Origin of the sequence: Chitinophaga sp. (genome assembly GCF_036569185.1) — a bacterium.
Taxonomy (GTDB): domain Bacteria; phylum Bacteroidota; class Bacteroidia; order Chitinophagales; family Chitinophagaceae; genus Chitinophaga.
In genome coordinates, this window is sequence record NZ_DATCRD010000219.1 from 1 (window position 1) to 42,283 (window position 42,283).

Below are 42,283 nucleotides of genomic sequence, written 5' to 3' on the forward strand. Positions count from 1 at the left end.
CCGCCATGAAGCTGCTAAACAGGAGCGATACCGTTGTGTCGAAACAGCTGGATTTTACCAACGGCACTATCGAATACGATGTGCAGGCCACTTCGCCTTTCGCCTCGTTCTACTTCAGGCGCGCCAGCCGTAAAGAGAACGAGTGCTTTTACTTCCGGATTCCGTCGTCCGGGAAAGGCGATGCCATACAATACGCCCCCACCCTCGATGGTATTAATATGTGGGATATGCTGCCACAATACCAAACTGCCGCATGGTTCAATAAAGACGACTGGAACCATGTAAAACTGGTTATTTCCGGCAGGCAGATGCGCGTATATGTGAACGATACCTCAAAACCAGCGCTGGAAGTACCTTACCTGGAAGGTAATACCTGGCATGGCGGCATCGCATTCGACGGACAGGCTATTATTGCGAACGTGGTGGTGAAACCGGATCAAACGGAAGGGCTCCCACCCGGCGCCGGAACCGACATCACCAACAATGATCCCTCTTACCTGCGTGCCTGGCAAATTACCCAGCCAATGACCACCCCCGAAAAAGTGGATTTCAGTAAAGCCTGGATTCCGGGTAAGGATGCCCCCTGGGAAACCATCCGGGCCGAAAGAAATGGGCTGATCAATGTAACCCGGAAGTTTGGCAGCGCTGAAAACCGCGCCCGGCGCATCGTGTGGCTGAAAACAAATATCCATTCCACCGTAGCGCAAACACGGCAGGTGCACCTTGGCTTCAGTGATGAAGTATGGGTGTTTGTAAACGATAAACCAGTGTATATAGATAAAAACCTGTACGGTTACCCCATTCTCAAACAACCGGATGGCCGCTGTTCCATTGAAAACGCCTCCTTTGCGCTGCCCCTGGTTGCGGGCAACAATGAAGTGTTGATTGGCCTGGCCAACGATTTTTACGGCTGGGGTATCATGGCCAAACTGGATAAATTCGAAAATATGACTTTTGACAAATAACCCTTCTTCCGCCAGGCAGCCCCCGTGCAGGCTGCCTGGCCATTCAGGGATTGCTGCATTTCCATCTTCTCCCGGAAAAAATACCCGCTCAAAAAAATATCACACAGAAATAAGTACCTGGATAGCGGAAGTTTATTTTGTTTCCAATAACTTTAGGTACCATGAAACAAACATTGGCAGATACTGAGCTCACCGGGCCGGTAAGGCAAATGAAATATGCTACTACAGACCCCGATGGCAAATACTACGGGTATGAGCTTTCCTTTTTTGATGAAAAAGGGCTACTGCTCAAATGGGAGGATTATACCGCAAGCCATCAGCTGGACAAAACCCTCCTGTATACTTTTGACGACAAAGGCAACCTGCTGGAAAAAACACTGACCTCCGCCACCAAAGGCCCTATCTACAAAAACAGTTATTTCGAAAACGGGGAGCTGAAGGATTGTACAGAGTATTATGGGGAAGACACCTACTATACCCTGTATGATGAATCCGGCAACGTACTGCAACAAATGGAAAACAATGACCCCGTGCCTCCGGAAGAAGATCCATACAACGAACAATGGGAAACCAATACCCATACCGACGCTGATGGATGCCGGGTAGAAATCACCCGCTACTACTCTTTCGGCGCCCTGCAGGAAATCACCCGGTGTAAATACAATCCCCGCCAGCAATTGCTGGAGGAATATAAATTCCAGGATGCTACCGGTTTCGATGATAATAAAGCCGTGGAAACCACCACCTGTCAATATAATGAACAGGGGCATCTGACCACAAAAATATCCGACAGGACCACCACCACCGGTACAGTGGAAAGAACGGTATACCGGTATGAATTTACCTACGACCTCCACCATAACTGGATAGAAAAAGTGGAGATCATGAATAATAAAGTAACGGGTTACAAAGATAAAGTCCGTTTTATCCGCCGGAGAGAGATCTTATATGCTCCGTAAAAATTTGCGCACATGCTATCGAACCGTCACCAGATCTTTATGGAAGTAGCTCACCAGAAAAGCTTTTCAAAAGCCAGCCAGGCCTTATTCATTTCCCAGCCGGCCGTAAGCACCCATATCAAAGGACTGGAAGAACAGTATAAAACCAAATTATTTGAAAGAAAAGGATTACAGATAGAACTGACCGAAGCCGGTCAGTTGCTGTATAACCGTTTGCTTACAGTACGCCATATCCAGCAGGAAACGGAATTCGATATTTCTGTGATCCACGACAAACAGCAGGCTACCGGCATGCTCAACCTCGGCGCCAGCACCACTGCAGCATTATACATCTTACCCAAAGTAATGTCTGCTTTTCACCGGGAATACCCGCTGGTGGATATTTCCCTGCTCAACAGGAACAGTGAGATCGTATTGCAGGCGCTGCTCGACAAGGAAATCAATATCGGTGTTACCGAAGAAAAAGGACAACTAAGCAATATCACCTACCAACCTTTCCTGAAAGACAGGATTGTAGCGGTATGCAGCCACGATAATCCCCTGGCCCGCAAAAAGAACTACCCGCTGAAAGAGATCCTGCAAATGCCCGTTGCCATCAGGGAACGTGGCAGCGGCACCCTGGAGGCCCTCAAAAAAGGGCTCCAGAAAAGTAAGATCCGGCTGAACGATCTTAAAATAAAAGTAAGACTGGGCGGCACCGAAGCCCTGAAAAATTTCCTGCTGGAATCCGGCTGTGTAGGGTTCCTCTCTACCCGCTCTATTGCAAAAGAACTGCAGCACGGAGAACTGACCATCCTCACCTTCGACACCCTTCGTATAGAACGCAGCTTTTATTTTATACAACGCAAGGGCGAAACCAGCGATCTCAATAAACGCTTCATAAAAATGGCCCGCTCCATTTATAATTATTAATTATAGGTCATAATATTTTCATATAGCCAGGATTATAAGCTAAGGGCTACATTTGAGCCATACAAAATAACCTGTTGACATGAACATGCTTTTTTATTACGACGAATTATACAAAGCTGCTGTAGAAAGAATTAACAAGCTGGTAGATATTTCTGTTGCCCAGAAAAATGCGCTGATCCAGCGGTTAAAAAGCCAGGCGCCATTTTTAGCTACCACTACAGAAGATATAGACCTTGTAGCCCAAAGAATGATGAATTCCCTGGGAATGGTACTGTGCCCCGATGCCGCTGCAGACTTTGCAGGGGGTAGCAAGCTTCTTGAAATGGAAATGCTGAACAACGGCGAATAACGCTTCTTTTGTTTTACGGTTTGACATTTTTTCCTGCGGGAAACGGCCTCCCCCAAACAACTTATTCCACCGGGGGAAACGGCTCCGCCATTGCGCGCTCAAAAGCAGTGAACGGTTTTCCTGCCGCTACACGCGTGGGCCAGTCGGGGTTGGCCAGTGCCGCCTTTCCAAGTGAAATAAGGTCCGCATGGCCTTCCTTTAAGGCCCTTTCCGCCACGGCCAGTTCTTCCATGCCGCCGTTGGCAATGACCGGTACCTGTACTATACGTTTAGCCATTCCCGTAAGCGTTTCCCCATGCGCATAGGCGCCCAGTTTTTCCCAGGTACTGCCTTCTCCTGAAATGTGCACATAATCCGGCGCTGTTTTTTTAACTTCTTCCAGCAAAGCTGTTGCCGTAACGGCGCCATCCGGCCAGCGATAAGAAAAGTTATTCACCTTGCCTTCCGATAAGCGCAGCCCTATAATAAACTGCGGAGGCACTGCCTGCCTGATAGCGGTGATAATTTCGGCGATGATCCGGAAACGGTTGGCCACTGATCCGCCGTATTCATCCTGCCGCAGGTTGGTGTATGCCGTTAAAAACTGGTCAGGCAGGTAACCATTGGCAGCATGTACCTCTATCCCGTGAAAACCGGCAGCTACCGCATTCACAGCCGCCGCGGCGTATCCTTTCACAGCAGTGGCTATATCGGCATGCGTCATGGCAGCAGGCACCGGGAAAGGACCATCCCCACCGCCATAAGAGCGCAGCTTACGGCCCAGCGGGGTTACTACGGACGGCGCCAGCGTATGCTGCAAATGCTGCGACAACGCGCCGGCATGCATCAGTTGCGCAATGAATAAACTGCCATGCGCTTTTATCTTCCCTGCCAGTTCCCTCCAGCCTGCCACCTGCTGCGGGGTCACTAACCCCGGCTGATGCGGGTATGCCTGGCTGGCTACTGTATCTGTATATAGTCCTTCCGTGATAATAATTCCAAAACCACCGGCAGCAAAACGTTCATAGTAGTCGTGCATAGCCGCTGTAGGAATACCCTGCAATGTAGCGCTGGCGCGACTCATAGGCGCCACTACCATCCTGTTCTTAATGGTTTGCTGCGCCAGCGTAAGCGGCGCCAATACCGGGTGTGTGCTCATATATAAAACTTTAGGGCAAAGTTGTGCGCTTCTCTCCCTCTAAAAAATGATAAATGATAAGAAATCAGGGTTATAACGATTCCTTCGCGATCTTATGCCGCAAACGGCTCAATGACTCTGGAGTAATACCCAGGTAAGCCGCCACCTGGTGCTGGGGCAAACGGGTTTCCAGGAAAGGATAGCGGCTTACAAAACTGCGGTACCGCTCTATGGCCGGCTTTTGCAGCGACAGGATACGGCGTTGCAGGGAAACATAGCCCCGCTGGGAAATAATGCGGTAATAACGCTCCACTGCCGGTATATCGTTAAACAATTGTTCCAGCTGCTGCCAGGTGATGCGCAATACTTCCCCCCCTTCCAGCACATCAATATTAAACAGGGAGGGCGCGCCGCTGAGCAGGCTGTCGAGATCAGTGATCCACCAGCCTTCCACACTGAACTGTAATACGTTTTCCTTGCCGGCAGCGTCTTTTTCGTAGTGACGGCAACACCCTTTCAATACAAAAAACTCATGACGGCAAATATCTCCTTCCCGCAACAGGAACTGCCGCCGCCGGGTACGCAGGGCCTCAAAATAGCCGGGAATACGTTTCTTATCCGCATCGTTTAGCGGTACATGTTGAAGGATACTGTTGATCAGCAGGTTCATTTTTCAAAGATAGCCTTGTGCAGGAATGCTTCAAAGAATAATCCTGCCGCACTTACATCTCCCGTAAAATAATTACTGCTGAACCGGGCAAATATCTTTTTTCAATATCTCTCCTTCCTTCATGCTACGTAGTGAATGGAATAGTTTCCATGCGCCTGCCACCGGGATAGTACAACTACGCAGGCATCCTGCCTATACAGCGCTTGTTTATTACAACAAATACAGCAACATAGCTGTAATAGCCCCAAACAAGGTATTGCCAAGGTTCACCGTATCATTGCCAATGATGTGTTTCCGTTCCAGTGTGGCGCCTAGCAGGGAATCCGCCAGGTTGCCTGCAATACCGGCAATGACTACGAACCATACGCTTTCGTCCATGCCAAAGCAGATACCGTAAAGCAAGGCCAGGATACCCGCCCCGGCTGCGCCCATCAGGGTGCCTTCCAGGCTGATCACCCCGTCCAGTCCTTTGGCTTCTTTTTTAAAAGTGAGGATATTATAGAAGTTGCGGCCGTACACCATTCCCAGTTCGGACGACAGCGTATCGGCGGTTGCTGCCGCCAGGCTGGCTGCGAGCATCATCTGGTACATATCGTCGATATCGGGGTTTATCAATGCCAGCAAAGCCATGATGGCGGCTACTCCGCCATTGGCAAATACCTGGCCGGCACTGCGTTGCTCCGGGTGGATTTGCCCGGGCAGTATTTTCAGTTGCTTTTTGTGAGAAGTGGCGGCTACGCCCATGATAAAAAAGGTGCCGAGCAATAACAATCCGCCAAAGCCGGCACCGGCTGTTACCAGCAAGCCCACAATGGCCGCCATTACGCCACCGCCGGGAGTGAGCTTACGTTTTTTCACACACAGCACGGCGATGGCGATAATAACGGCCAGTGTAATAATTGTTTCGAGGAATAAAGATAAATGCATAATGAGCCGCAAAACTATGCAAATATCCCGTAGTTCCGGATCTATTCTTCCAGTAAGCCGATCATGGTATTTAATTCTGTTATCAGGGCATCATCATTACCGGCAAATCCACCGGAACGGAAACGGATGTCCCCCTTTTTGTCCAGCACTACTTTATAAGGTACGCTGGGCACCCTGAAATGGGTAAATGCCTTAAAATTACTTTCTCCTTTCAGCGGTTCATCTATTAAATAACGGAAAGGAAATTGTTTCTCATGACTGAACTGTTTTACTTTCTGCAATGCATCACCGGTTTCAAAAGTGGCAATGAAAAGAAAGACCACCTCCGGGTGTTGCTGCATTACCTGCTGCATAGCCGGGAACGACTGTATACAGGGCTTACACCAGGTAGCCCAGAAATCAAGCACAACAATCTTTCCTTTGAGATCCGCCAATTGTACGGCTTTACCGGCGGTATCCAGCAAACTGATATCTGCCACCGGTTCCTTTAGCATACTTTCCTTTAGCGATTGCTTTTCCTTATTGTCTGCCGGAGGCATTAAACCCGCCAGGTATTGCTGGTAAGGCAGTATGTTACCCGTTTTTTCGTATAGTGTTTTGAGTTGCGCTTTCATTTCAACAGAGGCCTGTCCATGCTGAACCGCGCTTTCCAGCAACGCCTGGGCTGTGGCAGACTGACCCGCAGCCACCAGCAGTTTCACGTATAGCAGGGCGGCTTCCTTATTTTTCGTATGTGCGTAGGCGGTAGCTGCCAGTGGCAGTCCCTTCTCATATTGTTGCTGCTCCAGCCTGACGGAGGCCATTGCCAGGTAAGCATCCCAGCCATAAGCAGTGGTGGTATCCGTGATCTGTACACCACGCTTGGCCCATTTCGCGGCTGCCGGTAACTGCTGTTGTGACAGATAATACCTGGCTGCCTGCGCAAAGAAAACTACTTTGTCATTCCGCTGTTGCAGTCGCGCTACATACTTTTCAGCAGCTGCTTCGTCCTTACTTTCAATGGCTGCTTTACCCATTTCCTGGTACAAGCGGGTATACTGGTAATCAGGATTCCCTTTAGTGACAGGCTCGGGGAACTGTTTGATAAACTGGTTAAACAGCGCTGTTTTTCTTCCGAAATCCTTTTCCTGGTTCACGGCCTGCATATGTTCTTCCCGCACAAACAATCCTGCAGGAAACCGGCGGCGTAACAATGCCGCCAGCGAATCGGCCGCATGTTTTTCCCCGAGAAAAAGAAAGTAACGCTGATTCAGTGTCAGCTCCGCCTCATTATCTGTTTTCCAGGCCAGTAGCTTACGAAGCAGCAGGGCTTTGTCGTCCGGTTCAGGAGAATTGGCCAGCATGTTGAAATAAACGCCTCTCAACTGCGCCTCCGCAGCGGGATTATTGGCTATCTCCTCTTTAAGATATACCAGTTGCCTGGCGGGATCTTTCTTCAGTGACGAGGCGCCAGATACCAGCACCGACATACGGTAATACGCAAAAGGCAAAGGTTTACCAGCGGCGTGCACCGGGAACATATATCCGTTTCCGTTATTACTGTCGGTTTCTTTACCCGCTGCAGGTGTAATCAGCATCAACACGGCTTTTTCCGGCGCGGTTATGTTGGCGCTCCATAGTTGTCCTTCCTGTTTTAATGTTACACTTTCTTCTCCAAGCTGCCGGTCCTTATCAAAACATGTTACCACTGCTGTAAGCTGCTGTTTTCCTGCCAGTGCAGTACCTGCAGGGTCATATACCATTTTCACGGGATGGGCTGTTGTGGGAAGCGTCTGCAATTGTACCCTTGTTTGCGCTATTGTATGCAGCACAATAATATTGCTGCATATGACCAGGAATAATTTCTTCATACAACGTTTACCTGAAAAGTGATTTTATTTTTTCTTCCAGTTCATTGCCTGTCAGGTTGGAGGAAATAATTTTCCCCTGCTGATCGATGATCACATTGGCAGGGATACCCAGCACCGGGTAGCTTTTAATGACCGGGCTTTTATCTGCCAGCAGATCAGATACATTAGGCCAGCTCATATTTTCCTTCGCGGAAGCCTTTTGCCATGCGATGCGGCTATTGTCCATAGAGAAAGAAACGATTTCAAGGCCTTTGGCATGATAGCCGTCGTAAAGTTGCTTTAACAATGGTATTTCCGCCCGGCAGGGCACACACCACGAGGCCCAGAACTGCAACAGGGTATATTTACTGGCCTTCACCCTGTCGCCTAAACGAAGCATGTCACCATTTACCGCCGGTACGGTAAAATCAATAAATGGTTCATTGATCATTTTCCCCTGGCGGCGCGCAACGGCAGCCGCCTGCTCTTTGTCCATCCTGCGCGCAGTACGGACAATAACACTGCTGTCGCCCAAACGTTTGGCGGCATCATTTATAATGACCATTGATTTTGCGCGATCGGGTTCAAGCTCCAGTAAAACGGCAGCTATCACTGCGGCGGCCTGGTCTTTCCCGTTGTTGAGCACCTGTTGCAGGTAACGGCTCCTGATATCAAAGCGTTCCATGAACACCTGTATAGATGCCCATTCTGCTTCGCCACCTTTGGGCACGCCGGGTTGCCGGGATTCCCAGAGGGCTTTGTCAGCACGGATGTAGGCGGTATCCCGCTGATACCCCAGGATCCAGTTATTGTAACGCGCACCTGTTACTTGTGAAAGACCGGTGGAGGTAACGCGGAAAGTTACCTTTCCCTTCTCCAGGATCACAGGGTAATGAAACGATTCCCGGTTGCGGCGCCAGGCCACCGAAATATTCATTACTTCCTTTACCGGGCATTGCAGGTGAAAATGCCCGTTGCGCACCGTATCTGTGGCCAGGGTTTCATTGTCGCCATAAGGGTCGCGTACCAGTTTTATTTCCAAACCTTCTGCTTCTTTCAATTCCCCTTTCAGGTCAAATACCGGTGATTGCGCACCGTACTTAAAGGCAAAGAGGAAGGTTGCCAGCGCCATGATGAAGACCATGGGCTGGTACTTTTTGTTGCGTATGTGGATCATGTTATCTTGGGTTTTGTATGATTTCCGGGTTTAATGCAATATATTTTCTGCCAATGGGCAATGTGCTCCTGTTGCTATTGGGCGCTACGGTAAACGTGCCATCGCTGAGTGTATGCGTTACTGTTATACCGGCATTATCCATGGCGTTATACCTGCGGATATCGAACCAACGGCTGCCACGGAAGGCCATTTCCCTTCTGCGTTCCGCTTTTATGATAGTAAGCGCTTCCGCCGGGCTGCCGGCGCTGAGCGTATAATTACTGCCTGTTTTATAGCGCATGCTCCGCAACAGGTTGATGTCGGCCATAGCGCTTGCGGCATTTCCCAGCCTGGCGCTGCTTTCAGCACGGATCAGGTATGTTTCGGGAACAGAGGGACCTTTGGTGGGTTGGCGTCCGGCCCATTCGTTACTGAAACGGCCAAAATTGAGCCCGAAAGCAGCATCATTGAAAAAGTAAGTACCATATCGTAAATCATTAGCTGCATCATACATATTCAGCAAAGCGGTGGAAGCGTAGCAAACGGGACTGAGCATCGGGCCGGTTTTTTCCATCAGTGTTTCCCTGTTCTGGAAATTAGTGGGATACTGCAGCACATCCGGATAAGCGGCATTTGGCGGCAGTGTGTTATAATCCACCAGTGTATGATAATACTTCAGCGATGAATCCGCATTGGCATATGCAGCGGCGGCATCATTTTTAAACAGCGCCACTTTAGCCAGTAATGAAAATGCGGTGGGTTTTACCGGCCTGTTGGCGGCGGCGGCGTCAGGGGTAGCGGGCAAATCAGCAATAGCGCTGGTCAGATCTTCCGAAATAAAATTATATACTCCGGCTACACTGGCCCGCGGTAACAACTCTTCAAAATCAAGCCCTTTTCGTATAGGTACTCCCGGATCAGCATCTGCAGTACCCGCGGTATATTGTTTGGCATACAGGTTTACCAGGATAAAATAAGCATATGCACGATGCACTTTCGCTTCTGCCATCAGCTGTCGCTTCTGGGCATCTGTACCTCCTTTGGAGCTCATCACCTGTGCAATAACCAGGTTGGTGGTATAAACCTGGTTATACATCGCTTCCCAGTCCTTATCCGATTCATAATCCAGGTAGATATGTTCTGCAAAGCGGAAGGCGCTCAATGCATTAGCGTTATAATAAGTCAGGGAAAAGGGATTGATAGACATATCATCATCCAGCATTACATCCATGCCATAGGTAATAAAAAAGCCATTCGACTTTTCATTGGCGGTCGTTTCATCCAGCAGCAACCGGTAATCCGATGTTTTCTCCGGTATAAAGGCTCCTTTGGGTTTTATATCAAGATATTTCTTACAGGAAACCGCAATCATCATGAACCATCCGCACACCAGGAAACAGCATATCTTTCTCATCAGTTTATTTTTTTAGAAGTTAGCCTTAATGCTGAATGTAAATTCAGCGGGAGGCGCCAATAGAAAATTGCCTGTGCTCAAATCTGTTGCATACTCCGGGTCAATTTTCTGTTTATTGAACAGGTATACGCCCAGGTTCCGCCCCTGTAACGCCAGATTGATCCGGTTGGCATGCAGGCCGGCAGTCAGTTGTTTCGGCAGTGTGTAGTTAAGCAGTAATTCGTTAAAACGTATAGCCGACGCCGTAGCCACATTAATATCTGCATTCCTGGTATAGCTGTCATATACATTCAAGCCGGTCTGACTGGCCGGCATGGCCGGTATATTGGTATGTAGCTCATCACCTGCTTTCTGCCAACGCTGGTCCCAGTCCTTATGCACCTGGGCAACATTCTCAAAAAGCGGCGTGTACTGCAGCTGCGGAATACGAAAATGGTTACCCATTTTATAAATAAACCCCGCGGTGAGCGTCAGTCCCTTATAGCCAACATCGAAAAACAACCCGCCGTAATGCGGCGGCACCGTAGTGCCCTGGTACACCAGGGCTGCCGTGTTATTCATTTCTTTCGTATAGTCCGTTACGTTATTCTTCTCATCAAACACCTGTGGGGCGCCGGTGTTACTTAGTCCTGCCCAGCGGTAGCTATACAGGTAGTTCAGCGGCAGGCCGGCCTGTGCTACTCCTGCAGTATAGGCGCCTACCGTTTGGTTGGGGAAATCCACCTTCATTACTTTATTGGCGTTGTAACTATAGTTCAGCGTAGCAGTAAAGGTTACAGCCCGGTTTACGATCAACGCAGCAATAGTAGCATCCAGCCCTTTATTACGCATGCTGGCGTAGTTTACATACGCGCTGTTAAAACCATAAGTACCGTTGATAGTGGCATCGCCTAACAGATCAGTACTGTAGCGGCGGTAGTATTCAATACTGCCTTTAATACGATTGTTCTTTAATGCATAGTCGACTCCAATATTCGTCACGGTAGTTTTCTCCCATCGCAGCAAGGGGTTGGCGGGATTGGAGATAAAGCCGTAGTTAAGGTTGGTTTGCGGGTCTTTTGCCACCTTGGCAATGAGGAAAGGGCTGGTGCTGCGATCCACGTTACCGTTAATACCATAAGTAGCGCGAAGGATCAGTGAACTGAACGGGCTGTTGTCCATAAAGTCTTCCTTATGCGCCTGCCAGCTCACACCTGACGACCATAACCAAACATTGCGGTACTTGTTGCTGGAGCCGAACAGGTTGGTTTTATCGAGCCTTGCAGATGCGTTTACGGAATATTTATCGTTAAAAGTATACCCGGCGTTGGAGTATATGGACACGAAGCGGTTCCTGGTATCCGTAAAAACAGAAGCATCGCGGATATACACTTTGCTACCAAGGATGTTCGTATAGCCGTTGATGTAATCCAGGTTGGCAAACTGTAGGGTTTCCGGATCATAACCGTACTTCGTCTGACTGGAAGCGTTTCCGCTCACTTCACGTACTTCCAGGCCGCCAATGGCAGTGAGCTGATGAAGCGGGTTTCCCAGCTCCCCGTCAAACTTCAGCTGGCTGCGCAACGTATGTGTTTGCAGTTTTGATTCTGCCAGGCTGTAGATACTTCCTTTAGGCAAGCCGCTTATAAGCTGGCCGTTTTTAACTATCGTGGAAAAGTTCACCTGGTTACGCACATCATACAGTTCCTCATTCTGCAGCAAGGTATTGGTGCTTCCATAATTTTCATACTGGTAAGAAGCATTAAAAGCAAAGCTTTTTGAAATGAGGTACGTAATACCGGCAACGGCAGTGATATTACGGCTGCGTGTTTGATTATCGTGATTACGGAATTCCTGTACCAGGTTATAATCCCAGTTGTAGGGATAGCCCGCTGCTACCAGGGCATCTTTATCAGCCTGGTAAAATGTGCGTGGTTGCGGCAGGTAATTGCCGTTGGCATCCAGCAATTGCTGGTAGGGCAGCAACTTGGACATATCGTTGAGCACAAGGCCGTTGTTGGCACTGTTGATCATCACAAAGTTGAGGCCCATATCCAGGTGCAAATGCCTTGTGATGGCGGCGGTTTGAAAGAGGTCGGCCGAGAAGCGTTCATCACCCGTCCTTTTCATATAATCAGGGGTGTTATCATAATTAAATGAGGCGCGGGTACTGCTTTTCTCCCCTTTGGCGCCTATGGAGATACCGTATTGCTGCCGCAGGGCATTGCGTATAAACAGGCGGTTGAAATCATCGTAAGCATTATACCGGCCCAGTGAATCGGCTATGTGATCCGCATTCGCCGGGTTATTCAGGTAAGCATCTGCAACAGGTGTGAGCGCATTACGGGGCTTGCCGAAAAAAGTAGTGAGTTTATTATCTACCTTATATTTTTCAAAACCTATAAAGGAAGATGAAGAAGCAAGTGGCAGCTTCGACAAATCAGGTTTTGCAGCAACAGACACAGAAGCATTAAAGCTCACATCGAGCGGTTTGCGGGAGGCCGCGCCTCTTTTTGTTTGTATCACAATTACACCGTTGGCAGCCCTTACGCCCCAGATAGAAGCCGCGGAGGCATCTTTCAATACGGTAATGCTTTCCACGTCGTTGGGGTTGATGGTATTCAGGTTCCGCTCTACGGGGAAGCCGTCTATCACAATGAGCGGCGAGGCGTCTGCATGCAGGGTACTGGTGCCGCGGATCGTCATGCTGCCGTTTGTATTGGTAAGCAGCCCCGGTACCTGCCCCTGCAGGTAGGTCTGGATATTAAAGTTGCTTCTTTTATCAAGGCTTGCCTGGTTAATAACACTGAAAGAACCGGCAGCCCGTTCGCGGGGAAGGCGTTGATAGCCCGTATTCACCACGGTTATTTCAGTGAGTTTTGCTACAGACAATTTTAACTGCAGGCTGCCCAATTCCAATGCTTCGCTATTGTTTACTTCCACGGAAAGCGTATAGCGCTCATATCCCACGGAAGTAATCTCCAGTATATAAGATCCGGGGGGAATATCTTTAAAACTAAAGCTTCCTGTTTCATCTGTAATAGCGCCCTTCCCCAGCGGCAGCAGTTTTACCGTGGCCTGCGGCAAAGGCTGACCGGCATTATCCAATACTTTACCGGTTACCTGCTGTAAGGCAACCACGGTGGGTAAATGAAGCGGGCCAGCAGCCGCTTTACGCCGCAGGTAGATATTCTTATTCACCATTTCCCAGGTAAAGGGTTGATCTTTAAAACAACTGTCCAGCGCTGCTTTCAGCGGTACGTTATGTAACGATATGGTAATGGTGGCATCCCGTTGCAGCAGGGCATCATCATAAAAGAAAACATACCCGGTTTGTTTTTTTACCTCCCTGAATAATTGCTGTAACGGCGCTTTACGGAGGGAAAGGCTCACCTGTTGTGCATAGCTGCCGGCAGCCACCTGCAACGCAATCAGCATAAAAAACGCAATCTTATTCATAAGCCGTAAAATTTTGAAGAGGCGCGAACGACTAAGCGGGATAAAGCCGGATACGACCCTGATACCGGGGCTCACCGGTATAAGCAATAATTTCATAATTTTGGTTTGGGTAGAGAAATAAAAAATCACACACTTTTTTGTTGGCAAACCCACTCATATACCGGGAGTGTTCGGGCACTTCCGGTTTTTTAACGGGCAGCCGCTACCAATACCCTGCAGGGTCATTGCATTTTGGCTGATGTTTCATAATGGTTGATTTAAAATATGCTTATGGAACAATAATAATATTCCGGCCTTCCTGCCTGTAATTAATTCCGCTGACAGACAATCCTTTTAGCACTTCCGATAAATTGGAGGCCCGTGAAATTTCCCCGCTGAATTTCCTTTCTGGTATCTTCCCTTCATAGCTCACGTTTACATCATACCAGCGTGCAATTTGCTGCATCACTGTTTTTATATCGGCCTGGCTGAATTGGAAATAGCCATTCATCCAGGCAATAGCAGCCTCTGTATCGGCATCTTTCAACAGGGATACCGGGTGTTGCCCCGCCCCGCTGCCAAGTACAGCCTGTTGCCCTGGTTGCAGTAATACCGCTCCTTCATTGCTCACCCTCACTTTTCCCTGCAGCAGGGTGGTTCTGATAAGCGGTTCATCGGAATAGGCGCTGATATTAAAGTGTGTTCCCAATACATCTATGCGGGTATTGCTGTTGGCTACGGCCACCTGGAAAGGTTGCCGTTCATTGGCGGTTATTTCAAAATATACTTCTCCTGTAATACTTACCTTTCTTTCCTTACCCGTAAAGGTAGTGGGGAACTTTATGGACGAAAGGGCATTCAGCCATGCTTCTGATCCATCGGGCAATACCAGCCGGTACTGGCCCCCCCTTGGTGTGGCAAGGGTATTATAAGCCACGGTTTCATCACCGCCTGTACCGCCCGCCTCGTATACGAGCTGTCCTCCCGCCCGTTTGCTGATACGGCTGGCACCCTGTTGAGCGATATTCTCTTCCGCAGCCTGGTCCAGCGGAATAACCCGGCCATTGCCCAACGTGAGCACCGCTTTATTCCCCCCGGGCATAATTTCCGCTACCGGCGCCGGTTCGGGTTTAGGCTGTTGCCTCAAAAAGAACAGGGCGGATGCCCCTGCCAGGAAAAACAATACTGCGGCATAACGCACCCAACTGCGTTGCCACAGTAGACGGGTTTGCGTAAAGCCCAGCTGACGGTCGATCCGATGCTTCATAGCCTGCTGTGCTTCCTGCCTGCGGGCGCCTTCCATGCTCCAGCCGGATTCTTCCAGCAAACCGGCATACCATTGTTCCACCTGTATCCGCTCCTCCGGTGTACAGCGGCCTTCCAGGTACCTGTTCAACAGATTTACCGCCTCATTTTTATTCATGACAATACATTTCCTTTTATGTTAGTGACGTGAGGGAAGGAATAGTGGTAGATGGAAGGAAAAAAAATTTCAGCTGTGCATGTGTGGTACTACAGACAGCAGGAAAACAAGTCCTGCGGGAGCATATCCCACCTGTATACGCAGCCGGTTAAGCGCATTGCTGATCTGTTTTTTTACAGTTTCCTCGCTAACGCCTAACTGTGCGGCAATTTCACGGTACGATAACTGTTGTTTCCGGCTTAGGTTAAAGATCTCCTTCATTTTCCCCGGCAGGCTTTCAATGGCCTGTTCTATTCTTTCTTCCAGTTCACGCATATGCAGGAGGGTTTCCGGGGACGGGACCCCGCCGTTGTCTATCTGGTCAGACAACCGTTGCAGGTAATTGGAGCGGGTTACATTCCTTTCAATGTTCCTGATAGCCATATAGCGGCCGCTATTAAACAGGTAAGTGCTAAGGGCCCCCCGGATTTCCAGGCGGGCCCTGTTCTTCCAGATAGAAACAAATATCTCCTGGACAATATCTTCTGCCTCCGAATAGATCCTTACCGCTTTCATTACATGCTGCATCAGCGGATACCAGTACTTATTGTAGATGGTGGTAAAGGCCTCCTGATCATCATCCTTCATCAACTCCAACAGCGATGCATCATCAAGGGCAGCGTAATTTATCATTCACAATAGATTGGTTACGGAGATAAAAGTAGAAAGAAAGCTCCGATTATTTTGCATACCAGTCGCGCAACCTTACTTCAATTCCCTTGTTACCCGCATCTACCAGGCTTTTGAACTTATTTACATCACTGAGCCCGTCTTTACCCCGGTAGTGATAAGGATACACTATTTTAGGGGCAAAGGCCAGTACTGCATCTGCCGCTTCGGTTACATCCATTGTATAGGGCAGGTTCATACACACAAAGGCCACGTCAATATTTTTCAGCGCTCTCATTTCGGGAATGCCCTGGGTATCGCCGGAGATGTAAATGGATTTACCACCAGCCTTTAATACATACCCATTCCCCCTTCCTTTGGTATGCATGGCGGTGGCGCTTTCGGGAAGATTGTACATCGGTATAGCATTGATGGAAATTCCTTCCACCTTTTTTGATTCACCATTCTTCAGGGTAATTACCTGGGCGGCAGGTATGCCTTCCAGTTTGGCGGTTACCACAGCCGGCGCAATAATAAGTGTACGGGCCGTTTTCAGGGCATTGATGGTAGCCGCGTCGAAATGATCGCCATGAATATCCGTTACCAGGATGATATCCGGCGCTGCCAGGCCCTTATGTGGTTCCGCACCACCGGCAGGGTCCACGTAAATAGTTTTACCGGCTACCGACAACACAAGGTCCGCATGGTTAACTGGCTGGATAGTAAGCGGGCCTTTGGAGGTGGAGATCACATCTGGCGTAACTCTTTGCGCCATGGCATTGCCGGCGGCAAGCAATAATAAAAGTGCGAAGAAACAGTTTCTCATATCTGCTGATAATTATGGCCCTAAAGTTAAACAATTCCGGCGCCGCTTCTCTTTAAAAAAATGCTACATTCGTGCTCTCTGCAAAGTATTTACACTGATGGCATTCCGGCTTATTTTTCTTTTACTGGTTATTTTTTCTTTTCGCGTACAGGCGCAGTCCGACAGCAGCCTGGCTCTTATTCCGGCAGACAGCAGCCATGCTGGCGTCAAAGCCAGCGATACCCTGATACGGTACCGCATAAACGGCGCTTACCTGGGCAGCATCTGGCAGGATTTAAAATACACCGTAGCCCGGCCGGCGCACTGGCAGCAAAAGGACTATATCCGGCTGGGGGTAATAGCCGGCGTAACCGGAGTGTTACTGGCTGGCGATTACGGAACAAAACAGTTCTTTGTGCGTCACCAGTCGAACTTTGTGACCGGCGTCACCGACCAGATAGAGCCTTTTGGCAACACTTATTCTCCTTACATTGTAGCCGGTATGTACGTAGCGGGCGTTATTATAAAAGACCGTAACCTGGAGCATGGCGGACTGATGGCCGCCAAGTCCCTGATCATCTCCACTGCCATTTATGCAACCCTGAAAAGTATCATAAGAAGAGGACGCCCTACTTACTATGATTCTCCTTTCAGTTTCAACGCCCCTTTCAGTAACGATAAACAACATACCTCCTTCCCTTCAGGACATAGTCTCACTGTTATGACCGTAGCCACCGCCTTCGCAGAGCTATATGGGAAAGACCATCCCTGGGTACCCTGGGTATCTTACGGCATCGCCGGGCTTACCGGCGCCACCCGCCTGTATGAGAACCGGCACTGGAGCAGCGATGTATGGGTAGGTTTGGCCCTGGGGCACTTTGTAACGAAAAGCGTTTTCCGGCATCACCGGGAACTGGAGCATAAGAAAGCCATGCAGTTGAGGCTGGCGCCTTGATGCGGATTTTGTCTGACTCAGGATTAAACTGATTAAACTGATTACGCTGATTTGATTACTTTGGATTTTAAGGGATTTTGGGAGATATAAGCGAATGGATATTTGCTGCTCTAATAAAACCAGGGAGATAAAAGCGGATTCCTTCGCTTTTATCTTCTCACAATCTTTAAAAATCCAAAGTAATCAAATCAGTGAAATCAGCGTAATCAGTTTAATCCTGAGTCAGACAAAATCCGCGACAATCTTCGCAGCATGAATTTGGAAATAAATAGCTAATTTAGCCCAGCCTATAACGCTATGTCATATATGTTTATCCCTTGTTTCCGGCTGTTGGCACGGATCTGTATTGTTTGCCTTTTTTGTTTTTGCTATTGTTCAGTCATATTGCACGCGCAGGTAAAGGCGTTCAGCCCCGCACCGCCAAACGCGCAGCTGCTCAGCACCCTGGAGCAACAATTTGAAAGCGACTACCAAAATACCCTTGCCGCCCTCCCTTCCAGGTACAAAAAGGAATTCCAGGCTATCTACGATCAGCGCAGGGATAACATCAAATCGAAATTCGACAAAAAAGAGATCTATACAGCTACCGGCGCCAGGCAGTATCTCGACAAGTTGCTGCAGGAAATTATAAAAACAAATCCCTTGTTGCAGAACAGGAAAATATACTGCTACTTTTCCCGGTCCGGTGTGCCCAATGCAAGCTATATCGGCGAGGGCATTATCCTGTTTAACATGGGGCTGTTTACACAGCTGGAGAACGAAAGCCAGGCTGCTTTTGTGTTATGCCATGAGCTGGCGCATTATTATCTTCAACATAGTGAAAACAGCATTGCCCGTTATGTAAATACCATGAACGGGAAAGATATGCAACAGGAGCTGCGGAAAATCAAGTCTTCCGAATATGGCAAACGGGAACAAGTGGAAAAACTGGTACAGGGCATTACTTTTAACAGTCGTCGCCACAGCAGGGATCATGAATCCCAGGCCGACTCAATGGGATTGGTTTTCCTGCAGAATACCCGCTTCAGCCCCAACGGCGCGCTAACCGTACTTGCCCTGCTGGATACGGTAGATACAGATACCATGAACACCAGCGCACGGCTACAGCAAATGTTCAATGCCAGCGCATATCCCTTCAGAAAAAAATGGATCGCCAAACGGGAAACCCTGCTGGGTGGACAAATACAGCCGGAGAAAGACCAGCAAATGGCCGACTCCCTGAAAACGCATCCCGACTGCCGGCAACGCATAAAACTGCTTGAAAAAACAGTAAGTGCCAGCCCGCAAACCGCGCTGAATATTATCAGCAAAGCTACCTTTGATTCCCTGCGGCATGCCTTTAAGTATGAGGTGGTGAACTATGCATTTGAAAATGATCACTACTCCCTTAGCCTCTATTATGCAATATCCCTGTTGCAGGAATATCCCGATGATCCATTCCTTGTAACACATACCGGGAAAGTGCTGAACAGTTGTTATGAAGCGCAAAAAGCGCACATACTTGGCAAACTTATCGACCTGCCCTCGCCGGGCTTCAGCGATAGCTACAATGCATTGCTGAGGATGCTCCAGAACCTGGGCCTGGATGAATTCCCGGCCATCAGCTTCTATTATCTTGAAGCATATCAATCCAAACTGAGTACATATACCGCCTTCACCCGGGAGCTTGATAAGTCCCGGCAATTCATTCAATAATAACGCCTAAACCTTGAAATGATGCTCAAAAAAATGTCAGCAGTTATACTGCTCCTGCTTGCCGGATACGCCGTAGCCTGGTCGCAGAACAAATTATCCATCGAAAACGTGTATTCCACTTACCTGCGTAACAGCGGTACTATTAAGGAAAACCAACAGGTAAAAGGGTACTTCTTTTTCTACCAGAGCGATAAAATAGACAGGAAAACCAATGAATATACCCTGCAGATCCTGGACGAAAATCTCAATAAGGTAAGAGATCTCAAATTCGAGGATAACAAAAAGATATATCTCCTGGAAGCCGCGTATAATGGCAACAGCCTGTCTTTCCTTTTCCAGGATGAAAAAGAAAGAACGCTGACCATGAAAATCTATTCACTCGACGGCAAGCTTAAATATACCTATATCAGTGAATACTCGAAAAAAACAGAAGCCTTCCTCAAACAGATGGGCCAGGGACTTTCAGGTGACGAAGGCGGCAAGCAGAATGTATTCGACGTGGGCGCCAAAGGATATGCCACCATCATGCCGGTAAGGGACGGGAAAGATTACACCTATGAAGTGGATTTCTACGGATCCACCAAAAAATCGTCCTGGAAATATATCCCGGATAACGATCAGCGTTTCTCGGTAGCTGAATACCTGGGCAACACCGACAGCCTGATCATCCTGCAGGTGCTCAGCAGGAGACGCGTGATGAGCAACAACATGAACGCACACCTGGTTGGGATCAACTTTGTAACAAAAAAGCTCGTATTTGATATCGATGGAGATAATGATGAATACCGGCTGCTCCCTGCCAGTGTAAAACGTAAAGACAATGGTACTTTCCTGGTAATGGGTCCCTATTGCGATAAGGATGATAACGTGGTAAAGTCCGCCAGCAAAGGCCTGGCCATTTATGAAATAACTACATCCGGAAAAGTCATCTCAAAAAAATACAACAGCTGGGAAAAAGATTTTGCCAAATATCTTCATACAACCGGTAAAGGAAAGATCGATGAAGTAGGATACCTGTGCATACACAACCTTATCCAGACGGCCGACGGTAAGCTCATTGTGGTTGGCGAAGGTTATAAAAGGCAGGTAAGCGCCGGTGGTACTGCTTTAAAAGCGCTGGCAATGGTGACTGCCGGTACCGACGCAGGAATAGGAGCCACTAAAATTACCATCACCGATATGGTGGTCATGACGTTTGATGAGCAGTTCAATGTAACAGGAGCCCAGGTTTATAATAAAACCAATAACCCGGCCACTGTCAGTTCTGTTGCCGATTACGTCAGTCAACACCTGGTGGCCCTTATGCTTAAGAGCATTGGCGCGTTTGATTATGATTTCACTACCGGCGACGAAGAAAAGGAAAGCTTCTCCATTTGTTACAGTGATTATGAACGGGGCGATGGTTACAAGGGTTTAACATTTAACACCATCCGCTACAATGCCGGTAAATTCACGCAGGACAAAATAAAACTGAAATCCCAAACCAGTAAGTTAAAGGTATTTCCAGCCAAGCCAGGCTCCGTTATGATCCTTGAATACTTTAAGAAAGACAAGCGCATTGATATACACCTGGAAAAGGTTGGCTAACGCGTAGTTTGTCTGACTCAGGATTAAACTGATTTCGCTGATTACGCTGATTGGATTACTTTGGATTTAAAAAGATTTTGGGAGATTCAGGCGAAAGTATTCGCTTAAATCTCCCAAAATCTTTTTAAATCATTACAAAGTCCAATCAGTGTAATCAGCGAAATCAGTTTAATCCTGAGTCAGACAATTTTCGCGTATCTTTCCGCCAATTTTAATTCCAAAAGTATTATATGAAAAAGATTGCAGCGGTTCTTTTATCCGTATTTGCCTACAGCGTTTGTTTTTCCCAGGAAGATGGAACATGGGTGGAGCCCAGTAAAGAAAGCCAGGCTTATCACGAATACCGCCTGAAAATAAGCAGGCCACCGGACGGATTGGAAAAAGTACTGGGACTGATTGCCAAAGTAGCATCTGGTGAAAACGATAATGTTGCTTTGCCCCAAAAGGAATATATGGCGTTATCTATGCGGGAAAAACTCACCTACCACCTGATCCATGCGGAATCGTATAGCCAGAACTGTGATGCCATGCCGCCCGTGCCGGACGAGCATAAAAAGATCTTTGCGCAACTCCCTGATCCCTTTGGCGAATACAGCTGGAGCCAGCGCCAGGCAAATTTCCTGGCGGCCAACCGCGATTCTGCCATTGCGCTTATCAGCGCCTCCATCCAGCGAAGCAACCGGGTGGGCATTAACTATAAAAGGGCGATCATTGAAGTCAATGGCCGGGAAATGATCCCGTTGCTCATCAGCACCTATAACAAGGATCATAAAGATCATGATATACTTACCCTGCTGATGATACTGATGAAAAATAATGAGTATGCACCTTTCCTCTCCTCTTCTTCCTACAAAAAGCTGTATGCCGATGAAACCACCAGTTACCAGGCCTTCCTGAACTTCAACACTGCCAATGAAGCGCTGATCATTGAGCGGGCTACTGCATTTTACAATGGGCTTCCTAAAAAAGGTTAGTACGGCATTACTGGTGCTGGGCAGCTATTGCTGCCTGGCGCAAACGCCGGGCGGGTACGTGCTGGTGCCCGCCGGCAGTTACCGTGTTGGCGGGCAGCGGCATCTGCTCAATCCTGCGCGGCAGGTAACCGTGGATAGCTTTTACATCGCCATATATGAAACCACTAACCGGCAGTTTGCCGCTTTTGTAGCAGCCACTGGTTATGTCACCGATGCTGAGCAACGGCATGATGCCTTGGTATTTTCCCCCGGCCTGCGGGAGTTTGAATGGAACAACGATTCTACCGCCTGCTGGCGGTTTCCCAACGGTGTAAGCATGGGAGGAATTGAAAATAAAATGGAGCATCCCGTTACCTGCATCAGTTATAACGATGCGGCAGCTTATTGCAAATGGGCCGGGGTAAGGCTTCCCACGCTGGATGAATGGGAAATTGCCTCCAGGGCCGGCGCCGCCACCACTTATTTTTTTGGAGATAAAAAAACATTCATCGGGCGCTATGCGAACATCTGGCATGGAAAAGACCATTTGCAGGCAGATAGTTCAGATGGCTATATGTACACAGCTCCCATTGGCAGCTTTCAGCCCAACGCCTGGGGCCTGTATGATATCTATGGTAATGTGTTCGAATTTTGTTCCGGTAAAATAAAACCGGATGAGAGCCCTACCCTGGCGCATGCCCGCGGCGGATCCTGGTGGTGCAGCCAGGCATCCTGCTCCTTCTTCAACTCCGTGGATATAGGCCGCGTGCATAAACGCGCCTCTTTCAGCAACCAGGGTTTCAGAACGGTAAAATGATTATGGCTTTACGGTTACCGGCAAATCTGTTTTCACTGCTTTTGCTTTCATATCCTGCAGCCATACCATCGGTTTAAAATGCAGCTGCCATTCATTACCAGTTATTTTCACCTCATCACAGGCCGTGAACCGGAAAGCAGCACGCGACGCGCCCTGCGGCAGGAAGTTGTTCAGCCAGGTAATACGGTTATGGGTAAACAATAAGTTGCCGGTACTACGGGCCGTTAATACCGGGTAGTCGTAGATCCTGAATTCATTATCTGCTATCCTGATGTTATGATGTACCATGTAGCCCTTCAGCAACTGGTGATTTTCCGGTGCGATGGCGATCACATAGTTATTATCCGGCGCCAGGTTGTACCCGCATCCTTCAAAGGTGTTACCGCTGATCTGCACATCAGCTACCGGCCCCGATTCAAACCAGCTGGCCGCATCATCTGCAATGAGAATAGCGTGCATGCCTGTTCTGTAAAACCGGTTATTTGCTATCACTACCTTTTTACGGGTGGTTACCAGCAATCCCCTTGTATTCACCGCTTCAAACAGGCAATTCCGCACCGTAAGCGATGGTACCCAGGTGATATTCTCGAGGCAGTCGCCGGCAACGATACCCTCCGGCAGGTCTTTGTCCAGTGCCAGTTCCATTTCCCTTTCGCCGGTCATGCGGGCGGCGGTGACCCGGCCTGTGGCATATCCCTGTAACGTGGCCGCATGTACGAAACTGATGCTGTCGCCCGCAAAGAATGCCTGGAACCCATATGTCTGATGGTGCATAAAACGCAGTCTCAATACCCGTGGGCCGGCTTTCCCTGTAATGACGAGGTGAGTACCATGTACATTCACCGGATCGTCGTGCAGCCCTTTAAAATGCGAATCAGTAATAGTGATATCTCCTTTACAGCCGGAGAAGTGCATCCCGTCTGCAAAGGCAGCCATCGCACGGCCGCTGTTCTCAGCGGGCATAATTTGTATATGGCTGTAGTGAAGATTTTCAGAGAACTGAGATACAATACCAAGACCGTGCATATAACGCATATTGATATGCTCCAGCTGTACATTGCGGCAATGATTGATAAAGGCGCCCACCTGGTCACGGATACCATCCCTTACCGTAAATATATTGCCGGGCGCACCTTTAAAGCCGGAGAAATCGCCGGTGAACTGTACGGTATTGGGCGCTATAGTAACCGCCCTGCTTTTTTGAAACGGGGCCCAGGAAGAATAGGTGTAAACGCCATTTGCCGTATCGGCCAGTACTGCATGGAATATTTTCATCCCCCATTTTGGACCATGCCATTCGAGGCGCTGATCAATAATGCTGTACCGGGAATCCGGATGTATAGCGGCAACCACCATTTGCGGCGTAACTGTTTTCAGCGTCATCTCCGACATGGAAGGGCGTTCTGCATCTATAGTTACATGCCGCATAGTGATATTTTCACACCGGTCAAATACCCAGGTGGTCATCTTCCCATGAAAAACAAATTCCGCTCCGTTGCCCTCAATGGTAAGGTTTTTGAAATTTTCAAAGAACAACCCGATGGTCTTTGTTTTCTCTGGTACCTCTGTTTCGCTGGAGGTGTTGGAAATAAAATACACTTTCTTCACGGCGCTGTCCGGGTAAAAATCGTAACGCCCGGGGGCAAATTCCAGGATAGCTCCCGGCTTATCTTTACATGCGGCAATAGCCTGTTGCACGCGGGTAGTGGCATCTGTGAAAGTATTCGGCGCCAGGCCAAAGCTATTTACGTGTATACGTTCCTGTGAGATAGCAGTTAAAGAGAATAAAATACCGGTACCGGTAAATATCTTTCTTAAAAAATTCATTTCGCTGACAATAATTAAAATATCAAAAACGGGAATCAGAACAGGAACCAGATCATGGCCACTGCGGCGGCAGTCATTAATAACAGGGTAAGTCCGCCCAGTGTGTTGGATAACTTCGAATTGGTATATTCTTTCATGATCTTTTTGTTATTACCAATATGCATAATCATCACAATCATTACGGGTGCAGTAAGCCCATAGGCAATAGCAGTGTATAACAGCGCCTTTATGGGGCTTACGCCCAGGAAGTCGAGCGACAGCCCTACTACCAGCGAAATGATGATAGAAACATAAAACGGTTTGGCCTGGGAGAATTTTTTATCCAGGCCGGCCTGCCAGCCCAATGTTTCCGCGAGCATATACGATTGCGAACCTGCCAGTACGGGGATAGCCAGCAGTCCTGTGCCCAATACCCCTGTGGCAAAAATGAGATAGGTAAGTTTACCTGCCAGCGGTTCCAGCGCTTTAGCGGCCTGGTCTACCGTATCTATTTCCCGTACACCGGCGGGAAACAGCACGCTGCCCGCAGTGAGGATAATAAAGAACATGACCATGTTGGAAAACAACATCCCGGTGTTCACATCGGTTTTCATTTCACTCAATACTCTCTTATCCACTACAATGCCTTTGCCGTTGTGTGCCTGGTCTTCCGCCTCCATAGTGGTTTGCCAGAAAAAGAGATAAGGGGAGATGGTGGTGCCGAGTATAGCCACGATGATAGAAAAGAAATCCTTGTTATATTGGATGGTGGGGATAAACGTATGTTTGGCGATATCCCCCCAGTTCTGCTTTATCATGAAAGGCACAATAATGTACAGGAGCAGCGACAGGCAAAGCCATTTCAGGATCATTGCAATTTTTTCATAGGAGAACTGTATGATCACGAACATCATTACTGCCGTAATGGCTACGCAAAAAACCGGCACCGGTACCGAAGGAAAAATCATATTGCATACGGCTCCCATGCCCTGGATATCGGCGCCTATATTCAGTGTAATGGCAGGAAAGCTGAACAGCAGCATAATGTATAACACCGGTCTGGGATAGTGCTGTTTAAGCGTAACCGTTAAGCCCTGGCAGGTAACCAGCCCGATTCGGGCGCACATTCCCTGGATAGCTGCCATCAGCGGGAAGGTGAGTAAGGAAGTCCATAAAGTAAGCAGCCCGAATTGTGCGCCAGCCTGCGAGTAGGTAGCAATGCCGGATGGATCATCGTCGCTGGCGCCGGTAATGAGCCCGGGGCCCAGCTTTTTAAAAAATGATGCCAGCTTGTTGGGAGTAGCCTTTTTGTCCATACAGCAAGTTATGGATTTCAAAATAAACATCCCGCGTAATATTGTTTTTATGCGAAAAACAGTATACTTTTATGCCGCTAATGAGAATCATCCAGTTTGTTTGCAGCTTTTACCCGCTGTAACTGAACATGGACCCTATAACCAAAATTTGAACATGCTGTACTGATTGTTTTTACTGGTTAATTTGCTGTAGATATCCATGGTGGTGGCGTTGCCAGCTACGACCAGGTTTCTTTTATTAAATCATTTACATAACAGATCAATGCACCGGCTCCTGTAAGGATCCGGGAAATATGTCTGTTGAGCAACAAAATCATCTTTAAACCAAAATCTGAATAATATGAATAAGGTGGGCGCCCATGCTGCATACCCGATGAATCAATAAACCAAAATCTGACACAAGGCAGCCTGCCACAACATTTCTTATATATCTAAACCAAATTGAAACCGTATGAAAAAAGGTTTACTACTATGGCTTTTACTAGCCATCGGTGTGGTGCATGCCTATGCCCAGACCCGAACGATTACAGGTAAGGTAACAGATGCCTCCGATGGCCAGGACCTGCCAGGCGTATCTGTAATTATCAAAGGCACCAAAACAGGTGTGGTATCAGGTCCCGACGGTAAATTTTCTATCCAGGCAGATGCCAATGCCATTTTACAATTTTCTTTCGTGGGCTATGAAACAAGAGAAGAAAAAGCAGGTAACCGTCAGAACATCCAGGTTGCTTTAAACAGCAGCAATAAAGTACTGAGCGAAATACTGGTAACCGGTTATGGAGAACTGAAAAGAAAAGACGTTACCTCTTCTGTGAGCCATGTATCAGCCGGAATCGTAAACAACCGCCCTGCCACCAGCTTTGACCAGGCCCTTACCGGTCGCGCTGCCGGTGTGAACATCAGCACCAACTCCGGTGTACTGGGCGATAATGTGAACATCCGCATCAGGGGTATCAACTCTATTACCAACAGCTCACAGCCACTGGTAATAGTAGATGGTATACCGGTGAACTCCGTTACCAACCTGAACGTTTTCAACAGTGGTAACGGTACCCGTTACAACCCGCTGGCAGATATCAACCCGAACGACATCGAATCTGTAGACGTACTGAAAGATGCCGCTGCCAGCGCCCTGTATGGTTCCCGCGCTGCTGCCGGCGTAATAATCATTACCACCAAAAGAGGTAAGAACGGTACCATTAACGTAAACTACAATGCGTATGTAGGCGCCAGCACCGCCGTACGGTTGCCTAAACTGCTGAACGGCGACGACTTCACCACTATCCAGAATGAGAAAGCAAAGAATGCCACCAAAACAGGCGGCACCCCGGCCATCCTGGCTAAAGACATCGACGTGAACGGCGATGGCAAACCGGATCGCACCAACTGGCTGGATGAAGTATTCCGCACCGGCATTATCCATAATCACCAGTTATCACTTACAGGCGGCACAGAGAAAGCAAAATTCTATGCTTCCGGTGAATACGCTGATCAGCAGGGTATGGTGCTCGTTAACCGACTGCGCAGGGGAAGCATCCGCATGAACCTGGATGTTACACCTAAAAAATGGCTGAAATCCGGTATCTCTGTATACAGCTCCAAATCACTGAACAATGGCGTACTGTCCGACGGATACCTTGCCGGATCTACCTTCTCTGCATACAACGCAATGCCGAACGTACCGGTATACGACAAGAATGGTAATCTCTATATCAAGTCCAGCAACGGTGACCTTGCAGATGGTAACAACATCACCACCAGTAAACTGAACCGCTTTTTCCATCCATTGTCAAACCTGCAGCTTGGAAGAAACGACAATACTTCCACCCGTGTACTTTCCAATGCTTACGTGGAAATTGAGCCTATTGCCGGTTTAAAAATCACTTCCCGTTTTGGCGTTGACTTGCTCCAGAACTTCGAAGACCAGTACAGCGGCCCATTACAGGCAGGTTTGGGTTTAGGCAACAATGGCCTGGTACAGGAAAACCTTTTCAGGCAGAACCTGTGGAACTGGTCTAACTTCGCCACCTATACGAAAGCGATCAACAACCTGCACTTCATCAGTGCCACCATAGGCCAGGAATCACAACATTCCGAACAGAAACAATTATACACCGGCCAGGGTAACCTGGCAGACTCTTATTTCAAAGAGATCTATGATGGTTTATTTGCCGGTTCTGACAATAGCTACACCGGTGGCGGCAGGACTGCCAACTCCTTTGAATCCTTCTTCGGCAAGGTAGGTTATAACTACGGATCAAAATACTATTTTGATGCGACCCTGAGAGCGGATGCTTATTCCGACTTTGGTTCCAACAACCGCCGTGGTTACTTCCCAGGCGTATCCGTAGGATGGAGGGTTTCAGAAGAAGGTTTCTTCAAAGACAATGTTTCCGTGATCAGCGACCTGAAACTCCGTGCCAGCTATGGTATGGTGGGTAACTCCAATATACGCGCCTATGCTTTCCGTTCCCTCTACGGAGGCGGACAATATGGCGATGTTAACGGATTTGGCGTTGCACAGATCGGCGACCCCAACCTGCAATGGGAAAAATCAAAGAAACTGGATATAGGCGTTGACGTTACCCTGCTGAGAAACAGGATCACTTTTGTGGCAGACTACTTCCACAGCAACATCGACCACCTGATCCTTGATGCGCCTATCCTGGCTACCGTGGGCACTCCCTGGGATCCGTCCGGTACTGTTGGTTCTATCCTCACTACCAACATTGGTAGCATGTGGAATAAAGGGCTGGAATTAACCGTTAACACCCAGAACATCGCTACGAAAGATTTCAGCTGGAATTCCAGCATCAACTTCACCTTTATCAAAAACAGGGTGACTGCCACTGCAGATGGATCTGATATCATCAAAGTAAATAACAGGGTGAGCGTAGGCAAAACCATGGGCGTTTTCAAGCTCATTGAATGGGGCGGCGTAAACCCGGACAATGGTAATCCAATGTTCTACAACGCCAAAGGCGAACTGGTGATGTATAACCTGGATCCTAATGTGCCTACCGCCAGGAAATGGACTTCTCCTGACGGCACTAAACAAATGGCTGCCGTTACCGCCTCCGACGCACAATACGCAGACAAATCCGGCTACCCCACCTGGTACGGTGGTTTCAATAACACCTTCAGCTATAAAGGTATTGACCTGAGCATCCTGCTGCAATACAGTGGTGGCAACTATGTATACAACGCTACCCGTGCAGCCCTGATGAGCAACTATTTCCAGAACAACCTGGAAGAAATCAAAAACAGGTGGACTCCTGAAAACAAAAACACCGATGTCCCTAAACTGGTACTCGCCGATGCGCCAACCAACCAGGCGTCTACCCGCTGGCTGGAAAAAGGCGATTTCCTGAGAGCGCGTGAAATCAGCCTCGGTTATACCTTTCCCGGTATCAAAGAAAAAATCGGTCTGAACAGTCTCCGCTTATATGCCCTCGTACAGAACGCCTTTATCATCACCAAATATAAAGGCGCTGATCCTGAAATCAATACCAACCGTGAAAGCAATATCAACTACGGTACTGATAACAGGGGTATGCCATTACCAAGAATATACATGGTGGGCTTAAATGTTGGATTCTAATTGTTAGCGATTTAAAAACCTGAATTATGGAATTAAAATATAAACCGAACCTCCGGAAAAAAACAAACATCAGCCTGGTCGTTGGCGCAGTGGCAATGGCTTCCTCGATGTTGTTTTCCTGCTCCAAAGTAAATGACCAGATCCCTTTCTCTAAACTAACGCCGGAAGAAGCATTCAGTACCCCTGAAAGGATTGAGAAATCCGCTATCGGGATGTACGACGCCCTGCAAAACAAGGAGTTCCTGGGTGGCCGCGTACTTATTTATTCTGATGTAAGATCTGTTGACGTAAACATTGCCTCCTACTTTGGTAATGTGCCTACCTTCAACATGCTCTCCAATAACGTGTATGCGTTCAACTGCTGGTCTGGCGGATACCGGACTATTTTTGAGGCGAACTATTTTTCACAGAATCTGAAAGATCATGAAAGCGTAGTGGGCGCACAGGTAGCTGCCGGTTATTATGCAGAAGCTAAATTTATCCGGGCGCTTACTTATTTCTTCCTGGTAAATACTTACGCACAGACCTATACTTTCCAGGCAGATGCAGGTCATTTGGGTGTTCCCCTGATCCTTACTGCAGCGAAAGATGGTGGGGAAGCCCTGGATCCCAAGAATAAAGTTCCCCGCAATACTGTGAAGCAGGTGTATGACCAGATGATCAAAGACCTGACCGAAGCAGCTGCCGCACTGCCTGTTAGTACCGGTGACGATTATAACGATCGTGCCAGAGCCACCAAAGGCGCTGCGCATGCGCTCCTGTCACGCATTTACCTGTATGAAGGCAACTGGGCCAAAGCCCGCGACTACGCGGATAGCGTACTTCTGTCGTCTTACGGATACGACCTGGATGCCACTCCTGCAGATGTATGGTCTTCCGGCAACTATCAGAGCTCCATGGAACGTATCTTCTCTGTAGCCATGAGCTCCGGCGATAACCCTAATACCAACAATGCCATTGGTCAGCACTATGGCAGTTCCGGTCGTGGTGATATCACTATCAGCCAGGACTACCTGAAGCTCCCTAATTTTGACCGCTTCACCGATCTGCGTGCCAAACCACTATTCACCTATGCGATCAGCAACGGCGACACCACTGCTTTCTATACAAAGAAATTCTTTGGCGCCAGCACCGTAGATGCCTGGGTACCTGTAGTACGCCTGGCAGAAGTGATGCTTACCAAAGCAGAAGCATTGGCCCGGCTGAGCCCAGCTGTTGCTGATCCGGAGGCCATCATCCTCCTGAACAAGATCAGAACAAGAGCTAAAGCCAAAGTACTGGCTCCTCTTACACAGGCAGCACTGATCAACGACATCCTCACAGAGCGCAGAATAGAACTGGCTTTCGAAGGACATGGCGAATTTGACTTCCTGAGAACGCACCGTGCCATTCCTGCTCACGGTGGCGTAGATGCACAGGAATGGAATGATGATGCTGTGGTGTTCCCGCTGCCTAATGCAGAAGTGGAACGGAATCCGAATATGAAACAGAACCCGGGGTATTAAGGGTTTTGTTATTGTTATAAGGAAGGGGCTGACTGGGAGGTTGGCCCCTTTTTTTTTGTGGGGGTGTTTTGTTATGGGTTAGTACACCTAAAATCACTATTGATATTATACTTTATTGTCATGTTCAGGCGCCGATATAATTCGTAAATAATACCCAACTTCTTCATTTAATGACAAGGATGACTTTGACTTTCTCAGGTAGAGGCAATCTATTCCTTAAATAACGTTTCAATATGACATCCAGTTCTGTAATATAGAAAAATTCCCTTCAGCCTGAGAAGTAACTATGTGTAATCTTCGACATGTCCACAATTCCTCAATTTCAAGAACATAGAATCATTGCATCTTTTTCAACTTTATTTAATATTTAATCCTCTTCCTGATGTTTCAATATCATCATCTTTTTCAAGCTCGTAGCTATTCGACTGCTCCTCCCACGGAATTGACTGTGTCATCCATCTGGGGGGGCACTTCTCCATTAAGTAATGATCAAAAAACTGCTTCATACGCACGCTAAAATCTCTGGCATTCTCTCCGTTAAGAGTGTGATTTCCCTCATATTCCAGTAACCAGACCTTTTTACCCAATCTGCGAAGGGCTAAAAAAAGCTCAAAAGCGTTTGTAAAGGAACAAAGTCCGTCTCTATTTGTATGCATCATTAACAAGGGAGTGGTCACCTTATTTGCATTCAAAACCGTAGAATTCTTAATATAAATCTCTGGTTTTTCCCATAAAGAGGCTCCAACTCTTAGTTGACCCTTTTCATAGATTTCATGAGCGCTAGTTCCATCTCCCATTAGGCTACCATAACCGCTAATCCAATCCGACAACCCAGATGCTGAGCAAGCCGCTGCGAAAAGACTAGTGTGCGTTATAAGATAATTCGTCTGAATAGCCCCCCAACTACTACCCTGAACACCAATCTTCCCATTATTAACGTAAGGTAAACTAGTCAGGTAATTAACTGCAGATACAATCGCATCATAAGTACCCTCCATCGGATCGCCTTTCTCATAATAAATGTCAGGACAAAATACAAGATATCCATTACTTACATAATAAGGAATATTGATAGAGTTACCACCCGAAAGTGCATCAGGGCGTAGATAAGCATTCAATCTCGCAGACATCCGTTCATAAAAATAGAAAATAACTGGATACTTCTTCAGTGAATCAAAATTCTCTGGCTTGTAAAGAATACCCTGCAGATTTCGTCCCTTTAAAGACTTCCAAGAATGCAACTCTGTAAAATACCAATTAAAACTTTTGTGAGGAACCATTTGGGTAACCTGTTGAAATGATTTAAAATCACTGGTAATAAAGTAATTAGGCGCTTCGGTTGAACTCATACGCCGCAATATATATATATCCGCCTCTTCTGCCTTAATAGGTGAAAAATTTAAGTACGAAGGTATTTCAGGATTCTCCGAAACACAATACAAATAGGGGCCCATAGTCAATAATTCCGGATCCTTAACTTTCCCAACTATTAGCTTATAAAATCCGTTGTCCTTACTCTCTAGATCAAAGGCTGATAAAATAAGTGTCTCCCCTATCTCTAAATATCGATAACTATAACTCTCTAGGGCTAGAAAAAATTTCAAGTGATGAATACTACCGTATCCATTTGTCAATCTAATTGGTGGATGAATTCCTCTCGGATCGATTTGCCATATATCATCCTGACTATATACTAAAAAAGCAACATCATTCTTTAACCAAGCGCAAATACTCTTATAGCCATATGCGCCACTGTCTACATTCCTCTCCCAAGAGACCTTAACATCTCTAGTAATATTGATCAGTTTCCCAATTGAAATATCATATGAAAAATAGTCTTTTTGTACTTTATCATAATAGATCACATACTTCCCTCCCAATGATACTGTTATAAATGAGGCATTATTTGCAAAAGCTAATTCCTTCCTTTCACCGGTGTAAGTATACAACAGTTCCCAAAGATTCATCTCATTGTTTCTTTCATCAAATATTCCATTTTCTCGATGAGAAACCAAACAAACAGAATCTATCACTTTCTCATATCCAGGAAAATAAATGAGTTCTCCCGGCTTCCCTAATAAATGCAATCTTCGATCAGAAAGCGAAATAGAAGCTAGTTTACTACTAATCATTTGTTCTTCATCAGTCTCCGTTGGTAATTTGACCATCTCATAATTCCAAATATTCAATAATTTCTTATTTTTTAAAAGAAAACGGTCGTTATCTTTTTCTAAATCGACAAATAGATTCTTCCCATCTTTACTAAAGCTATGTAAACGACCTATAAAATGCTTACTAGGCATATCCCCTATTATCACTAAACCACAATATTTATACCTTTTATATAGATATAGCTCCCCTTTAATCATAAACGCCACCTGCTTTCCAACATCATCTACAACAAATACCTCAATGTCGCCTCCCCGAAAGATATTCGACATTTTCCAACTATTCAAATCTATCAAAAACAATACAGATATATTATCTTCTTCGTGACATTTAATGACCAAGGTTTCACCAATTCTGCTAAACTTAAATTGAACGACATTAAAAAAACACCTTTTCCGATTCGTCTTCAAATCGACTATCCAAAAACTATGCTTCTCGTCGTCAAGCCTATAAAGTAGAAGATTACCATGCAACCAAAATTCGCGAACATTTGGAATATATGACGGTGAAAAATTCGTCAAATTAAATACGCATAAGCTATCCTGAGAAATCAACCAAACAAGATTACGACTATCCGCCGAAAACCATGGCTTATTCAAACATAAAAAATCTCCATACAAGCTACCTCCTCTATCTCTAACAGATAATGTTTTCCTTTTCGTAATGGATTGCTCAGTAATAAAATATAAGTATTTACCATTTCTACTTATTTCAATTTGCGAAGGCAATTGCCATTCATCAAATGATTCCATAGATAAAGGCTTCTTCCCCAATTCGCAAAGCTGAGCCGACGAAATGAAAATGGGAAACGAGAATAAAAAAATTAAGCATAAGATATTGGCAGATTTGATTATAAATTGCCTAACCTTTCGTAAATCGAGGACAATATATCTATTTGCTAAGTGCATTATTTCCCCTTAATATAATAAATGAAACTCACCATAAAAAAACGCTGCAAGACGTTTATTTTTACATCTTCGATAAAGTTTGATCCTATATTCCTATTAATACTTAAATTACTTTTTAGAATATCAAATGCAGACAGTCTAATTGCTCCGTTATGATTGGAAAACAATTGCTTTGAAATATTCGCATTTAGCATTGGCAAGCTGGAATTAAAATCGCCCCCCCTCCCTCCATATATGGAATAGCCAAAGCCTACTCCAGCAGATAACCCTAGAGGCATTTTGGCATTAAAATCTAATGTAAAACTATAAGTAAAATAACCTCTAATATTATTGTCTTGATCGGAATAACGAACCTTATAATAACTTATCCCTGTACCAGTCATGATACTTAATAAGTCCTTATAAGAATAGATATATGACAAAGACTGAGAGAACGATATGCTTTGACCGTACCCTTCAAATCCATTTGCGATACTCATATTCCTCGCAAAATTAACTGCCGAACTCGCATTAATGGTAGATCTTTGTTTCTTAAGTGGAAAATTGCTTTCTATATTAATACCTATGCTGTAGGAACCAGTTATGTTTACTGGCTGTATGACCTGACGCTTTAATGAATCAATCCATATACCATTAATAATCTGATTCTTAAAAAAACTGCCATTTGCTGACACAGAAAAATATTTCATGGTAACACTATTAAGTGCGTTATATGACAAAGAGTATGTATTAACCTTCCCAATATTAATATTTGGATTCCCATACTTAATAACAAGCGGGTTACTATAATCAGGCACAGGCCTCATTTGTTCCACTGTAGGTAAAACAGAACTCGCTGCAAATGAAAACCTGACCCGTCTACCATTATTAAAGTTATAGCCTAAGTAACTCGTCGGCAAAAAAACCCAGTTTAAAAGCTTAACATCACCCTTTATATTTGAATAGCATGTATTATAACTGATTCGAGACGCATTTAGCGAAACTCCATACTCAAATTTTTCACCAGCTGAACTAATACCAATTCGAAAAATATTACTAACAAATGTGCTACTAAAACCGGCACTTAAGCTATCAATAGGCCTATCATATTTGTTATCTAGGTAATTAAAATCTGTTGTGGTGAAATCGTAATGATTATAACTTCTCACAAGACCGTAGGATGAGACTAAACTCACTTTAGGAAGGATCTTTATTGAATGCGTAATTGCTAATTGGAGAGTTTTCGGCTTGTTAAATACTGCTCCTAAGGTATTCAAGGTGTCCCAATAGCGACCTTGGTTAGTTAAAAATGAGGTATTAGAAAGATTGTAATTCCGCTCTCGGCTAATATAATTTGTATAGCTTAACATTACTCCTAATCTATGCCCATCGCTGTTAAACTGTCTTTCAATAAAAACACTATTTGAAAAACTACTACCATTTCGAGAAGCTCTATTAGTCAGCCATCCAGTATCTAACATTTGGCTTCTATCTCCATAAGATACATGATAATTTGTCATTAAATTACTCGCCTTAGACAAGCCAAAATTGTTTACAATACTTAGTGTCCAATTTGAATCAAGTTTAATATCCCATTTTGTGTTCAAGTTATATATCTTCGTTTCGCTCAATTGCTTATATCTCTGATTATAATAATAATTTGTATCATCAATATAACTTTTCTGGAAACTTGTCTTGGATTCATCTACGTTTAGATCCTGTATAATATAACTAGCATTGAAACCAACTTTATCGTTAATACTTCGGGAGTAGTTTAAACTATGTGTCAATTTTCTTGAAATTCCGGCATTTCCTTCTAGCCCCTCTAAATATCCGTTAACATTATCACCACTCGTAAAAATTGCGATTTGGTCTACATCTCTAAAACGGTTAATATTGGCCTTCATAGCAAATCTATCTCCAATTGCGAATCCGCCCATTATCTCCCCATCCCAAGCATTTTGCCTATCTTTTTTAATAGTTATATTAATGACCTTCTCGGTTGGACTATTTTCACCGGAGAAGATATCTCCTCCCTTTGCCTTTCTATTAATCAATTGTACTTTGTCTACCATATCCACATGGAGATTCCGTAATGCGACCTTAGGATCATTTATAAAGAAAGATTTCCCATCAACCATAATAGATTTCACGATCTCTCCATTTATACGAATAGTCCCGTCCTGAGCTATTTGTATACCAGGTATTCTTCTTAATAAATCACCAAGCACAGAATGCTCTCTCATGTGATAATAACTCGATCTAAACTCCATGGTATCCCTTGTTATCCGCACTGCCGCTTCACTTCCCACTACACTAATTCCAACAAGCTTTACGTCTGACCGAAGCATGGAAATATCACCAATATAATTAACACCGCGCGAAAGCTTCATCCTAACAGGAAAAACAACTGGCTTATAACCTATATACGTTACATTCAAGTAATAGAAATCCTCCGACAATTCATTCAATAAAAACTCGCCATTCTTATCAGTAATGCCAACCACAGCTCTTGAAGAATCCTTTGCAAATAAACAAGTTACTGTGGCTCCAACTAAACTCTCCTTACTTTCACCATCATAAATACGTCCTTTTATAGCAACTTCAATACTTTGAGCCAACAATTGAAGATTACAGAAGGTAACAACAAACAAAATCAACCATCTTTTCATAAAATAAAATTCCCGGCAGCCCCAATTTCAGACATTTAGTTGCAACAGTAATGCAGTCGTCTATAAATACAACCAGTAGTTAATAAAACACTGTATGGAAATTGCAGTATGGGAAATTAACTTTGATACAATCATGAATAAACCCTCAAACCATAAGACATGTTAGAAAATTTAGTCCCGAAGCACTTAAAACCAATTTTCAAACCGTAATCCGACATCGATAATGTTATATGAAAGAGATACCGGATTGCTTTCAGCTTAATGCTTTTCTTAAATCTAATTAAAAAACTGTTGGTACTGACTGATTCAAACAATCCGTCAACAAAAGTATTGCCCGCAACGTAGATGATGTAATCATAAGATAGGAGCTAGTGACAAATGATCCCAGACACATCAAGTTTCCCAACTTGAACAATAAATTTTGTACAAAACGAGAGAATTATCTTATTGAAAAAAATACCCTTTCAAAATCCAACTGTAAAAATATCAATATCATAAAAATGGTTAACACTCAATTTCAATAATAAAATTGCTCTATGAACACTTAAGTACACAACTACGAGGAAAATAAATTAGATTTTAATACCTAAAAAAATCGCCAATACAGTGATAGAGTTCATCTTCAAAAAAGAAAGCAATAAATGGTATGCCATTTTCGCAATTATTGGGTCAATATTACAATTAACTATATTCAAGTATCTATATCCATTTGCCAGTTTTATAAACGGTGATTCTTATTCTTATTTGGAAACTGCATATCACAATTTACCAATAAATACTTACCCAATTGGCTACTCTATGTTCCTAAGGTTCTTTAGTATATTTACAAAATCTGATACAATACTGGTCGCATTTCAGTACTTTCTTGTGCAATTAAGTCTGCAAGCATTCATATTCACATTATTTCATTACTACAAGCCATCCCCAATAACCAAAATATCCCTATTTACATTCACTCTCTTCAACCCAGCAATCCTGTATCTATCCAACTATATATCAAGTGATGCTTTTTTCCTCGCCTTAAGCATAATCTGGTTTACTCAATTATTTTGGATCATCAATGCTCCATCCAAACGTTTGATATTCATAAATGCTATTATACTTTTCGTCGCATTCACAGTTAGATATAATGCCCTATTCTACCCAATAATTGCTATCATAGCAATATTTCAAGGAAAACAAAAAACTGGGCTCAAGATTGGAGGACTTTCATTAAGCTTTTTACTAATTGGCGCTTTCATTCTTTATAATATTGATCAATACAACAAACTAACTGGTCATAGACAATTCACCCCCTTTACGGGTTGGCAGACAGCAAATAATGCCCTCTATGCTTACCGATTTGTAGATAGCGCTCATTTAAAAAAAGTTCCGGTGCGCTTCTTTCAGTTAGACAAAATGGTCAGGAACTATTTTGATTCTACAAAAGATTATAAAAAACACCCACAAGAAACTTTAATTGCAAGCACCGTATATATGTGGGCTCCCAATTCCCCACTTAATCTATATATGGAAAGGCAGTTCAAAAAAGACTCTGGAACAAATGCACTAAAAAAATGGGCAACAGTAGCTCCATTCCTTTCGGAGTATGGATCCGTAATTATTAGATACTATCCGAAAGAATACTTAAAATACTATATAATACCTAATATAATTAAGTACTACGCCCCACCAATAGAATTCTTATCGCAATACAGCACAGGTGTGGACAGTGTTTCGCCGATCGCTAGTGTTTGGTTCAACTACAAAACTAATAAGCTTAAAACGAGAGTTAAGGATTATAAAGTAGAAATATTGAACTTTTACCCCATACTTACAGGAACAATGAATATTGTTCTGCTCTTTTGCTTGCTCAGTTTCTTTTTATTGAAGGGTGTAGTAAAATCACCAAGGTTAAAGCATGGAATGCTTTTAGTAATCGCACTTTGGATTGTAAATTTCGGATTTAGTGTTATTGCAGCGCCAATAGCATTAAGGTTTCAACTCTTCCCAATACTAGTCTCATTCTCATTTACCTTTTTCCTATTAGAATTCCTAATAAAATCAGCTTTTGAATCTGAAAGCATCAACAATGGAGCGCCTGAAGAGATAAATCGAATAAAAAACGACAGTGTAATTGTATAGCACTGCATATTGATATATTGCGCTTATGTCAAACAAAAATTATAATCATGAAAGTAAAGGAAAGTATTATATTATTCGTAATAATTTTTAGTGGAGTAATTCTTTATACAAGCTTAAGTAGCATATTCAATCTGTCGGGTTCTAAAAATACGAAGGTAGTAACCTTTTCCTCACCGGAGAAAACGGGCAAAGAAGGTTTACTTATGCCTTCCTTTACTTTATTGCTATCTGATAGCGTCACTTATATAAATACAAAAGACATTCCCAAAGGAAGGCCAATAGTTCTCTTTTATTTTAGTCCATACTGCCCATTTTGTCAGGCAGAAATTAAAGAAATAACAAAAAATATAGATAAGCTAAAAGACATTCAGTTCTATGTACTAACACCATATCCGTATAACGAAATGATGACATTCTATAATGGATTTAATTTAAAATCATACTCCAATATTAAAGCCGCTATAGATATAAACTCGTTCTTCGGCTCATACTTCAATACCGTTCAGATACCATATTTAGCCATCTACGGAAAAGAAAAAAAACTAAATGGGGCATTTATAGGCGGGATAAGTTCTGAACAAATATATGCATATGCGAAAAAATGAAAACGTTGCGCAATAAGGCTATTCTATCTTGCAAGTCGGATTAGCCAAAATGGAGAAGCCGAAAACCATTATAAACGAGTAGGCATATTTCAACAAACTAAGTTTAGCTTTTTGATCCTAAAAAGCATCTATCATTATGAAACAAGCAAAAATCGCATTAACAGCAGTAGCCGTTCTGGCAGTAGTAGGTGGTGCATTGGCATTCAAAGCCCAAAGAGGACAAAGTGTTGTTGTCTATACAGCAACCGAAATCGGAGTACCTAAGACTACTTATTGTAGTATTGCAGCTACAGTAAATAATGCTACAACCGAAAACCTCGGTGCTTCATTTACTACGAAAGCTAGACTGACACCAGCTCCTGTTACTTTAACTGGAGCATGTCCTACTCTGACATTGTACTCATTCCAGTAATTATTAAATTACATTGTTAAGGCTCGATGAATTAGTGACAATACACTTTAAGGTAACAGCCTTAACAGAAATAATAAGGACTATCAAATTGATAGTCCTTATTAGCAATTTTTTACTAAAAATGATACCTGTATTAAATTTATTTCAAACATATCAATTTATTATTATGAAAAAAGCGAAAATACTGTTAACAGTACTAGTTATACTAACTGTTACTTGTAGCTCTTTAGCTTATAAAACAAGAGGTTTCGAAACCATTTTCTATATGCAATCAATATCTGGCATTAATACATATTGCACCGTTCCAACAATCATAAATTCCATCATAACAGATATTGGTCGCTCTACTCGCCTCTCAACAGCGCCAGTCTATACTGCGTGTCCAACTATTCAAATAACATATTTTCTATAAGAAATAGATAAGCCAAAAGCTTCCTTTACACAGAAAATTATCACAACCTAAATAATCAAAAGGAAGCTTTTAGCCACACAAAACCTATTGCAAAAACATACACCAAATTGTAATCTTCAACAAGACATATAGCATATTTACCTTGTAAATAGGCAAGTTTACAAACTGTGTCCTCTAATACGATCCTCCAATCAAATACATCCTTGCATTCTTCAACACCGTCCTTTACTCAGTTGAAACAGTATGTTTCATCCACTGAGGTATAGGTCCGTCCTTCAAATAATAATCAAAAAATTGTGCCATGCGAATATCAAAATCAATTGCAGACAACCCGTGTAAAGAATGTTGCTCTCCAATATACTCAAGTAACCAAACCTTTTTCCTTAGCCGACGCAAGGCCGTAAAAAATTCTAGCGCTTGTGAAAAAGGGCATATCCCATCTTCGGTAGTGTGCATCATCAATAAAGGAGTAGTTACACAATTAGCTTTAAAAATCGCTGAGTTCTTAATATACATATCGAGTTTATCCCAAGGGGTTCCTCCCATTCGATTTTGCCCGCCGCTCTCAAAATTCCCCTGCAGACTATATCCAGTATTGGAAATTGTTCCGTAAGCGCTAATAAAATCAGTTAAACCGGAAGCAGCACAGGCTGCAGCAAAAATACTTGTGTTGGTAATTAAATAGTATGTTTGAACGCCTCCAAAACTAAACCCTTGAATGCCAATTTTCTTAGAATTTACGAAAGATAGTTTGGACAAAAATGCGGTTGCGGATACAACTGAATTATAAGAACCCTGCAGGGGGTCGCCAACCATAAAGTTGACATCCGGAGTAAACACTAAGTAACCATTACTTACGTATGTTGGAATATTAATCGCATCAGACGAATAACTGGGAACTAGACAAACATTGAGATTATATGAAGGCTTTTCATAACAATTAAGAATAAGAGGATACTTCTTGGTCGAATCGAAGTTTTCTGGTTTATATAAAACACCTTGAAGTTGCACTCCTTCGGCCGTCCTCCAAGAGTATAACTCCGATGTATACCAATTATAAGATTTCTCAGGATACTGGTTACTCAATGGCGTAAATATCTTGAAATCCGTTGTAAAAAAATAATTGAGTGATTCTGTCGCTGTCATTCGACTTACAATGTACTTCTTATTATTCTTAGCTTTAACGGGGAACTGTCCTCTATAATATACATTGCCGTTTCGTGGCATATGGAAAACATAGGAGCCAAATGTCAAAACATCCGGATTTCCAATTTCATTTAGTTTCTTTGAGAAAAACCCATTCGCCTTAGAATATACTCCAGTTCCATTAATAATTACTCTTTCATCAGCTCGAATCCCCCTATTATTATATTCCGACAACCCTAAATGAAAAATAATATTGTGTTTACGGCCGTAGCCGTTAGTTACATTTACCGCCGGCTTAATGCCCTTTGGATCTAACAACCAAATATCATACTTATCATATACTAATACCCCCTCATCATTTCTCAGCCATCCGGCTATTTCACGAGTAGTTGAATCCTTGTCCCTAGTGTAAAGATTCAACCAACTCGTCTCCAAACCGGCAGTAATATTTCTACACTCCTTCGAAGAAATTTCATAGCTATAGTAATTGGATTTATCAGTAAAGATTACAAATTTTTCGTTCGGAGAGAGTTTTCCTTGATAACTCCCAAATTGGCTAAATGAAACTCTAGTTCCATCTTTCGCGGAAATCAAATAATATTTAAACTTTGCAGCAGAATTCCAACTATTTTCCCTCATATCAGAACCAGGATCGATATGCCAAACTATAGCCTTGTCAAGTTTCAAATCGTCCAAAATAATATCTCCCTCCTCAGTTAATCTTGACCAAACCTTACTTTTAACATCAATAACATTCAGATATAAATAAGGTTCTCTCTCTTCATTCCTTTTCGTTGACTGCAATTCTTTATCAATATAACTCCAAATACGAACCACTTTTCTACTTGCAGATCTCACATAACTTCCCTCCCCCTTCTTCATTGTATGAAATAGTAACTTACTCCCGTCATAATTAAAACGTACCAGATCAACTAGTGTCATCCCAGGTCCAGTTCTATCCGCCAAATCATCGAATAAGCTTATACATTTATGATCTCGAAGAGTATATTTAAAACATGTATTCCTAATA

29 protein-coding genes are annotated in these 42,283 nt (G+C 44.8%); 14 read left to right on the top strand and 15 right to left on the bottom strand.

Going from position 1 to position 42,283, the window contains the following annotated elements; genetic code table 11:
- From VIM72_RS16425 to VIM72_RS16440, 4 genes are all read left to right on the top strand, one after another.
- A partial coding sequence (locus VIM72_RS16425) for a hypothetical protein (RefSeq protein WP_332003914.1) occupies nt 1-965 on the top strand: 965 nt, incomplete at its 5' end.
- Between the two features lie 161 nt (nt 966-1,126).
- Entirely contained in the window at nt 1,127-1,924 is a 798-nt protein-coding gene (locus VIM72_RS16430) for a hypothetical protein (protein WP_332003915.1), read from the top strand.
- A 12-nt stretch (nt 1,925-1,936) separates the two neighbouring features.
- Entirely contained in the window at nt 1,937-2,836 is a 900-nt protein-coding gene (locus tag VIM72_RS16435) for a LysR family transcriptional regulator (protein ID WP_332003916.1), read from the top strand.
- A gap of 79 nt (nt 2,837-2,915) precedes the next feature.
- On the top strand, nt 2,916-3,185 hold the full coding sequence (locus VIM72_RS16440) for a hypothetical protein (protein WP_332003917.1): 270 nt from the start codon (nt 2,916-2,918) through the stop codon (nt 3,183-3,185).
- Between the two features lie 61 nt (nt 3,186-3,246).
- Here VIM72_RS16440 and VIM72_RS16445 read toward each other — a convergent pair whose 3' ends face one another.
- From VIM72_RS16445 to VIM72_RS16490, 10 genes are all read right to left on the bottom strand, one after another.
- Nucleotides 3,247-4,323: an NADH:flavin oxidoreductase gene (locus tag VIM72_RS16445; protein ID WP_332003918.1), complete on the bottom strand. Its 1,077-nt coding sequence runs from the start codon at nt 4,321-4,323 to the stop codon at nt 3,247-3,249.
- Between the two features lie 70 nt (nt 4,324-4,393).
- Complete coding sequence (locus tag VIM72_RS16450; protein WP_332003919.1) at nt 4,394-4,972, bottom strand: Crp/Fnr family transcriptional regulator; 579 nt, start codon at nt 4,970-4,972, stop codon at nt 4,394-4,396.
- A gap of 210 nt (nt 4,973-5,182) precedes the next feature.
- Nucleotides 5,183-5,899, bottom strand: a complete 717-nt coding sequence (locus VIM72_RS16455) for a DUF92 domain-containing protein (RefSeq protein ID WP_332003920.1) — start codon at nt 5,897-5,899, stop codon at nt 5,183-5,185.
- Between the two features lie 41 nt (nt 5,900-5,940).
- On the bottom strand, nt 5,941-7,749 hold the full coding sequence (locus tag VIM72_RS16460; RefSeq protein WP_332003921.1) for a redoxin domain-containing protein: 1,809 nt from the start codon (nt 7,747-7,749) through the stop codon (nt 5,941-5,943).
- Between the two features lie 7 nt (nt 7,750-7,756).
- Entirely contained in the window at nt 7,757-8,905 is a 1,149-nt protein-coding gene (locus VIM72_RS16465) for a TlpA disulfide reductase family protein (protein ID WP_332003922.1), read from the bottom strand.
- A 1-nt stretch (nt 8,906) separates the two neighbouring features.
- Nucleotides 8,907-10,298, bottom strand: a complete 1,392-nt coding sequence (locus VIM72_RS16470) for a RagB/SusD family nutrient uptake outer membrane protein (RefSeq protein ID WP_332003923.1) — start codon at nt 10,296-10,298, stop codon at nt 8,907-8,909.
- Between the two features lie 12 nt (nt 10,299-10,310).
- The gene (locus VIM72_RS16475) at nt 10,311-13,736 is read right to left on the bottom strand and encodes a SusC/RagA family TonB-linked outer membrane protein (protein WP_332003924.1); all 3,426 of its coding nucleotides are present in this window, start codon (nt 13,734-13,736) and stop codon (nt 10,311-10,313) included.
- A gap of 268 nt (nt 13,737-14,004) precedes the next feature.
- On the bottom strand, nt 14,005-15,138 hold the full coding sequence (locus tag VIM72_RS16480) for a FecR domain-containing protein (protein ID WP_332003925.1): 1,134 nt from the start codon (nt 15,136-15,138) through the stop codon (nt 14,005-14,007).
- Nucleotides 15,139-15,207: 69 nt separating this feature from the next.
- On the bottom strand, nt 15,208-15,810 hold the full coding sequence (locus tag VIM72_RS16485; protein ID WP_332003926.1) for an RNA polymerase sigma-70 factor: 603 nt from the start codon (nt 15,808-15,810) through the stop codon (nt 15,208-15,210).
- Between the two features lie 46 nt (nt 15,811-15,856).
- On the bottom strand, nt 15,857-16,612 hold the full coding sequence (locus tag VIM72_RS16490) for an MBL fold metallo-hydrolase (RefSeq protein ID WP_332003927.1): 756 nt from the start codon (nt 16,610-16,612) through the stop codon (nt 15,857-15,859).
- Nucleotides 16,613-16,709: 97 nt separating this feature from the next.
- Here VIM72_RS16490 and VIM72_RS16495 point away from each other — a divergent pair, with 97 nt between their 5' ends.
- From VIM72_RS16495 to VIM72_RS16515, 5 genes are all read left to right on the top strand, one after another.
- Entirely contained in the window at nt 16,710-17,546 is an 837-nt protein-coding gene (locus VIM72_RS16495; protein ID WP_332003928.1) for a phosphatase PAP2 family protein, read from the top strand.
- 384 nt (nt 17,547-17,930) lie between these two features.
- Nucleotides 17,931-19,241 (top strand): M48 family metallopeptidase, encoded by a 1,311-nt coding sequence (locus VIM72_RS16500; protein WP_332003929.1) that lies wholly within the window; start codon nt 17,931-17,933, stop codon nt 19,239-19,241.
- Nucleotides 19,242-19,274: 33 nt separating this feature from the next.
- Nucleotides 19,275-20,828, top strand: a complete 1,554-nt coding sequence (locus tag VIM72_RS16505; protein ID WP_332003930.1) for a DUF6770 family protein — start codon at nt 19,275-19,277, stop codon at nt 20,826-20,828.
- 230 nt (nt 20,829-21,058) lie between these two features.
- On the top strand, nt 21,059-21,802 hold the full coding sequence (locus tag VIM72_RS16510) for a hypothetical protein (RefSeq protein ID WP_332003931.1): 744 nt from the start codon (nt 21,059-21,061) through the stop codon (nt 21,800-21,802).
- Entirely contained in the window at nt 21,780-22,598 is an 819-nt protein-coding gene (locus tag VIM72_RS16515) for an SUMF1/EgtB/PvdO family nonheme iron enzyme (protein WP_332003932.1), read from the top strand. Before VIM72_RS16510 ends, VIM72_RS16515 begins: the two co-directional genes overlap by 23 nt.
- Here VIM72_RS16515 and VIM72_RS16520 read toward each other — a convergent pair whose 3' ends face one another.
- Together VIM72_RS16520 and VIM72_RS16525 are read right to left on the bottom strand one after the other, a co-directional pair.
- Nucleotides 22,599-24,425, bottom strand: coding sequence for a right-handed parallel beta-helix repeat-containing protein (locus VIM72_RS16520; protein ID WP_332003933.1), 1,827 nt, complete (start codon nt 24,423-24,425; stop codon nt 22,599-22,601). It lies immediately after the preceding gene.
- A gap of 35 nt (nt 24,426-24,460) precedes the next feature.
- Nucleotides 24,461-25,720, bottom strand: a complete 1,260-nt coding sequence (locus VIM72_RS16525; RefSeq protein ID WP_332003934.1) for a divalent metal cation transporter — start codon at nt 25,718-25,720, stop codon at nt 24,461-24,463.
- 451 nt (nt 25,721-26,171) lie between these two features.
- Here VIM72_RS16525 and VIM72_RS16530 point away from each other — a divergent pair, with 451 nt between their 5' ends.
- Nucleotides 26,172-29,321, top strand: a complete 3,150-nt coding sequence (locus tag VIM72_RS16530; RefSeq protein ID WP_332003935.1) for a TonB-dependent receptor — start codon at nt 26,172-26,174, stop codon at nt 29,319-29,321.
- Between the two features lie 26 nt (nt 29,322-29,347).
- Nucleotides 29,348-30,826: a RagB/SusD family nutrient uptake outer membrane protein gene (locus tag VIM72_RS16535; protein ID WP_332003936.1), complete on the top strand. Its 1,479-nt coding sequence runs from the start codon at nt 29,348-29,350 to the stop codon at nt 30,824-30,826.
- A gap of 356 nt (nt 30,827-31,182) precedes the next feature.
- Here the strand turns inward: VIM72_RS16535 and VIM72_RS16540 are convergent, their stop codons facing one another.
- Nucleotides 31,183-33,747, bottom strand: a complete 2,565-nt coding sequence (locus tag VIM72_RS16540) for an alpha/beta hydrolase family protein (protein ID WP_332003937.1) — start codon at nt 33,745-33,747, stop codon at nt 31,183-31,185.
- 155 nt (nt 33,748-33,902) lie between these two features.
- Nucleotides 33,903-36,554, bottom strand: coding sequence for an outer membrane beta-barrel protein (locus tag VIM72_RS16545; protein WP_332003938.1), 2,652 nt, complete (start codon nt 36,552-36,554; stop codon nt 33,903-33,905).
- A gap of 606 nt (nt 36,555-37,160) precedes the next feature.
- Between VIM72_RS16545 and VIM72_RS16550 the strand changes: the two genes are divergently transcribed.
- From VIM72_RS16550 to VIM72_RS16560, 3 genes are all read left to right on the top strand, one after another.
- Entirely contained in the window at nt 37,161-38,678 is a 1,518-nt protein-coding gene (locus VIM72_RS16550; protein ID WP_332003939.1) for a hypothetical protein, read from the top strand.
- A gap of 47 nt (nt 38,679-38,725) precedes the next feature.
- Entirely contained in the window at nt 38,726-39,283 is a 558-nt protein-coding gene (locus VIM72_RS16555; RefSeq protein WP_332003940.1) for a TlpA family protein disulfide reductase, read from the top strand.
- A gap of 136 nt (nt 39,284-39,419) precedes the next feature.
- Nucleotides 39,420-39,695: a hypothetical protein gene (locus VIM72_RS16560; protein WP_332003941.1), complete on the top strand. Its 276-nt coding sequence runs from the start codon at nt 39,420-39,422 to the stop codon at nt 39,693-39,695.
- Nucleotides 39,696-40,332: 637 nt separating this feature from the next.
- Here VIM72_RS16560 and VIM72_RS16565 read toward each other — a convergent pair.
- A partial coding sequence (locus VIM72_RS16565; protein ID WP_332003942.1) for an alpha/beta hydrolase family protein occupies nt 40,333-42,283 on the bottom strand: 1,951 nt, incomplete at its 5' end.

What these genes read in the sequence shown, in the direction of transcription:
- VIM72_RS16495 (WP_332003928.1), top strand. Translation starts at nt 16,710, where the DNA reads ATGGCATTCCGGCTTATTTTTCTTTTACTGGTTATTTTTTCTTTTCGC.
- VIM72_RS16535 (WP_332003936.1), top strand. Translation starts at nt 29,348, where the DNA reads ATGGAATTAAAATATAAACCGAACCTCCGGAAAAAAACAAACATCAGC.
- VIM72_RS16470 (WP_332003923.1), bottom strand. Translation starts at nt 10,298, where the DNA reads ATGAGAAAGATATGCTGTTTCCTGGTGTGCGGATGGTTCATGATGATT.
- VIM72_RS16530 (WP_332003935.1), top strand. Translation starts at nt 26,172, where the DNA reads ATGAAAAAAGGTTTACTACTATGGCTTTTACTAGCCATCGGTGTGGTG.
- VIM72_RS16555 (WP_332003940.1), top strand. Translation starts at nt 38,726, where the DNA reads ATGAAAGTAAAGGAAAGTATTATATTATTCGTAATAATTTTTAGTGGA.
- VIM72_RS16480 (WP_332003925.1), bottom strand. Translation starts at nt 15,138, where the DNA reads ATGAATAAAAATGAGGCGGTAAATCTGTTGAACAGGTACCTGGAAGGC.
- VIM72_RS16485 (WP_332003926.1), bottom strand. Translation starts at nt 15,810, where the DNA reads ATGATAAATTACGCTGCCCTTGATGATGCATCGCTGTTGGAGTTGATG.
- VIM72_RS16525 (WP_332003934.1), bottom strand. Translation starts at nt 25,720, where the DNA reads ATGGACAAAAAGGCTACTCCCAACAAGCTGGCATCATTTTTTAAAAAG.
- VIM72_RS16545 (WP_332003938.1), bottom strand. Translation starts at nt 36,554, where the DNA reads ATGAAAAGATGGTTGATTTTGTTTGTTGTTACCTTCTGTAATCTTCAA.
- VIM72_RS16490 (WP_332003927.1), bottom strand. Translation starts at nt 16,612, where the DNA reads ATGAGAAACTGTTTCTTCGCACTTTTATTATTGCTTGCCGCCGGCAAT.
- VIM72_RS16540 (WP_332003937.1), bottom strand. Translation starts at nt 33,747, where the DNA reads ATGGAATCATTTGATGAATGGCAATTGCCTTCGCAAATTGAAATAAGT.
- VIM72_RS16435 (WP_332003916.1), top strand. Translation starts at nt 1,937, where the DNA reads ATGCTATCGAACCGTCACCAGATCTTTATGGAAGTAGCTCACCAGAAA.
- VIM72_RS16465 (WP_332003922.1), bottom strand. Translation starts at nt 8,905, where the DNA reads ATGATCCACATACGCAACAAAAAGTACCAGCCCATGGTCTTCATCATG.
- VIM72_RS16560 (WP_332003941.1), top strand. Translation starts at nt 39,420, where the DNA reads ATGAAACAAGCAAAAATCGCATTAACAGCAGTAGCCGTTCTGGCAGTA.
- VIM72_RS16515 (WP_332003932.1), top strand. Translation starts at nt 21,780, where the DNA reads ATGGGCTTCCTAAAAAAGGTTAGTACGGCATTACTGGTGCTGGGCAGC.
- VIM72_RS16505 (WP_332003930.1), top strand. Translation starts at nt 19,275, where the DNA reads ATGTCAGCAGTTATACTGCTCCTGCTTGCCGGATACGCCGTAGCCTGG.
- VIM72_RS16460 (WP_332003921.1), bottom strand. Translation starts at nt 7,749, where the DNA reads ATGAAGAAATTATTCCTGGTCATATGCAGCAATATTATTGTGCTGCAT.
- VIM72_RS16455 (WP_332003920.1), bottom strand. Translation starts at nt 5,899, where the DNA reads ATGCATTTATCTTTATTCCTCGAAACAATTATTACACTGGCCGTTATT.
- VIM72_RS16450 (WP_332003919.1), bottom strand. Translation starts at nt 4,972, where the DNA reads ATGAACCTGCTGATCAACAGTATCCTTCAACATGTACCGCTAAACGAT.
- VIM72_RS16510 (WP_332003931.1), top strand. Translation starts at nt 21,059, where the DNA reads ATGAAAAAGATTGCAGCGGTTCTTTTATCCGTATTTGCCTACAGCGTT.
- VIM72_RS16445 (WP_332003918.1), bottom strand. Translation starts at nt 4,323, where the DNA reads ATGAGCACACACCCGGTATTGGCGCCGCTTACGCTGGCGCAGCAAACC.
- VIM72_RS16520 (WP_332003933.1), bottom strand. Translation starts at nt 24,425, where the DNA reads ATGAATTTTTTAAGAAAGATATTTACCGGTACCGGTATTTTATTCTCT.
- VIM72_RS16475 (WP_332003924.1), bottom strand. Translation starts at nt 13,736, where the DNA reads ATGAATAAGATTGCGTTTTTTATGCTGATTGCGTTGCAGGTGGCTGCC.
- VIM72_RS16440 (WP_332003917.1), top strand. Translation starts at nt 2,916, where the DNA reads ATGAACATGCTTTTTTATTACGACGAATTATACAAAGCTGCTGTAGAA.
- VIM72_RS16430 (WP_332003915.1), top strand. Translation starts at nt 1,127, where the DNA reads ATGAAACAAACATTGGCAGATACTGAGCTCACCGGGCCGGTAAGGCAA.